A 57,671-nucleotide genomic window follows, 5' to 3' on the forward strand; every position below is an offset into this window, starting at 1 on the left:
AAATCCCCGAATGATCGGGGATTTTTTTATTGAGTAGCTAAACTAGAAGGTAGGTTTAACCACCACCAGAATCACCACTGCAAATAACAGCAGGGTTGGCATCTCATTAAAATAACGCCAAAACTTGTGTGACTTGTAATGGGCATTATCAATCAGCTTCTTGCGGTAATAACCACAGACCAGATGGTAAATCACCAATAAGCCGACCAGGCCGACTTTAAGGTAGAACCATAAGGCTTCATGGTAATGACGCGTTGCATCACCCCAATCCACCAGAAAGTGTGCTGTAATCAGGGTGGCCAGCATTGCTGGCCACATGATGCCACGGTACAGCTTACGCTCCATGACTTCAAAGCGTTGATGACTCACGGTATCTTCGCTCATGGCATGATAAACATATAAACGTGGCAAGTAGAACAAAGCCGCGAACCAGCAAACCACTGCAATAATATGTAATGCTTTTACCCAAAGGAAAGCATCAGAAGGAGCATCCATCAAGTCACCCTAAATTGGGCAGCTTAGCCTTCCCATTTTTTGAAGATGAGACAAGCATTTACGCCGCCGAAACCGAAACTGTTACTCATCACAGTATTCAATTTTGCGTCACGTTTTTCAAGCACGATATCAAACGGTTTCGCACCTTCATCCAGCTCAGTCACGTTGATGTTTGGCGCAATAAAATCATTTTGCATCATCAGAACTGAATAAATTGCTTCTTGAACACCAGCAGCACCTAGGCTGTGACCTGTCATAGACTTGGTCGAGCTAAGTGAAGGAACTTGGCCTTCACCAAACGCACGTTCCATTGCCTTAAGTTCTGTAATGTCGCCTGCTGGAGTAGAGGTACCATGCGTATTTACATAGTCAATCTTGTCTACACCATGCTGTTTTGCTTCTTCTAAAGCCATCAATACACAACGCGTTGCACCTTCACCACTTGGCGCAACCATATCGGCACCATCAGAGTTCGCTGCATAAGCTACGACTTCCGCAAGAATATTGGCACCACGTGCTTGAGCGTGTTCAAGGGATTCAAGCACCACGAAACCGCCACCGCCAGCAATCACGAAACCGTCACGGTCTGCTGAATATGGACGAGATGCAGTTTCAGGTGTGTCATTGTATTTCGAACACAGTGCACCCATCGCATCAAACAGCAAGCTTTGAGACCAGTGATCTTCTTCACCGCCACCGGCAAGCATCAAGTCCTGTTTACCCAATTGAATCAGGTTATAGGCATAACCAATCGCATCAGCAGAAGTTGCGCATGCGCTGGTAATTGAGTGAGCAATACCTTGAAGTTTAAGCGCTACACCAACGTTAGCTGTAATGGTATTTGACATATTGCGGGGTACGAAGAACGGGCCAATTTTACGTGCACCTTTTTCTTCGAGTAATTTCGCCATTTCTATTACAGATGCTGTTGAGTTACCGCCTGAGCCGCCTGCAATACCATAGCGTGGGTTGCCCGCCAGATCTTCCGGTTTCAGACCAGCATGCTCAACCGCTGCAATTGCCGAATTGTAGGCATACATGGCACAAACACCCATAAAGCGTTTGAGACGACGGTCGATATTGTCAAAATCCTGCTCAGCAGCCGCGCTGACATGACTTTTAAAGTTCAGTTCAGCATAGACTGGATTTAAACGTGTGCCTGAAATCCCGTTTTGTAAAGAGTGAGTTACATCTTCCAATGTATTTCCGATGCATGAGTTAATACCCATACCAGTGATGACAACACGTTTCATCTACAGATCCTTATAGTTCATCTTTATGGTCAGGGGAGATATTTAGCGTTTTCATCAAACGTTAAATATGATGCTGACCCATTGTTCACAATGAGGAACATCATAACAGAAAGATTTTTGAAATCTTATGGCAAATGTTATGCCCAGTACGTTGTACATTCGAATAGAGATTCCTACACAGAGGGATTACTAAATGAAACAGAATAAGGTTGAGATAAACGCTGCTAGCACCTAGTATTTATACAAAATACAAGCACGTGCACGCTGAGGTAAGGAATGACAAATACCAATAATAAACAATCAAATGGCTTCATCTCCAGTGCGTTTGGAGTGGCGAAAAAGTTCAGTACAACAGGTTTGGATCTATTCAACCATGTTGCACCTGATTCGGTTTCGAAGGTCACACAAGCGCTGAATGTAGATAAGGTGGTCAATGGCGCAGCTCAAGCCAAGAGTCCATTTGAGTCGAAAAAATACGACAATCCACAGGAGATGTTACGTGAACATCTGCCAAGTGTATCGCGCCAGTTGTTTGGCCGTCATTTCAATACAGTGAATAATGTTACGCATTTTATTTCGCCCAAGTTTAGCGAAAAAGTGTCAGATTATTTCTTTGATCATCTAAATCAGTTTACCAATGACATCAGTTCAGTAGATGCCGTTCTCGATGAAGCAGGAGTGCGTGATCTGGAGGAACTCACCCAGGATGTCGATCGTTCTAAGCGTATTTCTCAAGCGTTTGGTGAACAGAATAAATGGATTGCTGCAGTTCAAGGTGCATTCTCCGGGGCAACTGGGGTAATTGGTACAGCAGTGGATATTCCTGCATCTTTGGTGCTGGCGCTGCGTACTATTTATCAGGTCGGCCGTTCTTATGGCTTTGATTTAAGCAAAGAAGAAGATCAGGATATCGTGCAGCATATCTTCCGTCAGATTGATCTGAGTCTGATTGCAGAAAAGCAAACCGTATTGTTGGGCTTAAGAGCGCTAGGTGCTACTTTAAAAACCCATGACATTTCCCAGCTGCAAGCCATGTTGGGTTCAAGTAATGATACCGAGCTGCTACGCAAATTCCTGCATCAGGAAGATGGTCAATCGAAATGGGAATGGATGAACCATATACCGAAAGTTTCCCTGATTGAACAACTATCTAAATTGGTACCGTTAGCGGGTGCTGGGGTAGGCGCAGTATATAGTCGCCGTTTTGTCGATGATGTTAATCAGAAAGCACAGGATGTGTTCTCGAATGCACGTCAATATCTGCTACAGCATCGTGACAGCTCTGTTTCTGTTTTAGAGGCCTATGAAAAATCTAAAGCATTGCTGCAACAGGCCGCACCAAAACTACTAGAAAATATCAAGAAAAATGGTCATACCGGGGATGAGTTAATTTTAGATAAAGAGATTCCGATTGAAGGAAATGATCATATTACTCAGGTAAAAGTGCTGAAAAAGACAGATTCTCAAGTCACAGAGGAAGTAAAAGATGAAGAGGTCAGTGAAGGCTTGGATTCATTAGCCGATAAGTTGGTAGAACCGGTTGCGGATAAGCATGTACAGCAACCAGCACTGAGTGAGCCGGCACCTGAAGATATCGAAGATACGCTTGCACAGGCAGAAGCTGAGGGCGATGTCACAGACGAGGCCGAAGTCGCTGCCGCTGATACTGAAAATGATCAGAGCGAAGCAGGCATGGAAGCTACACAGCAAAAGCCAAAAAAAGCGACAAAATCTTCTGCTAAAAAATCAACAGAAGATGTTACAAAAGATGCAGATTAATCTGCAAGAAAAATAGTAAAGATATGAAAGTACTAAGCAATTGTAAGCAAGAGCGGATGTGGATTTGCCTGCTTCTATCATGTTGACCAATTTTGCATCTTGACTTACAATTGCATGCCCTCAAAAAGTAGTAGTTTTTGGGGCTTTTTATTAACGGGAGAATTGCCAAATGGCAACAACAAATCAGTTGATCCGTAAGGGTCGTACGACTTTGATTGAAAAATCTAAAGTTCCTGCGTTGAAGGCTTGTCCACAGCGCCGTGGTGTTTGTACACGTGTTTACACAACTACACCTAAAAAACCTAACTCAGCAATGCGTAAAGTTTGCCGTGTTCGCTTAACTTCAGGTTTTGAAGTTTCTAGCTACATCGGTGGTGAAGGCCATAACCTGCAAGAGCACAGTGTTGTTCTTATCCGTGGTGGTCGTGTTAAAGACTTACCAGGTGTACGTTACCATACCGTTCGTGGTTCTTTAGACTGTGCTGGTGTTAAAGATCGTAACCAGTCTCGTTCTAAATACGGTACTAAACGTCCTAAGAAATAATTGATCTTTCGAGATTAACTTCTTAGTTCGCTAGAACTGCAATCCTTTATCGTCTCGCTTGTCTGATTTCTGCATTTAATTTTGTGAAATTCAAGCGACGTGTAGTAAGGCCAGCGAATGCACATGACACTTTGTGCTAATGCTGGATAAACCTGAAGTGTCATATTTATAGGTAGTTTAAAATGCCAAGACGTCGCGTAGTCGCTGCTCGTGAAATCCTTCCGGATCCGAAATTCAGTAGCCAAACAATCGCTAAATTCATGAACCACGTAATGCAAGATGGTAAAAAATCTATTGCTGAAAGTATCGTTTACGGTGCTTTAGACCGCGTTCAAGAAAAATCTAAAGTAGACCCGGTTGAATTTTTCGAGACTACTCTTGAAAAAGTTCGCCCTATGGTCGAAGTAAAAGCACGCCGTGTTGGCGGTGCTACATACCAAGTACCTATGGAAGTGCGCCCATCCCGTCGTACTGCCTTGGCTATGCGTTGGTTAGTAGATGCTGCTGCTAAGCGTTCTGAAAAAACTATGGCTTTACGTCTTGCTGGTGAGTTGCTTGATGCATCTGAAGGTAAAGGCGCAGCGGTTAAAAAACGTGAAGATGTGCACCGTATGGCTGAAGCCAACAAAGCATTCTCTCACTACCGTTTCTAAGCAAATAAAACAGGCCCTTATCAGGACGGTGATGATATGGGTTTCACCCAATTGTCATCAAAGCGCTTTAAGTTGCTAGCAACTTAAAGCGTCCTGTTTTAAACAACAAAATTTAGGAATGCAAGAGATCATGGCTCGTCAAACCCCAATTTCTCGTTACCGTAATATTGGTATTTCTGCGCACATCGATGCGGGTAAGACCACAACTACTGAACGTATCTTGTTCTACACAGGTGTATCTCACAAAATTGGTGAAGTACATGATGGTGCAGCAACAATGGACTGGATGGAGCAAGAGCAAGAACGTGGTATTACCATTACTTCTGCTGCTACCACTACATTCTGGTCAGGTATGTCTAAGCAGTTCCCAGAACACCGTATCAACGTAATTGATACCCCGGGACACGTTGACTTCACAATCGAAGTTGAGCGTTCTATGCGTGTTCTTGATGGTGCATGTATGGTTTACTGTGCTGTAGGTGGTGTACAACCTCAGTCTGAAACTGTATGGCGTCAAGCTAACAAATACCAAGTGCCTCGTTTAGCATTCGTGAACAAGATGGACCGTACTGGTGCAAACTTCTTCCGTGTTGTTGAACAAATGAAAACACGTCTTGGTGCGCACCCTGTACCTGTAGTAATCCCTGTTGGCGCTGAAGAAAACTTCCAAGGCGTTATCGACTTGATCGAAATGAAAGCGATCATTTGGGACGAAGCTTCACAAGGTATGAAGTTCGAGTACGGCGAAATCCCTGCTGATCTTCAAGAAACTGCTGAAGAATGGCGTACAAACATGGTTGAAGCTGCTGCTGAAGCTTCTGAAGAGTTAATGGACGAATACCTGAACAATGGCGATTTGACTAAAGAACAAATCGTTGCTGGTCTACGTGTTCAAACATTGGCTTGTGAAATTCAACCAATGCTTTGTGGTACAGCGTTCAAAAACAAAGGTGTTCAACGTATGTTGGACGCAGTAATTGAATTCTTGCCATCACCGACTGAAGTTAAAGCGATTGAAGGTGTTCTTGACGACAAAGCTGAAACTAAAGCGATTCGTGAAGCATCTGACGAAGCTCCGTTCTCTGCACTTGCGTTCAAAATTATGAACGACAAATTCGTAGGTAACTTAACTTTCGTACGTGTTTACTCTGGTGTTCTTAAACAAGGTGATTCTGTTTATAACCCGGTTAAATCTAAACGTGAACGTATCGGCCGTATCGTGCAAATGCACGCGAACGATCGTCAAGACGTTGAAGAAATCCGTGCTGGTGACATCGCTGCGTGTGTAGGTCTTAAAGACGTAACTACTGGTGATACACTATGTGATGAGAAAAACATCATCACTCTAGAACGTATGGAATTCCCAGAGCCAGTAATTGCATTGGCTGTTGAACCAAAAACTAAAGCTGACCAAGAAAAAATGTCTATCGCTTTAGGTCGTTTGGCTAAGGAAGATCCATCATTCCGCGTTCGTACTGACGAAGAATCTGGTCAAACCATTATTGCTGGTATGGGTGAGCTTCACCTTGACATCATCGTTGACCGTATGAAACGTGAATTCAACGTTGAAGCGAACATTGGTAAACCAATGGTTGCTTACCGCGAAACAATCAAAAAGACTGTTGAGCAAGAAGGTAAGTTCGTACGTCAAACTGGTGGTAAAGGTAAATTCGGTCACGTATACGTACGTTTAGAACCGCTTGATCCTGAAGCTGGTAAAGAATACGAATTCGCTGAAGAAGTTGTAGGTGGTGTAGTACCTAAAGAATTCTTCGGTGCAGTTGACAAAGGTATCCAAGAACGTATGAAGAATGGTGTCCTTGCTGGTTATCCAGTAGTTGGCATCAAAGCGACATTGTTCGATGGTTCTTACCATGATGTCGATTCTGACGAATTATCGTTCAAGATGGCTGGTTCTTATGCCTTCCGTGACGGTTTCATGAAAGCAGATCCTGTTCTTCTTGAACCTATCATGAAAGTTGAAGTAGAAACTCCAGAAGACTACATGGGCGATATCATGGGTGACTTAAACCGTCGTCGTGGTATGGTTCAGGGTATGGACGATCTACCTGGTGGTACTAAAGCAATTAAAGCTGAAGTTCCACTTGCTGAGATGTTCGGTTATGCAACTCATATGCGTTCTATGTCTCAAGGTCGTGCGACTTACTCTATGGAATTTGCTAAATATGCTGAAACTCCACGTAACGTGGCTGAAGGCATCATCGCTAAGTTCCAGTCTGGCGGTAAAAAAGGTGACGACGAGTAATCTTTCGATTACTATAAGCCCAAACTAATTCATAGTTAAAAACCAAGCGCTCATGCAGTGATCCTGCATGAGCAGTTCAAAAAGGAAGATCTCATGGCTAAGGCTAAGTTCGAACGTAATAAGCCACACGTTAACGTGGGCACAATTGGTCACGTTGACCATGGTAAAACAACTTTAACAGCTGCGATTGCAACTGTATGTGCGAAGAAATTCGGTGGTGAAGCGAAAGACTACGCTGCAATTGACTCTGCACCAGAAGAAAAAGCACGTGGTATTACCATTAACACTTCTCACGTAGAATATGATTCTCCAACTCGTCACTACGCTCACGTAGACTGCCCGGGCCATGCCGATTATGTTAAAAACATGATTACTGGTGCTGCTCAGATGGACGGCGCGATCCTTGTATGTGCTGCGACTGATGGTCCAATGCCACAAACTCGTGAACACATCCTTCTTTCTCGTCAGGTAGGTGTACCTTACATCGTTGTATTCTTGAACAAATGCGACCTTGTAGACGACGAAGAGCTTCTTGAGCTAGTTGAAATGGAAGTTCGTGAACTTCTTTCTACTTATGACTTCCCAGGTGATGACACTCCAGTTATCCGTGGTTCAGCTCTTCTTGCGCTTAACGGCGACGCTGGTCAATATGGTGAAGCTGCAGTTGAAGCTCTTGTTGAAGCGCTTGACTCTTACATCCCAGAACCAGAACGTGCAATCGACCAAGCATTCTTGATGCCAATCGAAGACGTATTCTCAATCTCAGGTCGTGGTACAGTAGTAACTGGCCGTGTTGAGACTGGTATTGTTAAAGTTGGTGAGTCAGTTGAAATCGTTGGTATCCGTGATACACAAACAACAACTGTAACTGGCGTTGAAATGTTCCGTAAACTTCTTGACGAAGGTCGTGCGGGCGAGAACTGTGGTGTTCTTCTTCGTGGTACTAAGCGTGAAGACGTTCAACGTGGTCAAGTACTTGCTAAACCAGGTACAATCAAGCCACACACTAAATTCGACGCAGAAGTATACGTACTTTCTAAAGAAGAAGGTGGTCGTCATACTCCATTCCTTAACGGTTACCGTCCACAGTTCTACTTCCGTACAACTGACGTAACTGGTGCGATCGCGCTTAAAGAAGGCGTTGAAATGGTTATGCCTGGTGACAACGTTGAGATGTCAGTAGAGCTGATCCACCCGATCGCAATGGACGCAGGCCTTCGCTTCGCGATCCGTGAAGGTGGTCGTACAGTTGGTGCTGGTGTAGTGTCTCGTGTTACTGCATAATCACTGATTGTGTAAAAAAGCGTCCCTTTGGGACGCTTTTTTTTGTTTATCTAAAGTGAAAAATAAATTGTCTAACAAAATTAGAGCGCTGTCCTAAAGTGATATTCAGCTGACCTTAACTGCAATGATGTCAAGCAGATAACTGAGTAAGATACCAATAAGAAAATAGAAAAATAGGGCCGGGTCGAGAAGATCTGTCAGGAGGCGTTATATGAATGCTGAAGTAAAAATTACTCATCGTGCCGGTGCAAGTTTTCCTGTACGTCGCATGAACTTTGATTTTGAACAGGTTCCAGAATACTGGATGAATGGTTCAGCCGGGCTGACTCATTTTATGACAGCATTGTCTGCCTTGTTTCCCGCAGGTGAAAAATTCTTTATCGACAGTGTGCGTGCGGTACGTAATCATCCCAAGCTTAAAGACAATGAAGCACTGCAAAAAGAAATCTCTGCTTTCATTGGGCAAGAAGCGATGCATACCCAGGAACATGTCGGCTTCAATGCCTCAGCGCAAAAATACGGCCATGATGTTGATACCTTGGATTGTTATACGGATAAAGTCATTCAAATGACGCGTAAAGTCATGGCAAAATTGGCCAAGCCTGTGGGAATTACTCAGGAAATGGTAGATTTGACCGCAACGACCGCACTTGAACATTTTACTGCGACCATTGCCTCTCAGTTGTTGATCAATAGTCATATTCAGGAACTGATGAAAGATGACACCATGAAGACCATGTGGTTATGGCATGCCATTGAAGAAAATGAGCATAAAGCTGTGGCCTATGACGTGTTTGAAGGCGTGTTTGGAAAAGGCTTAAAGTCATATCTGTTACGTACCAGTTCACTGGTGATCGCTATGGTGACTTTGTTCTTTGTACAAAGCTATTTTGTCATGCGTCTGCTGAAGGAAGATCGTCAGTTAAACCTGGAATCCCTCAAGGACATTTACGAATATGGTTATAGTCCGTCCAAAGGTATAATTACTGGTATGGGGCGTGAAATGGCGATGTACTTCAAGCCGGGTTTCCATCCAAATGACCATGACACACACAGTTTGCTGGCACACTGGAAAGGCAAACTTGGTCTTTAATCTGACACTAAAATAGGGCGATTGAAATCGCTCTTTTTTTACTCGATTTTCAGCATAAAGTTTCTATAATGCGCAGGAGATTTTTATTGATAGATGAACGAACATGATTCGTTTGATGCAAATAGCAGATATAGATGCGGTCACCCAGATTGAGCAACAAGTGCAATCTCATCCTTGGACCAGAACCCAGTTCGAGGAAGCCGTTAGTGCTTATCAGAGCACTATTATTGAATATGCAGGTAAAGTGGTGGGCTTTTGTATTTTGCAACCGGTACTGGATGAAGCCAATTTATTACTCATGGCAATTGACCCAAGCCAGCAGGGTAAAGGTCTTGGTTTTCAGTTGCTAGAAGAATCTATCCAGTTACTGAAAAATAATCCGGTACAGATTTTCCTGGAAGTACGTGAATCAAATACAGCTGCAATTCGTCTTTATGAAAAGGCTGGTTTTCACCAGATTGACCTGCGCAAGAATTACTATCCAAACTCGGGCGGTGGTCGTGAACATGCCATCATTATGGTGAAGGCATGTACGGACGACTTTGCCAGTCTGTTTAAATAAATCAGATTAACACTCCTTTTAGTGACGACCATCTTACTTGATGATGGGATTATTCCATCCGGAGGGTAGGGTCGTCATCAAGGAGTTTCCCAAGTGTTCAATCTCCGCCGCATTGAGCGAGCGGTTTAACCGACGCCATTGGCCATCAATCAGCAATTCAAGCGGCAGGTATTGAGACTTGTAATTCATCTTGCTGGAATGCGGGACCCAGTAACCCAGGTAAATAAAAGGCAGCTCTAATTTCTGAGCATGTTCAATCTGTTTTAGAATTGCAAAAACACCGAGTGAACGTCGATTTTCATCCGGATCAAAGAAGGTATAAACCGCAGAAATTCCGTCATCGAGCAGATCACAGGTCGATACACTGATCAGCCGGTCATCTTTCCAGAGTTCCAGGAAAAAGCTATCGGTACAGCTTTGCAACAAAAACTTTTCAAACTGATCCCGGCTTGGTGGATACATATCACCATCGGCGTGGCGTTCATTGATATAGCGTTCATACAGCGCATAGTGGCTATCATTTGCCTGCTGCGGTGCAGTAATGCGTAGGCTTAAGTCCTGATTTCTTTTCCATGCCTTTTTTGCGAACTGTTCATGCTGAATTCACGCACGGGTACACGAGAGGAGAGGCATTGACGGCACAGGTGACATTCAGGACGATACACAAAATCGCCACTACGGCGGAAACCGGTACGGGATAATTCAGAAAGTGTCACCACATCTATGCGATGTGAGGGATCGAGAAAAACCATACGTGCAGACTTGTTGGGCAGATAGCTGCAATCGTGTGGCGGGGTAATATAATACTGTAAATCGTTCAGCAGGGATTTTGGTTGATAGGAGTTCATGACAAATTCCCTCTGTTATTTTCATTCATTTAATCGCGCGTTTAACGCTATTGTTTTACTTGAAAATACACCCTCCTGATACTTTTGCCAATTGATAGGTGGGCGTTTTATCACATCCTGTAACGAATTAAGATACGCTTGGCGAGAAATTGTACTGGCACCGAGGCTTAACAGGTGGTCATTGACCAACTGGCAGTCAATCCAGGGCAGCTGATTTTCCTGACCAATCAGCATTAAAGTATAAAATGCCATTTTCGAGACATCTGTCTGGGTGCTAAACATGGATTCACCAAAACAGCCCTGTCCAATGGTGATACCATATAATCCGCCCACCACTTGCTCTTCATCCCAGACTTCAATGCTATAGCCATAACCGGCTTCGAACATATCACAGTAACCCTGAATAATATCTTCGCTAATCCAGGTGTCATCGGCATAAGCACGAGGCAGTGAACAGGAACGGATAACACGTTCAAAAGCATGATTCACAGTAATTTTATAATCATACTTTTTCATATTTCGAATCAGGGATTTACTTGGATGATAATCCTGTGGTCGGATAATGCAACGTGGTTCCGGGCTCCACCAGCAGATTGGATCACCTTCGGAAAACCATGGAAAAAGGCCATGTGAATAGGCTTCGAGCAGGGTAGATGGAGTGAGATCGGCGCCAATACAAATCAGGCCTTCTCCTTCAAGATCCACTTCTACAGGATTGGGGAAAATGAACTGTGAAGGAGGAAGATGTTGCATGTTTGAACCTGGTTTTAGAATCATCAGTATTTATCATACATAAAAAAACCGCCCAAGATGGACGGCTTTCTCATTTTCGCTGCTTAGTCTAACTTGCCCATCGCATCGAGATATTTTTCTGCATCCAGTGCGGCCATACAGCCCGAACCTGCAGAGGTGATTGCCTGACGGTATACGCTATCCGCAATATCACCCGCAGCAAATACGCCAGGAATAGAAGTTTGCGTTGCATTGCCCGCAGTACCGCTTTGCACCTGGATATAACCATCACGAAGCTGTAATTGACCTTCAAACATGCTGCTGTTTGGCTTATGGCCAATCGCAACGAACATGCCTGAAACTTCAACTTCTTGAGTCGAATCATCTTGAGTTGATTTCAAACGTACAGAAGTTACGCCTGCTTTGGCATCACCTAAAACTTCATCCACTTGATGATTCCAAATGATGCTGATTTTGCCTTCTTTCTCTTTTTCAAACAGATGGTCCTGAAGAATTTTTTCAGAACGCAGGCTGTCACGACGGTGTACCAAAGTTACGTGAGATGCGATATTTGACAGGTAAAGCGCTTCTTCAACCGCAGTATTACCACCACCGACAACCATGACTTTCTGGTTTTTATAGAAGAAACCATCACAGGTCGCACATGCGCTCACGCCTTGGCCCATAAATGCAGCTTCAGATTCAAGACCCAGGTATTGCGCGGTCGCACCGGTACAAATGATCAAGGCGTCACAAGTGAACTCTTCCATGTCGCCTTTTAGTACAAAAGGACGTACGTTCAGATCTACTTCATTGATGTGGTCATACACGATTTCAGTGCCGAAACGTTCCGCATGCGCCTGCATACGTTCCATCAATACTGGACCAGTCAGGCCTTCAGGATCACCTGGCCAGTTGTCCACTTCAGTCGTCGTTGTCAGCTGACCACCAAGTTGCAGGCCTGCAATGAGTGTCGGTTTTAAGTTTGCACGCGCTGCATACACAGCGGCGCTATAGCCAGCAGGGCCGGAACCTAAATAATCAGTCTTGAGTGACGTGCGCTCATCGGGCTATCCTTTTTGTATTTAGAAATTTATTGAATTATACGTGAAACTGTATAACAGTGGTGTGAGATTAAAGTCGATATTATTGATCATCCAAATCGATTTGGGCTATATAGAAGTGATAAAGAACAAGACCTATGTGCAGTTGCACGATACTGCATCTTTTTTCGTGTAACAGGTGCATAATAGGCATTTTATTGCGTCGTTTTTTTGAATCATAATAGCAAAAGAACATTCATGAAGAATTGGCTACAGGACAGTATATGACAACGGTGTCGAGTGCTTATGCACAGCGCTTAGTAATGACATTATTTTTGGTCTCATTTGGGATCTATCTGTTTCTTGCAACAGTGACCTATACGCCATTTGACCCGGGGTGGATGCACATTTCCAGTGACACCCAGACGGTTTCAAATGCCAGTGGGGTTGCAGGTGCATGGATTTCAGACTTACTGTTTGGTTTTCTGGGCTGGGCGAGCTTACTCATTCCATTATATCTGTTCGTAGAAGCGGTACAGGTCTGGTGGCCACACAGCTTCCTGAACCGGCCATTCCGTTATGCAGCACAATTCTTCCTGTTACTGACCACTTCTGCCTTACTGTTCCTGTTCTGGGAAGTTCCTGCTGATACACTGGATAATTCGTCGGGCGGCATTATCGGTTATGAATTAGGTCAGAGTCTTGAACAGCTATTGACGATATACGGTGCGGCAGTGTTTCTGGTGGGTTTATGGGTCATGCTGTTTACCTTGGCCTTTGGCGTGAAATGGAACAAAACCTGGAGCAGCCTGAAAGCAACGCCTGCATATTTACAGGATCTGTTTTATCGTAATGTCCCGGAAGGGGAGGGCGAGTTTGATCGCTCTATGGCAGTTGCCAAGAAAGATATCGCTAGTAGCCCTGCTAAAAAGAGCATCTCAACGCCAGTGGTTCCTGTACCTGAGCATGAGCCTGTAGAAATAGATCCCGTAGTTCGTGACCATGTAGCCGAGCGCCTGTTTGATGACATTGCTGACCGTGAATTCAAGGCGCAACAGAAAAAACATATTGAACCTGAACTTAGTCCGGAAGATGAAGAATTTGAAAAAACGCTGGAAAAAGCGCATCGCCTGATTCAGGATCCAGATCGCGTAATTACCACGGGCGAAGTTTGGCGTGCCTTGCATTCTGATGAGGATCAGCGCCATAAACAGGATATCGATGCTTTATTAAAAGCAGCGGAAGAACAACAACATACCCCTGCAGCCCCTACAACAATTGCTCCAATTCAGGAAATCAAGGCACATCTCAAAACTGAAACACCTGGACCGTCTGTGACGACGAAAAAAGGTCTGGATTGGGATGATGATGAAATCTTTGATGAGCTATTGGCAGCTGTACCGCCGGGTAAAACTGCGACGGATGTGCATAGTCCATTTACTGCGCAAGCAGCTACTGAACAGCCAACCTTAAGAATTGTTGAAGACTTACCCAAAGGTGCGGCAGCGACTGCAGCTGTGGCAACAGGCATCAGTATTCCACCGGTTTCTACGCCTGCAATACGCAACACAGGGCTAGAAACTGATTTTGATGATTTGGATGATTTGCTGGTCGAGGCTATTGAGCCAGAAAAGCCAGCCCGTGCTTCCAGCTATGCGCAATCTTCCGCTTTTGTACAGGCACCGATTCAGCATCAAGGCATAGAAGTCTCTGCACCTGAAAGCAACTCGACTGCTCAGACAGCGCTTCAGCAAAATACAAATCAGCACAATACCATTGATGCAGTCAAAGTGGCATTATCCAAAGAAGAATTTATTGAAGCATGGCATGAAACTGCGGGTGCTCCTCAAGAAGAAGATGAATTCGATTTTGATGCTCCATTGACTGACTCGATGGGCCGTCCATTGTCACGCGCCATGATGGTGGCTGAACGCCGTAAAGATCTTTCGCCATTACCAGGGCTGGAACTACTGGATGAAGTTGATCCGAACAAGAAAGTCAATTTCACCGAAGAGCAATTATCACGTCTGTCTGAATTGCTGGAAATCAAACTGCAGGAATTTAACGTCAAGGCCAAAGTGGTTGAAGCGCAGCCTGGCCCAGTGGTCACTCGTTTTGAACTGGATCTGGCACCAGGTGTAAAAGCCTCTAAAGTGACCAATATTTCCCGCGACCTGGCGCGTTCCATGTCGATGGCTTCGGTGCGTGTGGTTGAAGTGATTCCAGGAAAGCCATATATCGGGATTGAAGTACCAAACAGTACCCGTGAAATGGTACGTCTGATCGAGCTGGTTAAAACACCGAAATTTGAAGATGCAAGTGCCATCCTGTCGATGGCGATGGGTAAAGACATTTCTGGTAATCCGGTGATTACTGAACTTGGCAAGGCACCGCATATGCTGGTTGCCGGTACAACCGGCTCTGGTAAGTCGGTCGCAGTAAACTCGATGATTTTGTCGATGCTACTCAAGTACACACCTGATCAATTACGTCTGATCCTGATTGACCCGAAACAGCTGGAACTCGCAAACTATAACGATATTCCACACCTGTTGACGCCTGTAGTCACTGACATGAAAGATGCAGTCAGTGCACTGAACTGGTGTGTCAATGAAATGGAACGTCGTTATAAGCTGATGTCCTTCCTGAAAATTCGTAAGCTAAGCGACTACAACCGTAAGGTTGAAGAAGCCATTGCCAATGGTGAAGATCTGTTTGATCCAACCTGGAAAGCCAGTGAATCGGTGGCAGGGGAACGTGCACCACGTTTGACACCATTACCATCGATTGTGATTGTCGCGGACGAGTTCGCAGATATGATCATGCAGGTCGGTAAAAAAGCGGAAGAAATGATTACCCGACTGGCACAGAAATCTCGTGCTGCGGGGATTCACCTGTTACTGGCAACTCAACGCCCATCGGTGGATGTGATTACCGGTCTGATCAAAGCCAACATCCCAACACGTGTAGCACTGCGTGTAAACTCGAAAATTGATTCGCGTACCATTCTGGATGCAGGAGGTGCAGAAGACCTGCTTGGTCATGGTGACATGCTGTTTCTGGGGCCAGGTAAGATTGAGCCTGAGCGTGTGCATGGTGCCTTTATTGCCGATGATGAAGTTAACCGTATTTGTGATGCCTGGCGTGAGCGTGGTGCCCCGAACTATGTTGATGAAATTCTAACTCCATTTGATGAAGAACCAACCAATCGTGGCTTTGAAGATGGTGGCGATGGTGCTTCTGACCGTGATCCACTGTATGACCAGTGTGTGTCTTTCGTACTGGAAACTCGTAAGGCATCTACATCATCGCTACAGCGTAAGTTTAGCCTCGGTTATAACCGTGCTGCCCGAATCATCGACCAGATGGAAGAAAATGGTGTAGTGAGCGCGATGGGCGCGAATGGTAAGCGTGAGATTCTGATCTAATTCAGCATCTCCACCGATAAAAAAGCCTGCATGAAGCAGGCTTTTTTATTGCATCAGCAAAGTCTTAAGCGAACTTGGCCAATACTTCAAGGAACTCAGCACTGTGACGCGGGAATTTCGCGATCACGTCATGAATGCGTTCACCTTCAGGGTTAGTAGCATTGATATCACGACCATCTGCAACGAATTGAGTCAACAGGCGTTCATAGTCAAAAGGACGCATGTGTTTATAAGCATGATAAAGCACATGAAAGTCTGCGTTTACGCCTGTAGGAGGTAATTGAGTGAGATAGGCAAACACACGCTCATCTGACCATTCTTCGTTAAATGTTGCCGGTTGAGACAATGCCATCACAAGCTCCTTGATATAATTTTCGACATGAAAAAGGCAAAATATGAGTACGCAAGTGACAAAGTATTTTTCATTTTCTCTGTCTACCTTGAAGCTAAACTTCGGATCTTGTGATTGGGTAAAGTAAACTTTGTATAACCAGTCCACTCGAAGCATCGCTTCTCGTCTTGCGCTTCAACAAAGCAGTAATTTACTTTCAGTCCAATCGAAGCAAAGCTTCTCGTCTTGCGACTGAACAAAGCAGTGCTTTGTTCAGTCTCATATTTTGCCTTGAATCAATTTAATTGACTAATCAAAAATCAAATTATCGTTCTTCAGGTAAATTGATATTCATTTCAAGCATTTCAATATTCGCTTCAGAACGGACCTGCATTTGAATATGCTGTTCATCTACACCGCGAACATAACGATTGACCACTTGCATGATTTCTTTCTTCATCATGTCAATCTTGTCCTGGCTTAAACGACGTCCCAGACCCTGTTCAGATGCAACAATTACCTTTAAACGGTCTTTCGCGGTTTGTGCGCTTGTTGGTTTTTCCTCACTGCTAAAAAGCTTACTCCAGAATCCAGCCATGCTTATGCTCCAAATAGTCGAGCTAACCAGCCCTTTGGTTTCACTTCAATATGACGGTAAGGACGCTCTTCACCCAGGAAGCGCGCAACCAGGTCATCATAAGCCTGACCTGCAGCAGAAGCAGTAAAGTTGATAACTGGCTTGCCTTCGTTCGATGCTTGCAGGACACTTGGACACTCAGGAATTACACCCAGAGTCGGCACACGTAAAATATCTTTAGAAATGTCATCAATGGTCAACATTTCCTGTTTATCCGCGCGTTCAGGATTGAAACGTGTGATACACAGATGTTTACGGATGCGGCCTTCATTTTGTTCTACTTTTTTAGTCTTGCTGTCGAGCATACCAATGATACGGTCAGAGTCACGTACTGAAGAAATTTCAGGGTTAGTGACAATGATGGCTTCATCAGCATGGTACATGGCCATGATGGCACCACGTTCGATCCCCGCAGGTGAGTCACAAATAATGTAATCAAATTCCTGCGACAGTTCATCCATTACACGTGCAACACCTTCATCAGTGAGGGCATCTTTATCACGTGTTTGAGACGCTGGCAAAATATATAAGTTCTCAATATCCTTATCGCGAATAAGCGCTTGTTGTAATCGCGCTTCGTTATTTAAAACATTCACAAAATCATAAACAACGCGGCGTTCACAACCCATGATCAAGTCAAGGTTACGTAAACCCACGTCAAAGTCGATAACAACAGTTTTGTGGCCACGTAGGGCTAAACCTGTTGCAAAAGATGCACTTGTTGTAGTTTTACCTACACCACCTTTGCCTGACGTTACGACAACAATTTTCGCCACCGAATCCACTCCTGTTATGGTTTAAATTCCCTATTTAACATAGGGTTTTGGTGTTTATTTATACATTAAAATTCTAGAGTTTCAAATACAAGCTCTAGTTGATCATTCAAGTAAATATGCACAGGCTTTTTCACCACATGCGGTGGAATATCGTCTGCAACACAATAGGTACCTGCAATGGAAATCAGTTCTGCTTCCAGTGCATGACAGAAAATGCGTGCTGCAGTATTGCCGCCTGCACCGGCAATCACACGACCACGGGCACTGCCATAAACATGAATATTGCCAGAGGCAATCACTTCTGAACCGCTGTTAATGCCAGCACTGATAATAATGTCGCCATGATGCTGCACAATGCACTGGCCAGTACGCAGGATTTCATCATGGTAAGAAGTCACATGAGCAATGACAGGTGCTGCCTTAACTTCTTCTGTTCCAGCATCTGACTTAACCACTTCCGGTTTGACTTCAATGACCTGTTCTTTGGTTGCCTTGATTTCCTGTAGCTGACGGTCAGGTGGCAATACTGGGAACTGGATTGCACGTGCCTGATCTGCAAGCAGGCCTTCAGTCACCGCCATCGGTTGTACATCCATGCTGATCAACAGCTGGATAAGCGCGATAAGTTCCTGCTCGACAGTGCTTTCAATCACCACCAGGGTGCCCGGTGGAAAAGCAGCTTGTAATTTTGGTGCTAATTGCTGGCGGATCGCATCATGATCATTTGTTTCAAGGGTAATGCGAATCGCATTGACCATTCTGCCCTTAATCCGTATATCAGCCATAGTTCTTCCTTAATACTTCTGACTTGTAAATTTTATGTCGAAGTAATGTTGTAAATAGTGCAAATCCTAGAACAAATTTCGTTAATTCTCTAGCGATCCAGGTTATTTTTTTATGCGATCAGATGCCATAAAAAAGCATAGCATTATTCATGCTGAATTAGAGGTATGTTGAACGCTGATTTTGCTCATTTTCTTCCAGAATCTGCTGCCACTGTTTAATTTTGACCTGTTTGCGGATCGCTTCAAGTGTTTCAAAAACAGCCGACTCCACCAATTTGTCAATGTTTGGATTTTGTTCAATCTGGATCTGACTGATCTTTTCAGAAATCATGGCAAAAGTTGGATTATCTTTACTGTAATCAGTATGCGTAAACGGATCGATCAATCCTTGGGTGATATTTTCTCCCAGACGTTGTCCGATACTCTGAATCTGCTGTTCCATGCGACTGCCTACAATCGGGATTAGGCGTAACAGCCGGGTCAGCTCTGGCGTATCTTCAATGGCTTTATTCACCACCTGGCCGACGTTTTTGGAAATCATATAACGCTGTGCCTGTAATTCCTTGCCTAGGGTTTCTTGCAGGATATCTGCCAAGGCAATGGCAAATAATTGACGGTGATGCTCGACCAGGTCATCAATTAGTTGACGGTGCGTGGTACTGGTGGTTAGCTCGCGTTTAATTCCGTCCAGTACGGTCACTACAATACGGCTGGTCAATTCTTCCATAACCAGGTTGTAATAGAAGTTGCCACGCTTATACCAGCTAGACGGAATCACCTTGAAACCATGGCTATGCAGGTTGTAGCCGATAGCTACTGCGCGGAGCAGACGCAGGAAACGCAGTTGCGGCACGATCGCGAGAATTTCATACCAGTGAATAAACGGAAAGAACCACCAGCGGGCATGATGACGCAAGACTATGGCAATTAGCCAGCGCACCAATAACTCCCCAATCAGGAAAGTCGTAAACCAGCCTTCAGTAATGATCACCCAGGGACGCAGTTCAGCCTTATAAAATTGCAGGATTTCAGGCAGACGTATGAAATCGAATAACCATTGTCCGAAGTCGCTCATTAAAATGGCATTGGCACTCAGGCAGAACAGGTTGATGACGATTAACACCATCATAAAGATGTCATAGGCCAAGGCGACCTTCCAGCCCCAGGTGCCTTCACGGAAAAACTTAAAGGCGCTGGAGCTGGTTTTCGGGGGAGTTGGTTTCATAGTCTCTCAGATCAGTGCATTAGGCTGCTTGAGCCAGATCCTGCTTCATTTTTTCAATCAACTGATCTTTCTCAGTCCAAATTTGATGAACCCATTGCTGGAAACGCTCGCGGTATTCAGCATCTTCTTCATAATTACCGCCCAGTACCCAGTCCGGAATATCAATCTTTCTTAAATCTACCGCAATACGGGGTACTTCGCCTAGCCAGAATTTACCATAACCTGGTATGCCGTCCGGATAAACGATAGTCATGTCCACAAAGGCATCAATACGGTCACCCAGAATATTCAGCGCCAGGGCCAGACCGCCGGCCTTCGGTTTGAGCAAATGTTTAAAGGGAGACTGTTGCTGGTCATGTTTCTCTTGGGTAAAACGCGTACCTTCCAGATAGTTGAGCAGGGTAAATGGCTGACTCAGCAATTGCTGGCAGGATTTACGTGCTTCATCCATATCGCGATCTTTGAGTACCGGATTTTTAGCAATCTGTTCCTTGGTGTGACGCTTCATCATCGGGAAACCAAGAATCTTAAATGCCTGTCCGACGAATGGAATAAAGATCAGTTCCCATTTGGTAAAGAACCGAGTCAATGGCATACGGGTTAAGCCGAAGTATTGATTGACTGTAGTATCGACCCAGCTCTGATGATTACAGCTCATCAGGTAGCGGCCCTGCATATTCAGATCCAGAGATTCATCAATGGTAATGGTCCATTGGGTATTTTTAAGGACATTCTCGATCAGCCAGTTGTTTACGCCAAGCCAGCTGTTGGTAATCTTGATATTGGTTTCATCAATTTTGGATGACTTTTTGACTAGTTTGGTCAGACCGAGGGCCAGTACTGGCGGTCCATGGAAAAAGGTACTTCCCGTCATTACTGAAGTCACAGTCAGGCCACGTGCAATTTTTTTTAATATAGGCTGTTTTTTACTTTCCGACGACGACATATAACCCTGTCCTAAGCTGAAAATCGACTAAATTTTTTCATATTATTAACAATATACGTTTTCAATCTGAAATAGAAAAGTACCGAATGAGAACAATGGAGAAAATGTGATGAAGTTAACCGTTTTGGTTACACATAAACATTACAAATAGTTACGAAAAGATTTATTATTAACAAATCAGATATAGTTATTGATTGAATTATTGACCATTATTCTTCAAATACAACAAAACAAGTTAAGGAGGCATGCCATGCGTGCATTAGTAATATCGACAGCAGTTGTAGGGGCAATGGTATTAACAGGTTGTCAATCGACTGGTAACAACCTTGGTGGTATGGAATATGACAAAACAGCGTTAGGCACAGTAATTGGTGCTGCTGCAGGTTATGGGGTCTCTAAAAGTAACGCAAACACAAGTGCACAAAACAACCGTGCTGCAGCGATTGGCGCAGTTGTCGGTGGTTCAACGGGTGTTTACCTTGACAACAAAGAGAAGAAACTTCGCCAACAAATGGCGGGTACTGGTGTAGAAGTTAACCGTAATCCAGATGGCTCTGTAGGTTTGGTTATGCCGGGTAACATTACCTTTGATACCAATAAATCAAACATCAAGCCGAACTTTTATTCAACTTTAAACAAAGTTGCACAAACCTTAACTGAAGATAACAAGAGCGGTATTCTTGTAACAGGTTATACAGACAGCACAGGTAATGATTCAATCAACATTCCTCTGTCTCAAGCGCGTGCGCAATCTGTAGCAAGCTACTTGGCATCTCAAGGTGTTTCTACAACACGTATTAATGCACAAGGTCAAGGTTCAGCAAACCCAATCGCGTCTAACGCGACTGCTGAAGGCCGTGAGCAAAACCGTCGTGTAGAAATCAGCATCTACGCAATTCAATAATTTTTATTGAAGACTGAAAAACCACCTTCGGGTGGTTTTTTCATGTCAAAAATTTAGTGTTGTCTAATTGCATACTCAGCAAATAGACAATGACGTTGAAAGCAGCATTTTAGATTAGTCATCTTAGGCTGAGATGACTATAATCAAGCTCGAACCGAAATAGAGGAAATACTATGTCACTGGCAAGTCAGTTAAACGACAAGCAACTTGAAGCGATGAAATACACTCAAGGACCCTTGTTAGTGCTTGCAGGGGCGGGTTCAGGTAAAACTTCGGTGATTACCCGAAAAATTGCCTATTTGGTTAAGCATTGCGGGATTCCTGCGCATCGTATTACAGCGATGACTTTTACCAATAAAGCAGCACGAGAAATGAAAGAGCGTGTGACCAAATTGTTGTCACGAGAAGAAGCTAAAGGATTATCGGTTTCGACTTTCCACACCTTTGGTCTGAACTTATTACGTTTTGAATTAAAACACACGCCGTTAAAAGCCAACTTCTCTATTTTAGATGCCGATGACTGCAAACGTATTCTGATGGACTTAATGCACCGCGATAATTTGTCGGGTGCAGAAAGCAAAGAATTGATTGCCAAAGCCATGAAGATGATTTCAGACTGGAAAAATGATCTGATTGCACCAGAGCAGGCGCATACCACCTGCGAAACGCCAGAAGACATCCAATTTGCACATTTATATCAACTTTATGAACGTAACTTGCGTGCCTATAACGCCGTTGACTTCGATGACCTGATTGTGATGCCAACGCGTTTGTTACAGGAAAACGCTGAAGTGCGTGATAAATGGCAGAACCGTGTGCGTTATTTGTTGGTGGATGAATATCAGGATACCAACACCGCCCAGTATATTCTGGTGAAGTTACTGGTCGGCGTAATGGGCCAGTTTACTGCAGTAGGTGATGATGACCAGTCAATCTATGCCTGGCGTGGGGCTAAACCGGAAAACATGGCGTTGTTACAGCAGGATTTCCCGAATCTGAAAGTTATCAAGCTGGAACAGAACTACCGTTCGACCAGCCGTATTTTGAAAGCGGCGAATACCGTTATTGGCAACAACCCGCATATCTTCGATAAAAAACTCTGGTCAGACAAAGGCCATGGTGAAGTGATCCGTGTCATCACTTGCCGTAATGATGATGATGAAGCCGAACGCGTAGTCAAAGATCTCATCACGCACAAGCTGATGAATGGTAAAAACTGGAAAGACTACGCAATTTTGTACCGCGGGAATTTCCAGGCACGTATTCTGGAAACCCAGCTGCGTCAGATGCAGATTCCTTACAAGCTCTCTGGTGGTCAGTCTTTCTTTGCGCGCGCCGAAATCAAAGATGTCATGAGTTACCTGCGTCTGATCATTAATCCAGAAGATGATAGTGCCTTCCTGCGAATTATCAATACACCGAAACGTGCCATCGGTCCGGTGACACTGGAAAAATTGGGTCTGTTTGCGCAAGAAAATAATCTGTCGCTTTTGGCCGCGGCAGCTGACCAGCGTCTGACCATGGCAATGCCAAAGAAAGCCACCACTCAGCTGGCTGAGTTTGCTGACTTCATCAATAACTTTACCCGCAATCTGCTGGATGATGATGAGCCAGTACCGATTATCCGCCAGATGATGGTAGAAGCCGGCTATATCGACTACATCAAGGAATCAGCCGCAACTCCGGCACAGGAAAAAACCAAGCTCGACAATATTGAAGTGCTGTATAGCAGTATTCAGAGCCTGATTAACCGTGCTGAAGATGTGGATGAAAAGAATATCGAAAGCGTGATCCGTAAGATGGTGCTGCTGGATATGCTGGAACAGCAGCAGGAAGCAGAAGATACCGATAAGGTGAATCTGTTGACGCTACATGCATCTAAAGGTCTGGAATTCCCTTATGTTTATCTGATTGGTCTGGAAGAAGAGATTCTGCCACACAAAAACTCGATCGCAGCAGAAACGGTCGAGGAAGAACGCCGTCTGATGTATGTGGGCATTACCCGTGCGCGTCAGGGCTTGACGATTACCTTGGCTGAGCAGCGTAAGGCTGGTGGTCAGATGAAGCAGATGACGCCAAGCCGCTTCCTGGATGAATTGCCAGAAGATGAACTGGAATGGTTAGGCCGTAAGAAAAAGCTGGCTGGCAATATTGATCCGAAACAGCAGGCACAGCATTATCTGGATAATTTACGTGCACTGATTAAGCGTTAAAATTTAAGTAATTAATCTATTGATATTTTTCTACAGGAATAAAATGATGAAAGTACAGGTGAAAGTCCTTGATGCACGCCTTGGCAATGAATGGCCAATGCCAAATTATGCAACTACAGGTTCTGCAGGACTCGACCTTCGTGCATGTGTAAACGAAACTACAGTAATTGAACCAGGTCAAACAGTACTCGTGAAAACTGGTCTGGCTATTTATATTGAAGATCCTGCATTTGCGGGCCTGATCCTGCCACGTTCTGGTCTGGGTCATAAACATGGTATCGTATTGGGTAATCTGGTAGGTCTGATCGATTCAGATTACCAAGGTGAACTCATGGTTTCGGTATGGAATCGTAGCCAGACTGCATTTAGCCTGGAACCAGGTGAGCGTCTGGCGCAGTATGTCCTCGTCCCAGTGGTGCAAGCACAATTCGATATTGTGAATGAATTCGAAGCCACTGAGCGTGGTGCAGGTGGCTTCGGTCATACTGGCAAGAACTAATTCAAAAAGCCTACATTCAATAAAATGTGGGCTTTTTTAATGGTTGATAGAATAAGATTTATCCCGTTTTTCAGCTAGCATTTATCCATTCGTTATATTTTTTAAATTGATTATTTATCTGAAATCAGCTAAAAGTACAGGGTCCTAGAACAAAAACTAAAGTTTCACATCATGGTGATGACACCTGATTTTTGAACTTATATTCTCCTATTTAGCAGTGAAATTACGATCTATGGGATTTATGCATCATCCATTCCCCATGCAAATCTTTCGTGCTTATGACATTCGCGGTAAGGTTAGTTTACTCAATGTCAGCATGGTAAATGCCATTGCACATGGCCTGGCCCAGCAGTATCAGTCTGCGGGACAGACACGTGTCGCGATTGGTTATGATGCAAGGCTATCCAGTCCGACCTATGCCCATATTATCCAGCGCACCTTAAGCCTGTATGCGATTGAAGCGCACATTATCGGCTGCTGTTCTAGTCCGATGCTGTATTACACGTCACGTGAATTTGGTGGCAACGGTATCATGATTACTGCAAGCCATAATCCACGAGAAGATAATGGCATCAAGTGGTTGATTAATAATCAGCCCCCATGTCCTGAAATGATTCAGGCGGTAGGGCTGGAAGCTCAAAAATATTATTCAGATGAGCTGCAGCAGGTAGACTGGATTGAACATGAGATTATTCCAGAATATTGTCTCAAATATCAGCAGTCCATTCTCAATGATATTCAACTGAAACGCCGTTATCGGGTCGTACTGGATGGGTTGAATGGTTCAGCGGGGCGTTGTGCGGCTCTGGTATTGAACAAGCTTGGTTGTGATCTGACGACAATAAGAACTGAAGCGAACGGTCATTTTCCCGATCATGCGCCGGATCCCTCACAGGAAGCTCATTTACAGCTGTTAAAAGCAAAAGTTTTAGAGATAAGAGCCGACCTCGGAATTGCCCTGGATGGTGATGGTGATCGACTGGTACTCATCGATGCAGATGGGCAGGTTATTACGGCTGATCAGCTGTTATGCCTATGTGCGGAAATTTGTCTGAAAGATACGGTTGATAAAGAATTTGTCTTTGATGTGAAATGTTCTACCCTGGTTCGTAATACGGTACAAGCGTTGGGCGCTACGCCAGTCATGATCCGCACAGGAAGTTCTTTCCTGCGGAAGTATCTGGCGAATTCTCAAGGACAGGCGATTTTTGGTGGTGAATATGCCGGACACTATGTCTTCAATGATGGCCGTGGCGGCGGTTATGATGATGGTGTTTATGCGGCACTCAGAGTCATGGAATACCTGGATCAAACTGGGCAGACACTGGCAGAAGCACTGGCACGTTATCCAAAACGTACGGGCACTGAAGACCTGTATATTTCGACGCATCAGATTAAGCCACTAGAATTGCTTAACTTTGTTGAAGCACAATCACGTAAATTAAACGCGCGAATTAGTAAAATTGACGGTATACGTCTTGATTTTGATGATGGTTTTGGCATCATTCGAGCATCCAATACAGGTGAATACTTCACAGTGCGTTTTGATGCGGAAAATCAGAGCCGTCTGAATGAAATTCGTCACCTGTTCGTTTCGATGTTACGTGACCGCTATCCTGCGATCGCCCAAGACATTTTAGATGCTCAATAAGGAGAGGCGAATGCCAAATCAACAGACAGGCATCGACAAAGCACAAATTCTGACTGAAGCTTTGCCGTACATTCAACGCTTTGCGGGTAAAACCCTTGTGGTGAAATATGGCGGTAACGCAATGACTGATCCTGAGCTGGAGAGTTCATTTGCTCGTGACATCGTGTTGCTGAAAACTGTAGGCCTGAATCCGATCGTGGTACATGGTGGCGGTCCTCAAGTCGATTCTATGCTGAAACAGCTGGGCCGTGAATCTGAACGTATTGATGGCATGCGTGTTACTGATCCTGCAACCATGGAAATCGTTGAAATGGTGCTTGGCGGAAGCGTAAACAAATCGATCGTTAATCTGATTAACAAACATGGTGGACGTGCCATTGGTTTGACCGGTAAAGACGGTAACCTGATTCGTGCACAAAAACTGCTGATGGAAAAAACTGCTGAAGATGGTTCAGTGCAAAAAATTGATTTAGGACTGGTAGGCGAAGTAGTTGGTGTCAAAACTGATGTACTGGAAATGTTTACCAATAGCGATTTTATTCCTGTGATTGCACCGCTGGGTGTGGATGAGGAAGGCAATACTTACAATATCAATGCCGATCTGGTTGCAGGTAAAGTGGCTGAAGCCTTAGGTGCAGAAAAACTGATTCTGCTGACCAATATTAGCGGTGTGCTAGACGAAAATAAAAATCTGCTGACTGGCCTGACCACTCAGGAAGTTGATCGCCTGATTGAAACAGGTGTGATCTATGGCGGAATGATTCCGAAAGTGGGTTGTGCACTCGATGCCGTGAAAGGTGGTGTCATCAGTGCACACATTGTGGATGGTCGTGTACCGCATGCCAGCCTGCTAGAAATTTTTACTGATCATGGTGTTGGTACATTGATTACCAACCGTGTAAAGTCAGGCCATCATTAATTTAAATGATTTAATGATTAAAAAGAGTCTCAATCGGGACTCTTTTTTATGCCTTTTATTTTTAGCTCTTGTCTTCTGAAATCATCATAATTTTTCTTGAGCAGAACCCTATTGTCTTGAAAAAACAGCTTGAACCAGATTTATCTTTTTTTTAAATAAAGCATAAAAAAGCATTATTTAGCATTTTTAGCGCATAAGATTGCATGGATCAAGATTTGAAAAGCTCCAGGGACTCATGCACAATAACTGCATAAATACTCCGATACCTGAATGAAGATTATGTGCCAGCTGCTTGGAATGAATTGTGCGACACCAACAGATATTACCTTTTCATTTCGAGGCTTTTCACAGCGCGCAGGAATTACTTCAGATCATGCCGATGGTTTTGGGATTGCTTTCTTTGAAGATAAAGCTTGTCGCCTGTTTGTCGACAACCAGTCTGCGGTTGAATCACCGATTGCCGAGCTGATCCGCAATTACCCAATCAAATCACGTAATGTGATCGCACATATCCGTAAGGCGACTCAGGGTAAAATCAATCTGGAAAATTCGCATCCTTTTAGTCGCGAGTTGTGGGGACGTCAGTGGATCTTTGCGCATAATGGTGACCTGCATAATTTTTTTCCAGAGCTCTCAGGCCGTTTTACGCCAGTCGGTAATACCGACAGTGAACGTGCTTTCTGTTATCTGCTTGATCAGTTAGTAAAGCGCTTTGGTTATCATGAGCCAAAACAGGATCAGATCTTTGATCTGCTGACCGAGATTTCGCCATCCATCGCCGAGCATGGTACTTTTAATTTTTGTTTGTCCAATGGTCAGGCGCTGTTCACCTATGCCATTACCAAGCTACATTGGCTGGTGCGTGAATATCCGTTTAAGCCTGCACAACTCATTGATATTGAGGTAGAAGTCGATTTTAGCCAAGTGACCACTCCCGAGGACCGTGTCGCTGTGATTACCACGGAACCATTGACACAGAATGAGGAATGGACGGCTTTCCAACCCGGCGAAATGATTCTGTTCCAGCATGGAGCAAAAGTACGTTCTCAACTGACCCACGTAGAACGTCTGGAACGTGAGCAACTGGACCCTTCGCTCAAACGGGTGACACGTGCAGATCAGTACTGATCTCGAAGCTAATAAAGACAGTGAAAAATACTGTCTTTTTTGTTTAATATTCATGTAAAAATCAAAGATTAATAAGAGCTTATAGCTCTTATTGGTTAATTAATATCTGATCTTTTTGCTCAGAATAAATTAATTTTAATTATATATAACAAATACTTAAATATAAAAATACAATTTCACCACTAAAGCCGACTAATTCACTTCATTTTTATTTAAATCAATACCCTATATGCTTCAAGTTATGTGATAAATCCTCAATATTTATAGGTGGTCGTAATGAAAATGAAATGGGTTCCAGAATACGATACTGGTATCGATGTGATTGACGATCAGCATAAACGAATTCTCGATTACATTAATGAAATCGACGAAATTGATGTCAATACCAATCGTGCGCGTGTTAAGCAAATTCTAGAAAATATTATCGATTACACACAATCGCATTTCACTTTTGAAGAATCACTTCAAGAAGAGGCGGATTATAAATATCGTGTACCGCATAAACGTGTGCATGATCTGTTCATTAAGAAAATTGAGTCGTATCGTGACCGTTTTGAAATGGGACATTCGATTGAAGCTGAATTGCATGAAGTATTATCTAAATGGCTGATCAACCATATTCAGCATGATGATGCGGATTATGTGGGTGCAGTGAAAGAAAACATGATCGGCCTGATCAAAGAAAAAGAAAAGAAAAAGGGCAAAAACTGGTTCGCTCGTTTCTTCTCATAAAGCAATTTTCCCCTATAACAAAAATTAAAGTCTAATGATCATTTTGCGCAGCAAATCATCTTCGGGTGGTTTGCTTTTTGTTTTTGATTTTCACCGCTATGCAAGGCAAAATAGCGCTAGATTTTTATAGGAATGCATCATGCAGGACAATGCTATGTCAAAATGGTTATCGCCTCTGATGGCTTTTTGTTTATCTTTTCTTATTATTGCGACCCTCGCACCAATAACAGGTATTCAGATTGATCGTCAGCTTGATTTCTGGATGTTGTGGTTAGCGACAATGCTGATCCTGGCGCTTCCAGTCTGTTATCTGGAAATTGCTTTAGCGAAACGTTCCAAGACCACCGCATTACATGCATTGTCGAGCCTGACCCGTGAGGCAGACAGTTCGCAGCGCTGGCGTATTGTCGGCTGGCTGGCTGTGGTGTTTATTCCATTTCTTGCGGGTGCAATGCTGAATCATGCCTCCAACGTAGTATCGATTGCCAATCTTGAAGTGCAGCAACCGGCCATCCTGGCTGGATTGGTGATTGCGGCTTTGCTGTTGTCTTTAATTCCACGTCTGATTCTGGTGGGAATTACTACTATAGGCGTGATTGCATCCTTGGTCCTTGCCAATGTCATGGGTACAGCACTGCCTGAATGGCAACTAACTCCGGTACAATTCTCTGAATGGGGTAACGCAACGGTACTAGCACTGGTGGCCAGCGGGCTAGGCATGGGCTTGTACTGGCAGTCTAGTTTGGCTGCTGTCAAACAGCAGGATGTAGCGACCAAAACAGTATTACCGATCTGGATTGCACAACTGCTTGCAGTAATTGCTTTTGGTTTCTTCGCGGTAAAAGCTGAAGTACCTGCATTTGCCTTGATCGCTGCAATTGTAGCTGCTGCCGCACTGATGTTACAGATGGCGCGTGAACAGCTGCAACAGCGTCAGATAAATGTCATCATTCAATGGGTAATTGTGGCGGTGGCAACACTGGTCTGGTTGATTCCAAATATCACACCAGTATTTAATAACCTGCTGATCCTTTGGGGGCTGGTGATCAGCCTGATCTATGCCTTGTTTGCTGGTTGGATCATGAAGATCAGTCATCTTCGTAAATCAATGAATTTCAGTTCAGAGGCGTTCTATAACATCTGGCGTATTGCGGTTCGGGTGGTATTACCAGTGTCGATTGTTGTGGCCATTATTGCAGTGTTAGGGCAGTGGTTCTGATGAATCAGTCAGCGTTGATTTGGGTGGCGTATGCTGCCCCTGAGCAACAGTTTCATATTGCAGTACCGTTTCAGCAGGGCATGACTGCACTGGATGCAATTGCTGCAAGCGGCATCCGCGATCAGGTGGAATTGCCTGAACCTTTGAATCTGGGAATATTTGGCGTGCGCTTGCAGGAGCATGCACAGCTTTTGAATGCTGGGGACCGTATAGAAATTTACCGTGCGTTGATCATTAATCCTAAAGATATCCGCCGTAAACGTGCAGCGCAAAATCCTGTAGGACGTTATAATAAAGGTAATCGATCCAAGCTGTGGCAATCTTAAGATTGATCAAATGCGTCATAAAATCGGCAAAATGCCAGTAATTTGATAAACCTATGCAGTTAATTAGAAAAACCCCTAGAAATACAGGGGTTTTTTTATGGAAAAGCGATTATAGTGGTGGTGCTGTCAGAATCGCTTCTTTTGAACCAGGTAAACCGGGTTGTGACGCTGGAATGGTTTCTAGACCTTCAATGCGTTCCACAATACCGTTTGGATTGAAGTAGATTTTTAAGTGCTGACCACGTGCAGCAGGAATGTTGGCTTTTTTAGCATAGGTTCCTGGGGTATAATTGTAGATGTAGTCCCAGCGTAATGGATTTAAAGGATCTGTCACTGTTGGGCTGCCAAGTAGGAAGCGGACTTGTTGGTGGCTCATTCCCACCTGGATTTTAGAGGCTTGTGCTTGAGTTAAAGGTGTTCCTTGAGGAATATCAACTTTGTACACACCTAAGGTCGAACAGCCGACGAGCAATGAAGTGACGAGTAACGTCAACATGATTTTTTGCATTTTGCTACACTATCCCAAATTAATTATGATGCATTTGATCCAAGGATAGATCATACTGCATCTAAACTTTGTTGCATATTCCAACTTTAATTTTGTTGAGAGACCTTTTTACATGCCTATTTCAAATCAAGATTTACGCAAAGCTGGACTGAAAGTTACCCTGCCTAGAATTAAAATATTAGAACTATTAGAAAACTCACGTCAGCACCATTTAAGCGCGGAAGATATCTACAAGACTTTACTCGATCAAGGGGAAGATGTGGGTCTTGCAACTGTATATCGTGTGTTAACACAGTTTGAAGCAGCAGGCATTATTCAGCGTCATCACTTTGAAAATAATCATTCTGTATTTGAAATTATGCAGGATGATCACCATGATCACCTGGTATGTCAAAACTGCAATAAAGTTGTTGAATTCACCAATGACGTAATTGAACATGAACAGCACGAAGTTGCGAAAAAATTCGGCTTTGAATTAACAGGCCACTCACTGAATCTGTATGGTTACTGTGATGAACCTGAATGTCAGGACGCTTATCGTAAAAAATAATGCCGGGATGTTCCTAGGTATAAAAAACAGGCTTCAAAGGAAGCCTGTTTTTTTATGAGGATGATTAATTAATCTTAAGATTGTCCATCAAAGGTAATATTGCTGCCGGCATTCATCAGATGTGCACCACCTTCTTCGGATAACTTGATTTGCAGACGCAGATCGTTTGGAGAATCGGCATGTTTCAACGCATCCTTATAGCTGATCTGTTTGGCCTTGTACAGGTCATACAGTGCCTGGTCAAAGGTCTGCATTCCAAGTTCACGTGAACGCTTCATCAAGTCTTTAATTTCATGCACATCACCTTTACGGATCAGATCTGAAACTAAAGGTGAGTTGATCAGGATCTCAATTGCGGCACGACGGCCTGTACCATCAATGGTTGGGATCAGCTGCTGTGCCACCATCGCTTTCAGGTTTAAAGACAAGTCCATAAACAGCTGGTTATGGCGGTCTGCTTCAAAGAAATGAATAATCCGGTCAATGGCCTGGTTGGCGTTATTGGCGTGCAAGGTCGCAAATACCAGGTGACCGGTTTCCGCAAAGGCAATAGCATAGTCCATGGTTTCACGGGAACGGATCTCACCGATCAGAATCACGTCTGGTGCCTGACGCAGGGTATTTTTCAATGCCACTTCAAAGGAGTCAGTATCGATCCCGACTTCACGCTGGGTGATGATACAACCCTTATGCTGGTGCACAAATTCGATCGGGTCTTCGATGGTGATGATATGACCTTTGGAATTTTCATTACGATAACCAATCAAAGAGGCAAGGGAAGTCGATTTACCGGTACCTGTTGCGCCCACGAAGATGATAATCCCGCGCTTGGTCATCGCCAGTTCTTTCAGAATTGGCGGTAACTTTAAATCATCCATAGTAGGAATGACGGTTTCAATACGACGTAGAACCATACCCGGCTGATCACGCTGCTGAAATGCACTGACACGGAAACGTGCTGATTTGCTGGGATTGGTAATCGCAAAGTTACACTCACGTGTATCGGCAAATTCTTTGCGCTGTTTTTCCGTCATAATTGAATGCAGAATCTGGCCTACTGCTGGTCCAGGTAATTTGACTGATCCAATCGGCACAATTGAGCCATTCACTTTAATTGAAGGTTCGACATCTGCAGTAATGAACAGATCCGATGCCTTTTGCGCCACCATATAGTCGAGCAAGCCGTTAAAATCCATACTTCGTCCCCGAGAAAATCAAAAACATTTTTTTATAGGAAAGATTCAGGCTGTTTAGCAGCAGTACGCGCAACTTGTGGGCTGATCACGCCTTTAGATACCAGTGTTTTCAGGCTCTGATCCAGCGTAGTCATACCATAGTTGGCACCGGTCTGAATGGCAGAGTACATTTGAGCAACTTTGTTTTCACGGATCAGGTTACGGATAGCCGGAATACCGATCATGATTTCATGTGCAGCGACACGACCACCACCATTTTTCTTGAGCAGGGTTTGTGAAACGACTGCTTGTAATGATTCAGACAGCATGGCACGAACCATGTCTTTTTCTTCGGCCGGGAATACGTCGATCACACGGTCAATAGTTTTAGCAGCAGAAGTCGTATGCAGGGTGCCAAACACCAGGTGACCGGTTTCAGCAGCAGTGAGTGCCAGACGGATGGTTTCAAGGTCACGCATCTCACCCACCAGGATAATATCCGGGTCTTCACGTAATGCAGAACGTAATGCTTCATTGAAACCATGCGTGTCACGATGCACTTCACGCTGGTTGATCAGACATTTTTTGGATTGGTGTACAAATTCAATTGGATCTTCGACGGTCAGAATATGGTCATAGCGGTTGTCATTAATATAATCCAGCATCGCCGCCAATGTGGTTGATTTACCCGAACCGGTTGGACCTGTGACCAGTACCAGACCACGTGGATATTCACAGATATCCTTAAAAATCTGTCCCATGCCCAGATCTTCAAGGGTCAGGACTTTAGAGGGAATGGTACGGAATACCGCACCGGCACCGCGGTTCTGGTTAAATGCGTTGACACGGAAACGGGCCACGCCAGGCACTTCAAAAGAGAAGTCAGTTTCCAGATTTTCTTCAAAATCACGGCGCTGTTTATCGTTCATGATGTCATAAACGAGTTTATGCACTTCTTTGTGTTCTAATGCTGGCAGGTTGATGCGACGAACTTCCCCATCGACACGAATCATTGGCGGTAAGCCCGCAGACAAGTGTAAATCCGACGCACCATTTTTAGCAGAAAATGCCAACAATTCTGTGATATCCATAAGGTCCCCGAGTTCATTAAAATGTTAATTATTTTGATAGAATAATAAGGCTTTCCCACAGCTTAACCAACACTTAGTTCATGGGCAAGGGAAAAAAAGATGAATGAAATGAGAACCCCATCAATGAATATGTTGCAACAGTCACGAAATCAGGTCTTAGCTCAGATTGAAAGCGCATGTGTCGAGGCCGCGCGTCAGCCAGATTCGGTGCAACTGCTGGCGGTATCCAAGACCCAGCCCAGCGCAATACTGGCAGAAATGTATCAGGCTGGGCAACGTGCATTTGGTGAAAACTATTTGCAGGAAGCACTGGAAAAAATCACCGCGCTAAAAGAGCTAGAGATTGAATGGCATTTTATTGGACATGTGCAGCGTAATAAAACCAAGCCGCTGGCAGAAAAGTTTGACTGGGTACATGGGGTAGATCGTCTGATCATTGCCGAACGTCTGTCTAATCAGCGCGAAGATAATCAAGTACCCCTAAATATTTGTCTTCAGGTGAATATCGACGGGCAGGATACTAAAGATGGCTGTCAGCCAGAAGAAGTACCGGATCTCGTAGCGCAGATCAGCCAGTTACCAAAACTGCGTCTGCGTGGTTTAATGGTGATTCCGGCGCCAAATAATACAGCGGCTTTTGCTGATGCCAAGGCTTTATTCGAAGCGGTTAAAATGCAACATGCCAAAGCTGAGGATTGGGATACTTTAAGCATGGGGATGTCAGGGGATATGACCGAAGCGATTGCGGCAGGTTCAACCATGGTGCGGGTCGGCACCGCCTTGTTTGGGGCACGTCCTAAAAAGAATTAACGGATCCATATTTTTAGACAGGTTTTTAGAATTGTTAAGAAAAGTGTTATTGCATTGAGCGGGATAACGCTTTTCTTTGTTGTGGTTCGAGTAATTTTGCCATTAAGCTAGCCAGTAGAACTAAAACCAGCATAGTCGCAACTAGGGCCAGAACAGCACCCCCTAGCCCATAAGCACGGCTTTGTGGAAAGCAGCCCAAAATAAACAGTAGTAAAGGAAAATGAGTCACATAGAGGGTATAAGAAAAACTCGCGGACTTTACCCAGACTGGTTGATAATAACTGAGTTTTTGTTGCAGTTGAATCAGCCAGCAGACAAAAGCCAGTCCTATCAACGTGTTAAATGGCACAAAATAGTTACCACGATAAATTTTAGCCTGATCGATCATATGAAAGTGATAGGCGTCTCTACAGGCAATGAAAAAAGCCAAGCTTAGGCATCCCAGTTTGAGTGAATTCAAATGATTTAAGACATACTGTTGAATATGACCAAATGAACTGGCAAAGGCTGTCAGCCATACAAGCAAATAAATCAGAAATTGGGGATTAAGTGCGGTAAGTGTAATTAACACTAAAGCAAAACTGAGTTTGGCAATAACAGAATGTTTTTAAAAAAGGCAAAAAGCCCGCCAGCACATAAAACCAGACCTCAAAACTTAAACTCCATAGTGGCGCATTGGCAGATAGCGTGGGCGTCACAAAGCCATTTAAAAAGAACAGTGAACCCAGAAAATTGTCCCACTCCAGACTATAGGTGGTACGAATCATCATGCCAAAACTGTTCTGAAACTGATGTGTATGAGAGCTAAAGAAGTAAGGCGCCAGAATATATAAAGTTAAGGTCAGGGTAAGAGCAAACAGGAAGGGCGGTAAAATTCTACGGCAGCGCTGCCGGATATAGTGAGACAGATTAAACTGGCTATTTTGCTGGATATTATTCTGTATAGAGGTTCCGATCAGATAGCCACTTAGAGCAAAGAACATCATCACCGCGGCCTGACCAAGCAGCCGGACCCAAGAATACAGTGTTAAATCAAAAGGGGCGATAAAAGCCTGAAAGCAGTGACTAAATAGCACCACAATTGCACTCACTCCACGCAAGCTTTCCAGTTGTAAACTGAATTCAGCTGAAAATCTGCGTGAAGTCATATTCATGAGCGCTAGCCTATAATCTGAATGGTACTGGCACCAGAGCCAACGGGTTTAACCTGAATCTGGACTGGAATCCGTTCATGCATTTCCTGGATATGCGAGATCAGCACCACTTTACGGCCCTGGCTTTGCAGATGATCGAGAGCATTCATCACCATATGTAAGGACGCTGGATCGAGTGTCCCAAAACCTTCATCAATAAATAGCGATTCCAGCTTCATCGAGCCAGACGCCATATTGGCAATGGCCAAGGCTAAAGCGAGTGATACCAAGAAAGTTTCCCCACCGGACAGCGAAAGTACAGGGCGGACCTCACTGTTCATATCCAGGTCAATAATCGCCAGACTCAGACTGTTCGGAATACGATGCAGCTGATAGCGTGGAGCCAAAGGCTGGAGCTGCTGATTGGCATATTCAACTAGAATATCCAGATGATGTTCCTGGGCAATTTTCTGGAATTTGGTGCCTTCTTTATGTCCAATCAGGTCATAAATCCGACCCCAACGATATTCCTCAGCCTTAATCTGTTCAATCTGATGCTGGTATCTGGCATACATACTCTGGTTGTTGGCATTCATACGCAGTTTGGCATCGGTTTCATTCAGTATTTCTTGTTGTGCTGTCTTTTCCTGTATCAGTGCAGCCAGTTTTTGTTCAATCTCTTCAAATTCATGTTCAGGCTGCAGTTTTAAATGTGCCTGATATTGTTCTTCGAGTAACTGCCATGCGGTTTTGGCATTTTCCAGTGCCTGTTTTTGATTGGATAAATCCTGGCGGATACGTTGATGGCTGATGAGATCAATACCCAGCCATTGTTCAATTTGCGTCGTAGTCACCTGTGGATGGTTCTGCTGCCAAGCCTGAATACTCTGCTGATATTGCTCAAGTTGCTGATCAATCTGCTTTTGTTGGGTTATAAAATCCTGCAACTTAAGATTGGCCTGATGCAGCTGTTTTTCTGCCTGACTGGTTTGTTGTCGCTGGATGTCTAGTTGCTGTTGCAAAGCTTTGGTTTGCTGATCCAAAGTCGTCTGCCACTCTGCAGCTACCCGATATACTTGTCCTGCATGTTGCCCGGTCAATTCAGCTAGTTGCTGGCGTAAGTCCTTACCTTGCTGGATAAGTTGCTCTAAAGACTGGTGGCGTTGCGCAAAATTCTGCTGTTCAACTTGCAGCTGATATTGGGTTTTATCAACTGCTTGTTGCTGTGCTTGCAGCTCAGATTCCAGTTGCTTTTGCACACTTAAATGCTGCATGCGCTGTTGTAACTGTTGTTGTAGAGTGGATAACCATTTTATCGGATCCTGAGATGCATAGTTCTCAGGCAATACATTGATTAGGGGGTGAATAAGCTGGGTCAATTGAGTGCGCTGTTGCAGAACCAATTGCAGTTGATGTAAGTGCTGCTGCTGCTGACGCCATTGCTGTAATAGCTGCTGTAACTGCTGTTCTTGTCGTTGCAGCTGTTCAATCTGCTTTACGACACTATTGCTATGGTCTTTCAAAAGGTGAGCTAAACGATTTAAGTCATTTTCACTCTCAGTAATAACCCCTAAATTCGCCAGCTGCGTTGTATATTCAATCTGTTGCTGCTGAATTTGCTGCTGGAATGCTTGCAAACGCTGCTGTTGCTGTTCAATCACAGTTTGCAGCTTTGAGATTTCAATCTGTTTCTGCTGCTGGGTCTGACTTAGCTGATCAAGCTGTTGTCTGGCTTGCTGTAATTGCTGTTCCTGTAGCTGACATAAGCTTTTGTCCAGTAGCTCATGTTGTCCTTGAGTAAAAGGATGTTCATGACCGCCGCATACCATACAGGGTTCATCAGGTTTTAATTGGGCACGCAGTTCCTGCACGCTTTGTGTATGCAATAAACGCTGCTGAGCTAAAATCCGCTCTAGCTGTTCATAAGCCTGTTGTTCAGATTGAATCTGTTGCTGCAAAGTCTGTTCAGCATTTTGCAGCAATTTCAGCTGCTGTTGCTGGGTATGTATAGAGGTTTGTAGCTGCTCTGACTCTTGAGATTGTTGCAGAGTCTGTCGTAAGCGTTGCTTTAGCCCATCAAGCTGAAGCTGTTTGGTATAATGCTGTTGGAGGGTCTGCTGAACAGATTTAAGTTGCTGGTCTAACTGGTCAATACTTTGATGTTGCTGGATCCAGTGGTTGAGCTTGGCAGATAATTCGGTAACGATTTTTTCCAGTGCAGACAAAGGCTGATTTAGGCTTTCAGGATTTTTTTGCAATAGTTGTTGATACTGCTGTAAATAGTCCTTTATACGTTGCAGGGTACTTTGCGGCTCCTGATCAAAAACACTTAAAAATTCTGATTGGGTTAACTGCTGACTAATCTGCTGCTGTTTAGCCTGAGCATGACTTAAGGCCAATTGCTGCTGTGCTAACTGCTGTTCTAGGGGGTGCAGGTGAGTAGTTTGAAACTGATTTTGCTCCGTATTCAGTTTTTTATACTGTTCAGATACCGTATGGATAGCATGATCCAGCTTTAAACCTGCTTCCAGATGTGGCTTGATCTGGTCTAAATGCTGCTGAAATTTCTGCTGCTGTTGCTCCAAGGCTACTAGTTTGGTTTCTTCTTCAGTAAAGCGTTTTTTTAGCGTTTCAAACTCAAGGGTGAATTGTACCTGTTGTTGCTGAATCTGAATTTTTTTCGGTTCTAAACGGGAATGCTGAATAAACTGATCACGGATAGACTGGAATTCATCCAGCTGTTCCAGTAATTGTTGCTGTCCTGCAGATTTATTTATGGCATCCAACTGGACATCATACACTTCTTTTTTTGCATGGACTTCGGCATACAGCTTATGTCGGTCCAGATGCCATTTTTTCTCATTTTCCAGCAGTTTTTCAGATTGCTGAAGATTCTGTAATTGTAAAGACAGCGCCGTCTGTTGCTGTTTTAAGGCGTTAATATCTTCTTCGGACAGGGTTTCAATATGTCCAATCAGCTTTTCCAGATCACTGCGCTTATTTTTTACTTCACTGAATTTTTTGTGCTGCTTTTTGACTGACCACACTGAAAATTTGTGAATTGGTCAAATATTCCAGCAGGTCTGCACGTTCATGATCTTTGGATTTTAAGAAGGCTCCCACTTCAGACTGCGCAAGTAGGACAGCACGGGTAAACTGCTCAAAGCTGAGTCCAATCAGTTTTTCAATAAGTGGCGTGACTTCGGATATTTTTTGGGTGAGCGTGGTGTCATCATCAAGGCATTTGATATAACGGTCGACTTTTAAATTGCCATCAATTTTATTGCGGGCACGGCGGATTTCCCAACGGGCAAGATAGCGCTTGCTATCCAGCGCAATAAATTCCAGTTCACTAAAGCCGGTGGTTGTGCCACGACGCAGAATATTTTTAGAATCTTTGATGGAAACATCCTGTCCACCCGTATCTTTGAGACTGCCAGTTGCACCTTTTAAACGTGGAATTTCGTTATACAGTGCCAGACACATGGCATCCAGCAGGGTAGATTTACCTGCACCAGTTTTACCGGTAATGGCAATCAGGCCGGCATGTGCCAACGGGCTATCATCAAAGCAAATATCATGGGTACCAGCCAGAGAAGCCAGATTATTTAAACTCAAACGTAAAATTTTCATGGCATTTCCTTATGGCTGCTGCACATCAATATCTTGCTGGGCTTCATGTAGCAGCTGCAGGAAATCACGCTTTACCGAGTCATCTGGATCATAACCCATCTTTTCCCAGAGGTTACCGAACAGGGATTCCGGGGTCGGAGGCGCCAGATCAATTTTAGAAATGTGCGTGCTTGAGTCCGTTACTTGCTGATAAATCCGGGAAATACGTAGCAGTCGGTAACGGTTTGGCGGCAAAGCCTGTTCAATCTGCTGTCTGAGATCTACTGGGGGAGGCGTAGTGGCGGTGTATTCAATTTCTAAGAAATGGCGTGCAAACAGCTGTTCAATTTCACCACTCGGCAAGGCCTTGACTTGGTCAATCAGATCATTGAGGTCGGCACGAATCCGGAACAGATCTACAGTGCGTGGAATGATCAGAGGCTCATATTGAAAGCGTTGTTCATCTGACTGCATCGGGTCAATTCGTACCTCTACAACCTGATGTTTATAATTTAATTCACTAAAAGACAAAGGAATCGGGGAGCCACTATAGCGGATATGTTCCTGACCGACTTTCTGCGGCTTATGTAAATGCCCCAACGCGACATAATCAATACCCTCTTCAAAAAGCGCCGTCGATAAGGCTTCTTCATGTCCCACTACAATCGGACGTTCTGAATCCGAAGTTTCTCCGCCTTGCATATGCGCATGTGACATCAGAATCAGCGCCTGATCTGGCTGTTTACGTGCCTTGGCTTCAGCGATCAGTTGTTGATGCAGATAGCTAATCGCGTTTTGACTGTTGGTGGTATGTTCATTCAGTCCGGTAATTTCGGCACTACGCAGATAAGGCAAGGCCAGGCACCAGGCTACAATTTTCTGTTCAGGGCTATAAATCGGCACTATCAGACGATCCAGATCCAGCTGGTTATTTTCCTTGCGGCTGATGACACCGACTGCACGTGCATTGAATTTGGCAAGAAAAGGCTCAACCTGCTCGATGCGATAACCCGAATCATGGTTGCCGGCAATCATCAGGGTTTGCATGTGCGGTGCCAGTGTATGGGCACTGGTTAAAAATTGATAAAGCTGTTTCTGAGCGCTGGAGGACGGATTGATGACATCAAAGATATCGCCTGCAATTAGCAGGGCATTTGGCTGTTTTTGTTTAATTTGTTCCAGCAACCAGCTCAAAAAATGGCGATGTTCAAATTCACGATCATGATTATGGAAAAATTGTCCTAAATGCCAATCTGATGTGTGTAAAAAATGAACTGCCATGTCCCCTGAGCCTATAAAAGTTTAAACACCCGAAGTGGGTAAAAGCATGGATGAAACCAGCAAAAATCTTACTTCCGAAGCAGGAATGATCGTTTTGGTCTGGATGAAAAATATCAGTATAGTGAGCTCGATCTGAGAAAACCAGTATCGGGTTGGGCAACTACTTTCTATCTGACCCTAATAAGGCAATTTAATTTCTTGTTTTTTATCTATGTTTAAACTGGAGCAATAAGGAATAAAAATTTAGAAGCCCAAAAAATAAAGACCGACGATTCGAGTGATGGTGAAATCGTCGGTCAAAGTATGCTGTTTAAGAAAATTTTGGCTGCTATTCAAAACTTTCTGCTGCACACGAGTCTTATTGCTTTAGCAAAGATCAAACAGATTTGTGGATGCCGGTACAAATTTGGTGACCTTGTATCCTATATAACGTCAGCTTTACAGGATCGGTTGACAATACAATGAAAAAAAGCTCATTTTTTTTTATACTGACTACATCCTTTTGTGTGAGTGATGGCTATGGCGCCGCTAAAACGCTATTTTCTCTGGTTTTTTTTAATATGTTTTGTGATGACCTGTATTTGCGGCGTGATTGCAGCCCTAATGCCGATGGGAATGGGGGCTGTGCTGACCATGGTGCCGTATCTGGTGGCCATGATCTGGGTATTATTTAAATTTCTTCGTCAGAACCGTCGGGCACCGACACAAGCCGAACGTAAAAAATCACTTTAGGATTCAGCCTGATTTTCTGGGGGTATAACCTGGCATTTTTATTATTGGGAATTCTGGTCGCAACCCGGTCCAATCCGAATGCCTGGCAGGATTTCATACTGTATCTTCAACAACCGCAGTTTATGAGTGTCGTGGTGATCATGTTCCTGTTGATTGCGATTCCATTGTATCTGCTGACTTACTGGTTCTATGGAAATCAGGCTCAGCGCATGGCCAACAAAATGTTTGGTAGCTCTCAGTAAATTATTTGCACATAAGTGACTAGAACTTTAGTCTAAAAAAAAAGCCTGAAACCCCTTAATATTCAGGCTTGATATCTTTTACTGTAAGTCATTACGATGAATGGTATTTTTTGATAACTGCAAAGATTGGCCAGTTCAGTACAATGTTTGGGACCTAAGAAAAACAGCGACTGAATAACAATGCATAAGCCTGTCGTACTCATTACCGGAGCTAGTGGTTTTATTGGCCAATATGCGGTCAAACACTTTCTTGGACTAGATTGTCATGTCATTGGCCTGACGCGTGAACACCATCGCCTGGAAATGCATCCAGATTTTCACTGGATCAATGATTTTGATGAACTGCGTACCCGTCAGATTGATTATGTCATTAATCTGGCGGGTGAAAATATCGGTGCAGAGCGCTGGACTGCCGAGCGTAAAAATATTCTCTTGCAGAGCCGATTAGACACGACCCGTCAACTTTATGAATTTTTAAAAAAGAATCAGATTTTTCCGAAATGTATTTTGTCTACATCTGCCGTGGGTTATTACGGTATTGATCCTCAAGAACAATGGCAACAGGTGTATACGGAAGAAGCTGCGCCCCAACAGATTTTCATGTCTCAGCTTTGTGCGCAGTGGGAGCAGCTGGCCTTATCCTATACTGATCAGAATACCAAGATTATGCGTTTTGGTGTGGTGCTGGGTAGAAGAGGTGGCATCTTGCCACAAATGCTGATGCCAATCAAAATGAATCTGGTGGGTCGAATCGGGAGTGGTCGGCAGCCATTCGCCTGGGTGCATATCCAGGATCTGCTTAACGTGATGGATTTTCTGCTGCATGAAAAAAGCAATGCTCACATCTTTAATGTGGTTGCGCCTGAGAAAACCAGCCAGCTGCGTTTTAGCCAGACAGCAGCAGAGCTACTGAAGCGTAAACCGCTATTCGCTTTGCCTGGAAGTATTATGCAGTGGATGTTGGGTGAGCAGTCACAACTGATTTTAAATGGTCAGTATGTCCAGCCTAAAGCACTGCAAGATGCTGGCTTTGAATTTGAGTTTCCAAGCATCAAGGAAGCACTCACGGATCTAGTGGGCAAGCGCAGTTAAAAGCTGTAACTGATCTGGTGCATAGGCTTGTGAATCCACTAAAGTCGACTGTCCGAACATCAGCTGTCTGAGCAAAATAGCGGAGGCAGGCGCCATACATAAGCCATTGCGGAAATGGCCGAAATTGGCCCAGCCATTTTTCAAATTTGGCAGTTGACCTATATAAGGAATGCCTTGCGGTGAGCCGGGACGTAAGCCAGCCCATTCCTGGACAATCGGGAATTCAGCCAGTTCTGGAACCATCTCAAAACTGGCATCCAGAATTTTCTGACGAATCTCGACAGCAGGCGTGGTATTAAAACCAACTTCGCGCATGCTGGAACCACAGACAATATGCCCATCCTGACGTGGAATCAGGTACATGACCTGATTCATACACATGGTCGGCAGCCAGTGTTCTGGCGTTTTAAACAACACCATCTGCCCCTGAACAGGATGCACTGGGATATCTCTTTTTAGCTGCAGCGACCATTGTGCTGACCATGCGCCGGTGCTGAAGACAAACTGATCTGCTGCAATCCAGTCGCCCTGTTCAGTTTGCACCGCATCAATTTGTGCATTACCAATTTTTATTTTCCGAACTGGCGTATGTTCTAGCCAGCTCACGTGGGGATGCTGTTTTAAATAATGAATAATGGATTGGAGTAAGCGAGGGTTACGCACATTGGCGATGTGGGGGAAGTACAAAGCATGTTTAAATTCGGATGAAACCTGCGGATTAATCTGCTCAATCTGTTCCTGCTCGATATAAAGCGCTTGCTGCATCGGCTCATGATGTCGTTCAGCATAGTGATAGCCAATGTCGAAATCTTCTTCATCAAAGATCAGCATGCCGGTTTCATGAATTTCAAAATCAATGCCAGTAACTGGTTTTAATTTGTTATTCCAGGCCTGATATAGCGGTTTGGCATATTTGGCCAAGGCATTGACTGCCTGAGGATAACGCCATGGATACATCGGGGAAAGAATACCGCCACCGGCCCAGGAGGCAGCTTTTCCTGCCTGCTGCTGATCCAGAATCGTTACTGAACAGCCCTGTTCAATCAACTCCAGTGCAGTCATGAGTCCATTAATCCCTGCACCGATGATGGCAATATGCATCAGGTTTTAACCCTTATTTTCGAATCTTGTTTAAACCAAAAACCAAAAAATGCCTTCCTTTAATCAAGAAAGGCATTCCAGACTATTTCATTTCTTTCAGTTTTACTGCAGCTTCTTCCGCGAAGTAAGTCCAGATGCCATCTGCACCAGCACGGCGGCAGCTCATCAATGATTCCAGAATCACGCTGTCAGATAGCCAGCCATTCTGGATTGCACCCGCCAGCATCGCATATTCACCGCTGACCTGATACACGAAGGTTGGAATGCCAAAGGTATCTTTGACTTCACGTACGATATCCAGATAAGGAAGGCCTGGTTTTACAATGACCATGTCGGCACCTTCCTGAATATCCAAGGCGATTTCATGCAGGGCTTCGGCACGGTTGCCGACATCCATCTGGTAATTGTACTTATTGCCGCCTTTCAGGTTGCTTGAAGAACCTACTGCATCACGGAAGGGGCCGTAGAAGCTGGAGGCATATTTGGCAGAGTAGGCCATGATAGACGTATAGATATGACCATTGGCTTCAAAAGCTTCACGAATCGCGCCAATACGGCCATCCATCATATCACTTGGTGCAAAGATATCCGCACCGGCTTCGGCATGGCTTAAGCCCTGTTTAATCAGACATTCAACCGTTTCATCATTTAAGACATAACCAGTTTCATTGATAATGCCATCCTGACCATGCGTGGTATAAGGATCCAATGCGCCGTCGGTAATCAGTACTATTTCTGGTAATTCTTTTTTCAGCAGGCGAACAGTGGTTTGAACCAGACCATCTTCACGCCATGCCGCTTCAGCAGTCAGACTTTTGTCTTCTTGTGGCGTTACCGGGAACAACGCTAGTTTGCTGACACCCAACTCAAGCAGGCGTTCAGCTTTTTTCACCAGCAGATCTGCCGAAAGACGCTGAATATTTGGCATACTTGGCACGTCTTGAGTCTGGTTTTGACCCGGTAAAACAAATACTGGATAAATGAGATGATCAGCCGTGAGGTGCGTTTCACGAACCATTGAGCGTAGGTGTTCATTTTTACGAATACGACGCATGCGAGTTGCAGGAAACGCGGGACGATTGAACGTATAGGTCATAAAAATCTCATTGATCAATATTAAACTATGGGTATTGTAGTGCCTTAATTTGCATTTAGGGCAAATGGATACATTTTTTATTTAATCAAGGTTATTCGAGCAAACTATGACGGTAGCAGAGAAAAGTTGGACAGGAAATATTGATTTAGGCTCGAATAAGGACGTTCTATTCAACCAGTTGTGTGATGCTTTTAATGCTTCACCATTCTACCAATATTGCGGTATGCAAATGCGCGTTGTGGATGGACAGATTGAAGCATATGTAGAAATGCAGAAGGATCTGATTGGCAATGTAGCATTCCAGATTTTACATGGTGGTGTGGCTGCCACCATTCTGGATAGTATTGGTGGAATTACCGCAATGGGTGAGCTGTACAAAAAAGCCAGCCCTGAAGATATGCAAGAAACCAGCAAAAAAGTTTCACGTCTGGCGACTGTGGATATGCGTGTCGACTATCTGGCACCCGGGCGTGGCAAATATTTTACTGCACGTGCAGAAACCCTGCGTCTGGGGCGTAAGGGATGTACCATGCGCATGACCCTGATTAATGATGAAGCTAAACCGATTGCGACTGCGATTGCCTCTTATGCTTACTAGAAGCTGAGATAATTAAAAAAACTGCTGAATATTCAGCGGTTTTTTATAGCTTATAAATCTGATTTGGCCCGTTTTAAGGCATTTTTCCATTTGGCCAAGTGTGCTTCACGTTCATCATTTTGCATTTTCGGTTCAAAGGCCTGATCCAGTTGCCAGGACTGGGAAATTTCATTCAGACTGGAAAAAACTCCGGACTTTAAACCGGCCATCGCTGCTGCCCCCCAAGCGGTGGATTCCAGCATTTTGGGACGTAGCACAGGGACATTCAGTAGATCAGCCTGGAACTGCATCAACATATCATTTGAACTTGCGCCACCATCGACACGGAGTTCTTTTAAAGGATGAGCAATATCAGATTGCATTGCAGTTAGAATATCGGATACTTGAAAGGCTATAGATTCTAAAGCAGCACGTGCAATATGGGACTTATTGGTACCGCGTGACATCCCACAAAGTAAAGCACGTGCTTCACTGTCCCAGTGCGGTGCACCGAGACCAGTAAAGGCAGGTACCAAAACCACGCCGTCTGTATCTGGAACTTTACAGGCCAGTTTTTCTACATCTGAACTTTTTTGGATAATCCCCAGACCATCCCGTAACCATTGCACCACCGCACCCGCCATAAAGATACTGCCTTCCAGTGCATAGGTCATCTGACCTTGTGCTTGCCAGGCAAGCGTGGAAAGTAGTTTATTCTGACTCAGTTGAATATCATGACCAGTATTAAACAGCATAAAACAACCGGTTCCATAAGTGTTTTTTGCCATGCCGGGTTCAAAACAGGATTGGCCAAACAGGGCAGATTGTTGGTCGCCCAGAATACCTGTAATAGGAATGGTAGCACCTAATAAACCAGGTGCCGTATCTGCAATATGGCAATCGGAGCTGATGATTCTTGGCAGGACTGCAGCTGGAATATTAAACAGATCCAGTAGGCCTTCATCCCAACTTTGAGTTTGCAGATTCATCAGCATGGTACGGGAAGCATTACTGGCTTCAATCACATGTTCAGCGCCTTGGGTCAGGTTCCAGATCAGCCAGCTATCGATGGTGCCAAAAGCGACATGTCCCTGTTCTGCCAAGGCACGTAAACCCTCAGTATTTTCTAATAACCAGACCAGCTTTCCGGCACTGAAATAAGGGTCAATGCGTAGACCGGTTGTTTGTTGTACCTGATCCATCAAGCCTTGCTGAATCAGCTGATTACACCAGTCTGTCGCGCGGCGGTCCTGCCAGATAATCGCCGACGCAAGGGGTTTGCCATTACGGCGATCCCACACAACAGTCGTTTCACGCTGATTGGTGAGTCCAATCGCTTTAATGTCTTTTGCTAGAACTCCCGCAGAAGCGATCGCTTGCTGAACGACACCAATTTGGGTAGTCCAAATTTCTAAGGCATCTTGCTCGACCCAACCCGAACGAGGAGTTTGAATATGTGTTTCTTTTTGAGCTGTCGCTTGAACCTGTCCATGTTCATTAAAAATAATTGCACGACTAGACGTCGTTCCCTGATCGAGGGCCAATAAATAGCTCATAATTTTTTTAAATACTGACTTGAATTTTTAAATATTAGCGCAATTATGTAATCAGGCGCATTCAAAAGTGTATTTGTGTAGAAAATGCATCGTATTTTTTACCAGTTATGCTATGATTGCTCTGTACTTTGGGGGTGTTCTTGGCTTCGACGCTGATGATGAAACTCATAGATGCATGCCGAGAGCGCATTTTCTCTCGTAAATAAAATTTGCATTTTAATAGTCGCAAACGACGAAACTTACGCTCTAGCTGCCTAAGGGCAGCTTGTCCGCATCCCTGAATACTTGTGGTTAGGGGTCCCGACTGAAGCGAACGCACACAAGTCCGTATGAAATCAAGCCTTGGGGTTTCGTACTAAATCTTAAAGGATCGCGATTTGTACCCTGTTCGTCGGGTCACAAAGAGCTAAATCAATAGACGATATCTAAGCATGTAGTATTCTCGAGCGTAATGTTGGCGGACGCGGGTTCAACTCCCGCCACCTCCACCAAAATTCTTTCCGAAGTAATCCGTTGGAATCTAAAAAAGCTTTTAAACTCAATGTTTAAAGGCTTTTTTTTATGCCTGTTTGTCCGACTCTGTCCTAAGCTGTTTGACCCAATTTTTGCTTTGTGGGGGTCAAAATTGGGACAATTTGACCCACTAAATAAGTTTAATTATGTGGGATAAAGATATGTCGCTTACTGATGTGCTGTGTAAAAAAGCATTACCGAAGGAAAAACAGTACCGCCTTTCTGATATTAATGGTCTGTCTTTACGAATAGATCCGAATGGGAAAAAATATTGGTCTATCCGGTATACGGAAAATGGACAAAGGAAGTCCAAAGCATTAGGTCTATATCCTGAGCTGAGTTTGAAGCGTGCAAGAGAGATAGCGCTTGATCTGAAGTATAAGCTCAAGAATACAGTTGAGGTCGAAGAGGAGCAGCCTTGCTTTAAGGAGGTCGCGGAGGATTGGTTTAATAATCAAAAAGAAACCTGGTCATCTAAGCATATTAGTAATGTTAGAGCTTCATTGGATGAGCTTTATATTGCTCTTGCTAATAAGCGTATTAACCAGATTCAGGCTCCTGAGATTCTACAAATCATTAAGAAGATTGAGGCAAGGGGTTCGCTTGAAATTGCAAAACGTACCTTGTCTCGCTGTGGCATGGTCATGAAGTATGCCATTGCCCATGGATACCGCTATGACAACCCGGCCGGTGATTTAGTTTATGCCCTCAAGAATAAAAGGGTTAAAAACCTAGCTTCGCTTTCGGCCTCTGAAATGCCTGAATTTTTAAGAAAGTTGAGGGCATACCCAAGTGATGCCCAAACACATCATGCCATTGTCCTGATTATGCTGACAGGCGTTCGGGTCAGTGAGTTACTGCAAGCACGTTGGGAAGAGTTTGATTTGGAGGGGCGTAAGTGGGATATTCCTGAAGAACGAATGAAGAACAGACTTCCGCATCGTGTACCGTTGACGGAAATGATGATTGCTGAGCTTCAGGCATTGAGACTTACTCATAATCAGGAACTGCTTTTTCCACATCGTTTAAATAATAAAGAACCGATGCGTAGTGAATCTATTTTGGCTGTGATCAAACGTTCGGGCTATGCTGGTCGGATGACCACACACGGTTTTAGATCGCTATTCAGTACAGTCGTAAACGAATCTAATTTGTTTAATCCAGATGCGATTGAACGTCAGCTTGCTCATGTTCCTCAGAACAGAATTCGCTCAGCTTATAACCGTGCTCAGTATTGGGATGAGCGAGTAAGGTTGATGGAATGGTACGGGGAGATAATAAAAGGATGGATGTCAAAATCAGCTGAATTTTGACTCTGCTAGACTCACTGATTGCTTAGAAAAATATTGCTCTGAATACCTTAAATTGAGATTAGCCAATCACTTAAAGACGCGCATATGCGCGTTTTTTTTGTCCGTGATTTTTTAAAGTTTAGGTCAATCTGAATGGGATTTTGATCGAGCCTGAAAATGTTGATGGTTGATATCTGAGTGAACTTTATGGTGTCTAAGTTACCTATACTTATATAGTAAATTTGGAATATTTTTATAAATTTTAAACTGTATTATTACGGTGATAATTAGTCTAATAAACTTGAATTTTAATGATGTTTTTAGAGTGATAAACTTGTATTTTAAATTCTGTTTAGTAAAATAAAATCAGATAGTTAAATTAATTTTATGTGGTTGTAATGAATAAAAATAGTGATTTTTATAAATTTATAAAAATAATTTATTCTAATGCTGGGGTTTTGGGTGCTAATAGTGATCAACTTTTACAAGTGGATGATGTTATTAATGTCTATCAACTTGTTGATGAGGTTGTTCCATTTTTATTGGAGAGCTATAAGGGGGATTTAGTTTTTCCTGATGATCGTTTCAATCAAAAAAACATTAAGCTGTTGATTGATGCTTTGAAGCGCATAAAGTTTTTTCCAAACTTTAGACTTGAGGATATAAATCAAAATCACTTTTTTGAATTGCGAAAGTTTCTTACGTTTGTACAAAAAACTCATTCCAACCCTAAAATCAAAACGAAATATCGTAATATTGTTTTAGTTGATGACGATTCAGGATGTTGGAAGCTAGATGAGGAGGATTATGCAGAGCAGTTCTTAAAGAAATATCTTGCCTATCGTTACGAAAGTCAGCAGGAAAAGCAGTCTTATGTTGAGGAACGGAGCAATGCTGCTCAGGTGTTCAGTGACTATCAGGATGAGGCACTTGATAAGTTTGAATTGGATGTGAAACAGGATATATCTTCGTTGTTGCAACAGGCAGGGATGCTATATGTTATAGCAGCTAAAATTACATTCAGGAAAGATGGAAAGCAACTGTCAAATTTTAATCGGATAATCAATAAAAAGTCTAAATTATTAAACTGCCTTAAAGCCAATAAAAATATCATTCGTATACTGTATAAGCCATTTCGAGCGACTGAAAATATTCTGGAATACTATGCGGTATTTTTTGTTCAGTCAGCAACTCATCTGAATGAAGATAAATTTATTCAACAAATCGCAAAGGATTTATCTGCATCCTTGTCTAAGACTCAAGATACATCAGTACAAATGAATGTCCAAAACCTGAACAATGTATTCAGGCAAAGTCTTTTCTCTTCTTTTCAGTTAAAGCATTTTTTACTTATTGATGAGGTGGATGAGAATTGGGCATTGATTCAAAAATGGTTTCTTGGATTTTTGTATCAGTTAGAACGACTTGGAGAACAGGATAGATCTAAACAGTCTCAAAATGATTATACACATGAGGCGATGGTATCTAAACTTCGTGAAATTAAGTTAAATTCGGGCAATGAGAGAATAGAACTTAAATTCACGTATCTACAGGCTAATGACCTGCAAGATATCCAGCATCTTTTATTTTTTTGCTCGGGAAAACGTGCAAAAACGATCTGGAATATTGCTCATTTGTCAGAGCATGCAAGGGAATATATTGAGCGGATTTCAATCATCTATCAGGAAAATTTTAAAGCTTGGGGCATGCAACAGTATGTTCCACTAGCTGTTGAAATTGAGACTTTTATCATGACATTGAAGGAATCGGCTTATGATGCATTTTATCCTGGTGCAGATACTGTTCGTGATAAGTTAACAAAACAATCTGAAAATATAGAGAGCCTCATTACCAGACAACTTTTACAATTTTTTTGCATTCTTAGGAATCGCGATAACTTGGGAAGGTTGCAAAGAAAGCTTGAAGGTAAAACTGTTTCTAGAACACTAAAGTACTTTTTTTTGATTTATAAAAAACAAACCCGTGATGAGTATCTTGCTTCCATGTTGGATACTTTTTTAGGTGTGGAAATTAAAGAAAAAAGGATTAAAGAACAGTTTGATAGTATTGTTGCTGAATATCGATTCACTCAACCTTTATTTTTTAAAGCAGAATCTCGACGAAAACAGATACAAAAAAGTAGTGAAATAATTCCACCTGAAATGGGTACACAGCAGGTTGATGAAACCACTTTAGAACGGAGTGATCTGATAGAAGAGGCTGGTTTTCAGGATGATGCACGATTAGATGTCGAATCTACTGATGTTGAACAACCAGAACAAAGCTTAATGAGCATAGATCAGCCTGTTGAAACTACTTCAAGGCCTATAAAAGCTGTAGATCAGCCTTATAAACTTTTTCATGTTCAGCGACACCTGAGTCGAGTAGCTAAAGTTGAAGCAATGTTAAAATCTGCGATGAAGACAGATGTAGTGATTGTGCGCTGTTTATTTGGTTGTAATCCTTCATTTCGATTAACTTATAAGGATTTTTCCAAAATATTTTCTGGCATGTTGCAGGACAATAAAAAAAGAAAACCAATATCTGAAATTACAGCCTATCTTGGTTACTGGGAAGGTAACGAAAGAAATTCTCAAGATCAAATCACAAGTTATGCCGCTAATGTGGTTTTTATTTTTAAGGCACAAATACTGCTAGAGCATCCTAATCTATTTTCTGAATTGGAACGACTATGGAAATTTGCATGCCGAAAAATTGAAAGTGATTGCGATTCAGGGATGAGAGTGAATGGTTATGTGAAAAAATTACAGATAGCCCATGTATTGGAAGAACTACAACACACCCAATTTGTATGTGAAACCACTCAAAAACATCTATCTAAGAAGATTGTTGAGCATCTGGCAAGTTATATCGTTTATCAAGATCTGTTAGATGATAATATTTACCAAGAGCTTCCAAAATGGTTGATTAAAAAAAATGGAAGTTCGGGTAAAACTAAAACATCAAAGCGAGTCTATAACAAGACATAACTTACGCTTCACTATTCTCTATAAAAACAGGGTAATTCGTAAGATTTTCCCTATTTGCTATAGAAGTAGAGATTTCTATTTTGATTATACAATTTCTAGCTGATTCAGTCTGAGAATGGCTGGGATATATATTTAATATTATTAAATACTTAAATAACTTAATAACCTTCATCATCCCCAAATGATGAAGGTATTTTATTGAGAGAAAAATAACCCACCTACTTCAAAGTTAAAAAATACAGATCAGTCACTCCTATGGAATTAATCACCATAGGACAACAACGATGACTGAAGCACAAACCTTACTCGCTATTGAAAACTTGATGAAGAAAGTGATGAGGAAAACTTATCACTGGCAAGATCTTGATTCCGAGATGGATCACTACGCCCAACCTACAGAATCATTTTTTAGATCAAACAGGGAATACAGCCCTTTGATTCAGGCGTACTTTGATTTGCAATCTAAGCGCAAGGACATGATAGATAATGAAATGTTTTATCATCGTTCTGTATTTCGAAAGTTCCAGTCTGACCTAAGAGCTCGCCACGAACAATTTATTGATGAATTCTGTGACAACAATCAGAGGAATCGAAAAAGTGTGTTTAAGTACTTTGATGGGTTGATTGAAAGGCATTGCAAATTATTGCTTGTACGGGTGGATTTATCTTATTGCAGTGGACATGATCCAAGTATTGAACGCTTTACTCAAGATATCAAAAGACTGATTAAGCGGGTGCAAGATAAGGATACGATTTTTAAAGATCAGGTTGGCTATGTCTATCGACTGGAGCAAGGAGGTGAAAGCAGCGGTTATCACTGTCATCTCTTGGTGATCTATAATGGATCTTTGCGATGGAGTGCTAATTATCTGGCAATGCAGATAGGTGAGCTCTGGTTGAAAAAAATTACGGGTGGTGATGGTAAATTTTTCAACTGTCATCAATCTGATTACAAGCAGTACCACCAGCAGAAAGATCAGTGGGGGCTTGAATTACTTGAAAGGTCTGATTTGGATAAAAGACGCAAGGCTCAGAAGATGCTTGCTTACTTAGCTGATCCTGAAAAGGATGATCAATATATTCGAGGGCCCTTGTTAGGTATGAGGCAGTTTAGAAAGGGGCAGTTAAAGAAAGAGCAGCGCAAGCGGAAGAACCGTCGATCCCAAAAAATTACAGATATACATCATTTACATGAACTATGAATGTTTATTCCTACATTCAAAGGCTTATCAGACGGTAAGCCTTTTTTTCATTTTAGAGGTATATCTTATGAATATTACATGTCCGTATTGCCATTCCGAAAACGTCAGCCGTGTGGTGAACCAACAGTCCTCCAGTCAGGGCAGTCTGTCTTCGATGACCTGTGCTGGTATTGGTGCCAGCATTTCTAAAAGTTTGCCAATGCCGATCTCTCCGTGGATGGGTGGAATTGCAGGGGCAGTGGTTGGTGGTTTGATTGATAGCTTCATTCAGCCATCCCGACCAGTAGCTGCATCTGTTCGTTATTTCCACTGTCACCATTGCCAACGCAATTTTGATTAACCCGGTTCAGGAGAAAAGATATGGCGCATCAAGTCGAACAAATGGCTTATGTCGGTGATACACCTTGGCATGGCTTGGGTAATCAACTGACACAGAATCAGCCGATTGAAGTTTGGGCACAGCAGGCAGGGATGGATTGGCGGATTGAATCCTCCGATGTTAGCTACATGGCCCAGAATGAACGCGGGCAGAGCATCATCATGCCTTATGAAGAACAGCGAGTGCTTTATCGTTCCGATACTCATGCTCCCTTGTCTGTGGTCAGTCAGCGTTATCAGGAAGTACAACCGATGGAGATTCTGGAGTTCTACCGGGATTTGACCGAGCAATCCGGTTTTGAACTGGAAACCGCTGGTGTACTCAAAGGGGGCAAGAAGTTCTGGGCATTGGCACGCACCGGACAATCTACGGCACTCAAGGGCAAGGATGTCAGTAATGGTTATATCTTATTGGCAACCGCCTGTGACGGTACGTTGGCCACCACAGCACAGTTCACCAATATCCGTGTGGTCTGCAATAACACGCTTGCGATTGCCTTGCGTGGACAGAGTAGCAGTGCGGGTGTGGTGAAAGTCCCACACAGTACTAAGTTCGATGCTGACAAGGTTAAGCAGCAATTGGGCATCTCAGTCCGTGCCTGGGATGAGCATATGTATGAGATGAAACAACTGACTCAACGTAAAGTCACCCAAGGAGAAGCAGCTGCCTATTTTGATGCCGTGTTTAACAACACTAGCCTAAGCATTGCAGATCAGGAGGAAAATATCATTCAATTCTATCGCAATATGGCTACTCCAAATCCAGCCAAAGAAAAGTCTGAACCGAATGGGCGTGCCATGGCTAAAGTCATGGATATGTTTAATGGACAAGGTCGTGGTGCAGAACTCAGCTCAGCCAAAGATACCGCCTACGGTTTACTGTGCAGTATTACAGAGTTTGCCGATCATGAGCGTCGTGCCATGAGTACCGATCATCGTCTCGATTCAGCTTGGTTTGGTGCAGGAGCTGCATTAAAGCAGCGTGGACTGGAACAGGCGCTTCGCTTAGTGGTTTAAGTTTCATTTAAGCTAGTGCTATTACAATAATGGTCAAGGTTCGTGTAGATGATCCTTCTCCAGTGAAAACACCCCTTTTGCCACATCTCCAGATGTGGCTTTTTTTATGCCGAAAATTTTACAGAACTCAATATTTATAAGGATCAGAGCATGAATCAGATTGCACCGATAAATACCTCTCAACTCCCTCATTTCCCAATTCCGAAAGAGATGAATGAATCAAATACCGCAGCTAAACGAACAGCGACAGCTAAGCGTTTAGCCAATACTAAAAATATGGATTACCAGGAATGGCTGGAAGTACGTAAGCAAGGTATTGGCAGTAGTGATGCCGCAACCGCCTGCGGCCTCAACCCTTACATGTCGATGTTGGAACTTTGGATGATCAAGACTGGTCGAACTCAGCAGAACGTTGATGATGACAGCTCAGGCGTTGCACCGCTGTATTGGGGCAAACAGCTAGAGCCATTGGTAGCGGAGTACTACAGTCTGCACACTAATAATAAAGTGAGACGAGTGAATGCTGTGCTTCAACATCCTGATCCAGACAAAGCCTTTATGTTGGCAAATCTGGATTATGCGGTTGTGGGGAGTGATGATGTACAGATCCTGGAGTGTAAGACTGCTGGGGAACATGGTGCCAAACTCTGGCGAGATGGTGTGCCTTTATACGTACTCTGTCAGGTGCAACACCAACTTGCGGTAACAGGCAAACAGGCAGCGCATGTCTGTGTCCTGATCTGTGGGCATGAAACCAAGATCTTTAAAGTCAGCCGTTCTGAATCAGTGATTCAACACATCATTCAGGCAGAGCGTTATTTCTGGGAATGTGTGGAAACGGATACTCCGCCATCTGTAGATGCCAGTGAATCCGCAGCCAAAGCTATTCAGCAACTCTATCCAGCGCATGTGCCGCTGAGCGTTGAAGATCTCTCGCAAAATGAAAATGCCAATTTGATGTTTGATCAGCTCATTAAAATGAAAGAAGAGATTCAGCATAAGCAGGAACGCTTTGACCAGCTGAAGCATCACATCCAAATGCTGATGAAAGATGCTGAACGAGCCACCTTTGCCAATGGCTCTGTGGTCTGGAAAAAAGCCAAAGACTCTATCAGCCTGAATACCAAGGCATTGCTTCAGCACCAGCCTGAACTCATTGAGCTTTACCCCCTTCAAAAGCCGGGCAGTCGTCGTTTCAATATCTATACCGACTAAGCCTATTTCAGCCCATTCAAATAGCGAAGCGCAAAAACCGCTCCCCGCTCTCCACTCGCTAGGAGCAGAGAGCAATACGGTCGCGGCTTTTGTTGCTAGCAACGTTATTCATTCATTTTTTAATACATTCAATTATTTCGAAACATGCTTCTTACATATCTACGTCTGGTCTGCTAGCAATGATCTATTTCTATTGATTGGATTTATTGAGAGTCTTTGAAACACGTCTCTTACATAGCAGCGGCAAATCTGTAAGAAAATAAATTTAAGGATATTTTCCATGATTAAAGGTTTAGCGATTACACCACCAGCTCTAGGGCGCATCAGTATTGGGCGAGTGATGGAAAAGAACGGCAAGCGCCTACCTGAGAAAGATGACCAATTCACCATTACTTCGCAAATCCAAAATAAAGAAGGATGGGTCAAACATCCATTAGATGAACAGCTTCGAGCTAATGCACCGAATCAGAAACTTCGTTCAATCCCTGTCCGCATGATCTTCAATGATCCTGATTTAAACCTAAGAGCAGAGTACACCTTGTTTGATCGTCAGACTGGACGACCTGTCTGTGTGGGTGATGGTCAAACTTGTCAGCGTTTAACCAATCAAGGCGTTGAACAGCATCCGTGTCCTTCACCTGATTTATGTCCTCTGGCACAAGGCGGTAACTGCAAACCTTATGGACGTTTACATGTGAACCTGGATGACTCAGATGAATTTGGCACATTCATCTTTAGAACCACGGGCTTTAACAGTATTCGAACTTTGGCTGCACGGCTGAGTTATTACCACGCAGCTTCAGGAGGTTTGCTGTCTTGTTTACCATTGCAACTCACTTTAAGAGGGAAAAGCACCACACAAAGCTATCGTCAACCGGTGTATTACGTGGATCTGACTTTACGGGAGGGCATTAGCCTGAATGAAGCGATTATTCAGGCGAAGCAAATTGATGAACAGAGCAAGCAGGCGGGGTTTTATCAGGAAGCTTTAGACTTTACCGCAAGGAAGGGTTTTGCCAATGCGCGATTTGAAACAGATATAGAGGAAGGGTTAGATGTACTGGAGGAGTACTATCCTGAACAAGAACAGAACCGGGCGGTGGAGCAACAAACTTCGCCTGAAGGGTTTGTACAGGATATTCAGCAGGGGTTGCAGCAAAGTGTAAGAGCTGTGAATTAGGTCAAGGTTGTGAAGTATTCAAATTAGTTTTTTACAGAACGTCCTGATTGTTTGAGCGGTAGACAGCCCGCTTAAACAATCTAAGGAGAATCAGTCATGAATACATTTATTGGTCAAACATTTCAAATGAATCAGCTTATCAATATCAAACAAGTTGCATTGTTTACAGGAATAGGACGTTCAACTATCTATGAAATGATGGATGAAAATTCACCTTATTACGATGCCACATTCCCAAGGAAAGTTAAAATTACTCAAAATCGTATCGGCTGGTCAGCTTATGAGATCCATCAATGGATTGAAAGTAAGTTGGCGAGCAGGGAATAGAAAGGGAGCAAAAGCTCCCTTATTTTTTTTGTTTGCTTGCATCGGATGAGTTTTTGCATAAGTGGCAGGAGCGGAATGAAGAGCAGGATTTGATTATTGTAGAGCGAGTTTCTGTGCTGGGCTTCCTAACAGATAAAGAGCGGTCACATAAGGTGGCAGAGTGGGCCTATAAACAGGCAAGAGAAAATGAATATTTAATCTGGTTGGGTGGGAATGAAAAAGCAATTTTGAGTTGCTTATAAATTATTTTATGGTAAAAATATCATTTAGAGATTGAAGAAAACTTATAAACATTTATATTCAAAATCAGATACTAGTTTTTAACAATATTTAAATAATGACTTATACTAACCACCAAATAAAATATTTTGCATGGGAAATTACAAAAAAACGACTCGGCATCAGATATTGATCGTTTGTCGCAGTCGTTGTTTGATGCTCAGGTTGATGTAAATCCTCACCAAATTGAAGCTGCACTTTTTGCTTTGAATAATCCTTTAAGTAAAGGAGTCATTCTTGCTGATGAAGTGGGATTAGGAAAAACGATTGAAGCGGCGTTAGTGCTTTGTCAGTACTGGGCAGAACGACGTCGAAACTTGTTGATTATTTGCCCAGCTTCTTTACGAAAACAATGGGCACAAGAACTACAAGATAAGTTTAACCTGCCTACGCAAGTTTTAGATTTAAAAACTTGGAATATGGCTCGCAAAGATGGCGTTTATGATCCATT

Annotated in this window: 46 protein-coding genes, 1 other RNA gene and 6 pseudogenes (1 of these 53 running past the window's edge); 33 read left to right on the forward strand and 20 right to left on the reverse strand. The window is 43.5% G+C overall.

All coding sequences use genetic code 11. From position 1 onward, the window contains the following. Nucleotides 1-42: 42 nt before the first annotated feature. Complete coding sequence (locus HADU_RS08905; protein WP_004811175.1) at nucleotides 43-495, reverse strand: CopD family protein; 453 nt, start codon at nucleotides 493-495, stop codon at nucleotides 43-45. 23 nt (nucleotides 496-518) lie between these two features. After that, a complete protein-coding gene (locus HADU_RS08910; RefSeq protein WP_004811172.1) occupies nucleotides 519-1,748 on the reverse strand; it encodes a beta-ketoacyl synthase N-terminal-like domain-containing protein in 1,230 nt (409 codons plus the stop codon). Between the two features lie 276 nt (nucleotides 1,749-2,024). Between HADU_RS08910 and HADU_RS08915 the strand changes: the two genes are divergently transcribed. From HADU_RS08915 to rimI, 7 genes are all read left to right on the forward strand, one after another. After that, complete coding sequence (locus HADU_RS08915) at nucleotides 2,025-3,527, forward strand: EcsC family protein (RefSeq protein ID WP_008305515.1); 1,503 nt, start codon at nucleotides 2,025-2,027, stop codon at nucleotides 3,525-3,527. Between the two features lie 169 nt (nucleotides 3,528-3,696). Next, entirely contained in the window at nucleotides 3,697-4,071 is a 375-nt protein-coding gene (gene rpsL / locus HADU_RS08920) for a 30S ribosomal protein S12 (protein WP_004648013.1), read from the forward strand. Nucleotides 4,072-4,253: 182 nt separating this feature from the next. Then, nucleotides 4,254-4,724, forward strand: a complete 471-nt coding sequence (gene rpsG / locus HADU_RS08925; protein WP_004279240.1) for a 30S ribosomal protein S7 — start codon at nucleotides 4,254-4,256, stop codon at nucleotides 4,722-4,724. 130 nt (nucleotides 4,725-4,854) lie between these two features. Further along, a complete protein-coding gene (gene fusA, locus HADU_RS08930; RefSeq protein ID WP_004811169.1) occupies nucleotides 4,855-6,990 on the forward strand; it encodes an elongation factor G in 2,136 nt (711 codons plus the stop codon). A gap of 93 nt (nucleotides 6,991-7,083) precedes the next feature. Further along, a complete protein-coding gene (gene tuf / locus HADU_RS08935) occupies nucleotides 7,084-8,274 on the forward strand; it encodes an elongation factor Tu (RefSeq protein ID WP_004811166.1) in 1,191 nt (396 codons plus the stop codon). Between the two features lie 211 nt (nucleotides 8,275-8,485). After that, on the forward strand, nucleotides 8,486-9,367 hold the full coding sequence (locus HADU_RS08940; protein ID WP_008305518.1) for a metal-dependent hydrolase: 882 nt from the start codon (nucleotides 8,486-8,488) through the stop codon (nucleotides 9,365-9,367). A gap of 103 nt (nucleotides 9,368-9,470) precedes the next feature. Further along, nucleotides 9,471-9,929, forward strand: a complete 459-nt coding sequence (rimI, locus tag HADU_RS08945) for a ribosomal protein S18-alanine N-acetyltransferase (RefSeq protein ID WP_005221103.1) — start codon at nucleotides 9,471-9,473, stop codon at nucleotides 9,927-9,929. Nucleotides 9,930-9,962: 33 nt separating this feature from the next. On the opposite strand, the pseudogene HADU_RS08950 reads toward rimI, so the two are convergent. From HADU_RS08950 to trxB, 3 genes and pseudogenes are all read right to left on the reverse strand, one after another. Further along, nucleotides 9,963-10,777 (reverse strand): annotated as a pseudogene (locus HADU_RS08950) (arginyltransferase). 21 nt (nucleotides 10,778-10,798) lie between these two features. Continuing rightward, nucleotides 10,799-11,530: a leucyl/phenylalanyl-tRNA--protein transferase gene (aat, locus tag HADU_RS08955; protein ID WP_008305521.1), complete on the reverse strand. Its 732-nt coding sequence runs from the start codon at nucleotides 11,528-11,530 to the stop codon at nucleotides 10,799-10,801. 83 nt (nucleotides 11,531-11,613) lie between these two features. Beyond that, nucleotides 11,614-12,575, reverse strand: a pseudogene (trxB, locus tag HADU_RS08960) (thioredoxin-disulfide reductase). Nucleotides 12,576-12,836: 261 nt separating this feature from the next. Here trxB and HADU_RS08965 point away from each other — a divergent pair. Then, nucleotides 12,837-15,980, forward strand: coding sequence for a DNA translocase FtsK (locus HADU_RS08965; RefSeq protein ID WP_008305523.1), 3,144 nt, complete (start codon nucleotides 12,837-12,839; stop codon nucleotides 15,978-15,980). A 64-nt stretch (nucleotides 15,981-16,044) separates the two neighbouring features. On the opposite strand, the gene HADU_RS08970 is transcribed toward HADU_RS08965, so the two are convergent. From HADU_RS08970 to HADU_RS08995, 6 genes are all read right to left on the reverse strand, one after another. After that, nucleotides 16,045-16,332 carry a PA4642 family protein gene (locus tag HADU_RS08970; protein WP_004811154.1) on the reverse strand — a complete coding sequence of 96 codons (288 nt, stop codon included), beginning with the start codon at nucleotides 16,330-16,332 and terminating at the stop codon, nucleotides 16,045-16,047. A 304-nt stretch (nucleotides 16,333-16,636) separates the two neighbouring features. Further along, nucleotides 16,637-16,909: a cell division topological specificity factor MinE gene (gene minE / locus HADU_RS08975; protein WP_004811152.1), complete on the reverse strand. Its 273-nt coding sequence runs from the start codon at nucleotides 16,907-16,909 to the stop codon at nucleotides 16,637-16,639. Between the two features lie 2 nt (nucleotides 16,910-16,911). Beyond that, entirely contained in the window at nucleotides 16,912-17,724 is an 813-nt protein-coding gene (gene minD / locus HADU_RS08980; protein ID WP_004811150.1) for a septum site-determining protein MinD, read from the reverse strand. A gap of 65 nt (nucleotides 17,725-17,789) precedes the next feature. Further along, entirely contained in the window at nucleotides 17,790-18,509 is a 720-nt protein-coding gene (minC, locus tag HADU_RS08985) for a septum site-determining protein MinC (RefSeq protein WP_008305525.1), read from the reverse strand. 157 nt (nucleotides 18,510-18,666) lie between these two features. After that, nucleotides 18,667-19,734, reverse strand: a complete 1,068-nt coding sequence (locus HADU_RS08990) for a hypothetical protein (RefSeq protein ID WP_004811146.1) — start codon at nucleotides 19,732-19,734, stop codon at nucleotides 18,667-18,669. Nucleotides 19,735-19,753: 19 nt separating this feature from the next. Next, nucleotides 19,754-20,680 (reverse strand): acyltransferase, encoded by a 927-nt coding sequence (locus tag HADU_RS08995; protein WP_004811145.1) that lies wholly within the window; start codon nucleotides 20,678-20,680, stop codon nucleotides 19,754-19,756. A 250-nt stretch (nucleotides 20,681-20,930) separates the two neighbouring features. Between HADU_RS08995 and HADU_RS09000 the strand changes: the two genes are divergently transcribed. The 9 genes from HADU_RS09000 to HADU_RS09040 all read left to right on the forward strand — a co-directional run bounded on the left by HADU_RS09000 (nucleotide 20,931) and on the right by HADU_RS09040 (nucleotide 30,271). Then, the gene (locus tag HADU_RS09000; RefSeq protein WP_008305529.1) at nucleotides 20,931-21,584 is read left to right on the forward strand and encodes an OmpA family protein; all 654 of its coding nucleotides are present in this window, start codon (nucleotides 20,931-20,933) and stop codon (nucleotides 21,582-21,584) included. A gap of 173 nt (nucleotides 21,585-21,757) precedes the next feature. Further along, the gene (locus HADU_RS09005) at nucleotides 21,758-23,797 is read left to right on the forward strand and encodes a UvrD-helicase domain-containing protein (protein WP_008305531.1); all 2,040 of its coding nucleotides are present in this window, start codon (nucleotides 21,758-21,760) and stop codon (nucleotides 23,795-23,797) included. Between the two features lie 46 nt (nucleotides 23,798-23,843). After that, nucleotides 23,844-24,296 (forward strand): dUTP diphosphatase, encoded by a 453-nt coding sequence (gene dut / locus HADU_RS09010; RefSeq protein ID WP_008305534.1) that lies wholly within the window; start codon nucleotides 23,844-23,846, stop codon nucleotides 24,294-24,296. A gap of 232 nt (nucleotides 24,297-24,528) precedes the next feature. Continuing rightward, the gene (locus tag HADU_RS09015) at nucleotides 24,529-25,947 is read left to right on the forward strand and encodes a phosphomannomutase/phosphoglucomutase (RefSeq protein WP_034592638.1); all 1,419 of its coding nucleotides are present in this window, start codon (nucleotides 24,529-24,531) and stop codon (nucleotides 25,945-25,947) included. Between the two features lie 10 nt (nucleotides 25,948-25,957). Further along, complete coding sequence (gene argB / locus HADU_RS09020) at nucleotides 25,958-26,866, forward strand: acetylglutamate kinase (protein ID WP_004811135.1); 909 nt, start codon at nucleotides 25,958-25,960, stop codon at nucleotides 26,864-26,866. Nucleotides 26,867-27,145: 279 nt separating this feature from the next. Then, on the forward strand, nucleotides 27,146-27,994 hold the full coding sequence (locus HADU_RS09025) for a class II glutamine amidotransferase (RefSeq protein ID WP_008305539.1): 849 nt from the start codon (nucleotides 27,146-27,148) through the stop codon (nucleotides 27,992-27,994). 276 nt (nucleotides 27,995-28,270) lie between these two features. Beyond that, a complete protein-coding gene (locus HADU_RS09030) occupies nucleotides 28,271-28,726 on the forward strand; it encodes a bacteriohemerythrin (RefSeq protein ID WP_004811131.1) in 456 nt (151 codons plus the stop codon). Between the two features lie 139 nt (nucleotides 28,727-28,865). After that, nucleotides 28,866-29,945 carry a hypothetical protein gene (locus HADU_RS09035; RefSeq protein ID WP_004811129.1) on the forward strand — a complete coding sequence of 360 codons (1,080 nt, stop codon included), beginning with the start codon at nucleotides 28,866-28,868 and terminating at the stop codon, nucleotides 29,943-29,945. Next, complete coding sequence (locus HADU_RS09040) at nucleotides 29,945-30,271, forward strand: RnfH family protein (RefSeq protein ID WP_008305542.1); 327 nt, start codon at nucleotides 29,945-29,947, stop codon at nucleotides 30,269-30,271. The genes HADU_RS09035 and HADU_RS09040 overlap by 1 nt, the downstream gene beginning before the upstream one ends. Before the next feature lie 109 nt (nucleotides 30,272-30,380). Here the strand turns inward: HADU_RS09040 and HADU_RS09045 are convergent, their stop codons facing one another. Further along, complete coding sequence (locus tag HADU_RS09045; protein WP_008305544.1) at nucleotides 30,381-30,779, reverse strand: outer membrane protein assembly factor BamE; 399 nt, start codon at nucleotides 30,777-30,779, stop codon at nucleotides 30,381-30,383. Nucleotides 30,780-30,891: 112 nt separating this feature from the next. Between HADU_RS09045 and fur the strand changes: the two genes are divergently transcribed. Then, entirely contained in the window at nucleotides 30,892-31,329 is a 438-nt protein-coding gene (gene fur, locus HADU_RS09050; protein WP_004811125.1) for a ferric iron uptake transcriptional regulator, read from the forward strand. Between the two features lie 74 nt (nucleotides 31,330-31,403). Here the strand turns inward: fur and HADU_RS09055 are convergent, their stop codons facing one another. Together HADU_RS09055 and HADU_RS09060 are read right to left on the reverse strand one after the other, a co-directional pair. Continuing rightward, the gene (locus HADU_RS09055) at nucleotides 31,404-32,525 is read right to left on the reverse strand and encodes a PilT/PilU family type 4a pilus ATPase (RefSeq protein WP_008305547.1); all 1,122 of its coding nucleotides are present in this window, start codon (nucleotides 32,523-32,525) and stop codon (nucleotides 31,404-31,406) included. Between the two features lie 32 nt (nucleotides 32,526-32,557). Next, on the reverse strand, nucleotides 32,558-33,595 hold the full coding sequence (locus tag HADU_RS09060) for a type IV pilus twitching motility protein PilT (protein WP_008305550.1): 1,038 nt from the start codon (nucleotides 33,593-33,595) through the stop codon (nucleotides 32,558-32,560). A 123-nt stretch (nucleotides 33,596-33,718) separates the two neighbouring features. Between HADU_RS09060 and HADU_RS09065 the strand changes: the two genes are divergently transcribed. Then, complete coding sequence (locus tag HADU_RS09065; RefSeq protein ID WP_008305552.1) at nucleotides 33,719-34,405, forward strand: YggS family pyridoxal phosphate-dependent enzyme; 687 nt, start codon at nucleotides 33,719-33,721, stop codon at nucleotides 34,403-34,405. A gap of 46 nt (nucleotides 34,406-34,451) precedes the next feature. Here HADU_RS09065 and HADU_RS09070 read toward each other — a convergent pair. The 3 genes and pseudogenes from HADU_RS09070 to HADU_RS09080 form a co-directional block, all read right to left on the reverse strand. After that, nucleotides 34,452-35,559, reverse strand: a pseudogene (locus HADU_RS09070) (acyltransferase family protein). Nucleotides 35,560-35,564: 5 nt separating this feature from the next. After that, nucleotides 35,565-39,171, reverse strand: a pseudogene (locus HADU_RS09075) (SbcC/MukB-like Walker B domain-containing protein). 9 nt (nucleotides 39,172-39,180) lie between these two features. Continuing rightward, the gene (locus HADU_RS09080) at nucleotides 39,181-40,431 is read right to left on the reverse strand and encodes an exonuclease SbcCD subunit D (RefSeq protein ID WP_008305556.1); all 1,251 of its coding nucleotides are present in this window, start codon (nucleotides 40,429-40,431) and stop codon (nucleotides 39,181-39,183) included. 519 nt (nucleotides 40,432-40,950) lie between these two features. On the opposite strand from HADU_RS09080, the pseudogene HADU_RS09085 reads away from it, so the two are divergent. Continuing rightward, a pseudogene (locus HADU_RS09085) lies at nucleotides 40,951-41,405 on the forward strand (ABZJ_00895 family protein). 180 nt (nucleotides 41,406-41,585) lie between these two features. Further along, nucleotides 41,586-42,497, forward strand: coding sequence for a TIGR01777 family oxidoreductase (locus tag HADU_RS09090; protein WP_008305557.1), 912 nt, complete (start codon nucleotides 41,586-41,588; stop codon nucleotides 42,495-42,497). Here the strand turns inward: HADU_RS09090 and thiO are convergent. Beyond that, the gene (thiO, locus tag HADU_RS09095) at nucleotides 42,477-43,598 is read right to left on the reverse strand and encodes a glycine oxidase ThiO (protein WP_005221133.1); all 1,122 of its coding nucleotides are present in this window, start codon (nucleotides 43,596-43,598) and stop codon (nucleotides 42,477-42,479) included. The two genes, HADU_RS09090 and thiO, sit on opposite strands and share 21 nt — an antisense overlap. 82 nt (nucleotides 43,599-43,680) lie before the next feature. Next, nucleotides 43,681-44,694: a porphobilinogen synthase gene (hemB, locus tag HADU_RS09100; RefSeq protein WP_008305560.1), complete on the reverse strand. Its 1,014-nt coding sequence runs from the start codon at nucleotides 44,692-44,694 to the stop codon at nucleotides 43,681-43,683. A gap of 106 nt (nucleotides 44,695-44,800) precedes the next feature. Here hemB and HADU_RS09105 point away from each other — a divergent pair, with 106 nt between their 5' ends. Beyond that, entirely contained in the window at nucleotides 44,801-45,292 is a 492-nt protein-coding gene (locus HADU_RS09105) for a thioesterase family protein (RefSeq protein WP_004893342.1), read from the forward strand. Nucleotides 45,293-45,342: 50 nt separating this feature from the next. On the opposite strand, the gene glpK is transcribed toward HADU_RS09105, so the two are convergent. After that, nucleotides 45,343-46,827 carry a glycerol kinase GlpK gene (gene glpK, locus HADU_RS09110; protein ID WP_008305563.1) on the reverse strand — a complete coding sequence of 495 codons (1,485 nt, stop codon included), beginning with the start codon at nucleotides 46,825-46,827 and terminating at the stop codon, nucleotides 45,343-45,345. A gap of 130 nt (nucleotides 46,828-46,957) precedes the next feature. On the opposite strand from glpK, the gene ssrA reads away from it, so the two are divergent. The 11 genes and pseudogenes from ssrA to HADU_RS16005 form a co-directional block, all read left to right on the forward strand. Further along, nucleotides 46,958-47,318: a transfer-messenger RNA gene (gene ssrA, locus HADU_RS15315) on the forward strand. A 183-nt stretch (nucleotides 47,319-47,501) separates the two neighbouring features. Next, a complete protein-coding gene (locus HADU_RS09120; RefSeq protein WP_034592644.1) occupies nucleotides 47,502-48,653 on the forward strand; it encodes a tyrosine-type recombinase/integrase in 1,152 nt (383 codons plus the stop codon). 377 nt (nucleotides 48,654-49,030) lie between these two features. Then, nucleotides 49,031-51,622: a hypothetical protein gene (locus HADU_RS09125; protein WP_008305566.1), complete on the forward strand. Its 2,592-nt coding sequence runs from the start codon at nucleotides 49,031-49,033 to the stop codon at nucleotides 51,620-51,622. A 284-nt stretch (nucleotides 51,623-51,906) separates the two neighbouring features. Next, nucleotides 51,907-52,824, forward strand: coding sequence for an inovirus-type Gp2 protein (locus HADU_RS09130; RefSeq protein WP_008305568.1), 918 nt, complete (start codon nucleotides 51,907-51,909; stop codon nucleotides 52,822-52,824). 67 nt (nucleotides 52,825-52,891) lie between these two features. Further along, nucleotides 52,892-53,164: a hypothetical protein gene (locus HADU_RS09135; RefSeq protein WP_008305569.1), complete on the forward strand. Its 273-nt coding sequence runs from the start codon at nucleotides 52,892-52,894 to the stop codon at nucleotides 53,162-53,164. 20 nt (nucleotides 53,165-53,184) lie between these two features. Continuing rightward, a complete protein-coding gene (locus HADU_RS09140) occupies nucleotides 53,185-54,219 on the forward strand; it encodes a DUF932 domain-containing protein (protein ID WP_008305570.1) in 1,035 nt (344 codons plus the stop codon). Between the two features lie 150 nt (nucleotides 54,220-54,369). Beyond that, complete coding sequence (locus tag HADU_RS09145; protein WP_008305571.1) at nucleotides 54,370-55,434, forward strand: YqaJ viral recombinase family protein; 1,065 nt, start codon at nucleotides 54,370-54,372, stop codon at nucleotides 55,432-55,434. 280 nt (nucleotides 55,435-55,714) lie between these two features. Next, nucleotides 55,715-56,614 (forward strand): hypothetical protein, encoded by a 900-nt coding sequence (locus tag HADU_RS09150; RefSeq protein WP_008305572.1) that lies wholly within the window; start codon nucleotides 55,715-55,717, stop codon nucleotides 56,612-56,614. A 96-nt stretch (nucleotides 56,615-56,710) separates the two neighbouring features. Next, complete coding sequence (locus HADU_RS09155) at nucleotides 56,711-56,941, forward strand: helix-turn-helix transcriptional regulator (protein ID WP_008305573.1); 231 nt, start codon at nucleotides 56,711-56,713, stop codon at nucleotides 56,939-56,941. A gap of 32 nt (nucleotides 56,942-56,973) precedes the next feature. Next, a pseudogene (locus tag HADU_RS09160) lies at nucleotides 56,974-57,183 on the forward strand (HNH endonuclease); the annotation flags it as partial. 126 nt (nucleotides 57,184-57,309) lie between these two features. After that, nucleotides 57,310-57,671: the start of a DEAD/DEAH box helicase gene (locus tag HADU_RS16005; RefSeq protein ID WP_264653523.1), read on the forward strand. The gene runs 1,096 nt beyond the window's last position; the window shows 362 of its 1,458 coding nt (coding positions 1-362); it begins with the start codon at nucleotides 57,310-57,312; its stop codon lies beyond the right edge, outside the window.

It is taken from the genome of Acinetobacter sp. HA, from assembly GCF_000264725.1.
GTDB lineage: Bacteria > Pseudomonadota > Gammaproteobacteria > Pseudomonadales > Moraxellaceae > Acinetobacter > Acinetobacter schindleri.

Excerpts from the sequence above, each read along its gene's own strand:
- HADU_RS09040 (WP_008305542.1), top strand. The coding sequence starts at position 29,945 with ATGAATCAGTCAGCGTTGATTTGGGTGGCGTATGCTGCCCCTGAGCAA.
- HADU_RS09155 (WP_008305573.1), top strand. The coding sequence starts at position 56,711 with ATGAATACATTTATTGGTCAAACATTTCAAATGAATCAGCTTATCAAT.
- rpsL (WP_004648013.1), top strand. The coding sequence starts at position 3,697 with ATGGCAACAACAAATCAGTTGATCCGTAAGGGTCGTACGACTTTGATT.
- HADU_RS08910 (WP_004811172.1), bottom strand. The coding sequence starts at position 1,748 with ATGAAACGTGTTGTCATCACTGGTATGGGTATTAACTCATGCATCGGA.
- HADU_RS09135 (WP_008305569.1), top strand. The coding sequence starts at position 52,892 with ATGAATATTACATGTCCGTATTGCCATTCCGAAAACGTCAGCCGTGTG.
- fusA (WP_004811169.1), top strand. The coding sequence starts at position 4,855 with ATGGCTCGTCAAACCCCAATTTCTCGTTACCGTAATATTGGTATTTCT.
- HADU_RS09080 (WP_008305556.1), bottom strand. The coding sequence starts at position 40,431 with ATGGCAGTTCATTTTTTACACACATCAGATTGGCATTTAGGACAATTT.
- HADU_RS09025 (WP_008305539.1), top strand. The coding sequence starts at position 27,146 with ATGTGCCAGCTGCTTGGAATGAATTGTGCGACACCAACAGATATTACC.
- HADU_RS09150 (WP_008305572.1), top strand. The coding sequence starts at position 55,715 with ATGATTAAAGGTTTAGCGATTACACCACCAGCTCTAGGGCGCATCAGT.
- minE (WP_004811152.1), bottom strand. The coding sequence starts at position 16,909 with ATGGCTGGATTCTGGAGTAAGCTTTTTAGCAGTGAGGAAAAACCAACA.
- HADU_RS08995 (WP_004811145.1), bottom strand. The coding sequence starts at position 20,680 with ATGTCGTCGTCGGAAAGTAAAAAACAGCCTATATTAAAAAAAATTGCA.
- HADU_RS09120 (WP_034592644.1), top strand. The coding sequence starts at position 47,502 with ATGTCGCTTACTGATGTGCTGTGTAAAAAAGCATTACCGAAGGAAAAA.
- HADU_RS09060 (WP_008305550.1), bottom strand. The coding sequence starts at position 33,595 with ATGGATATCACAGAATTGTTGGCATTTTCTGCTAAAAATGGTGCGTCG.
- HADU_RS09055 (WP_008305547.1), bottom strand. The coding sequence starts at position 32,525 with ATGGATTTTAACGGCTTGCTCGACTATATGGTGGCGCAAAAGGCATCG.
- HADU_RS08915 (WP_008305515.1), top strand. The coding sequence starts at position 2,025 with ATGACAAATACCAATAATAAACAATCAAATGGCTTCATCTCCAGTGCG.
- hemB (WP_008305560.1), bottom strand. The coding sequence starts at position 44,694 with ATGACCTATACGTTCAATCGTCCCGCGTTTCCTGCAACTCGCATGCGT.
- aat (WP_008305521.1), bottom strand. The coding sequence starts at position 11,530 with ATGCAACATCTTCCTCCTTCACAGTTCATTTTCCCCAATCCTGTAGAA.
- HADU_RS09125 (WP_008305566.1), top strand. The coding sequence starts at position 49,031 with ATGAATAAAAATAGTGATTTTTATAAATTTATAAAAATAATTTATTCT.
- HADU_RS09140 (WP_008305570.1), top strand. The coding sequence starts at position 53,185 with ATGGCGCATCAAGTCGAACAAATGGCTTATGTCGGTGATACACCTTGG.
- minC (WP_008305525.1), bottom strand. The coding sequence starts at position 18,509 with ATGGCTGATATACGGATTAAGGGCAGAATGGTCAATGCGATTCGCATT.
- HADU_RS08965 (WP_008305523.1), top strand. The coding sequence starts at position 12,837 with ATGACAACGGTGTCGAGTGCTTATGCACAGCGCTTAGTAATGACATTA.
- argB (WP_004811135.1), top strand. The coding sequence starts at position 25,958 with ATGCCAAATCAACAGACAGGCATCGACAAAGCACAAATTCTGACTGAA.
- HADU_RS09130 (WP_008305568.1), top strand. The coding sequence starts at position 51,907 with ATGACTGAAGCACAAACCTTACTCGCTATTGAAAACTTGATGAAGAAA.
- HADU_RS08990 (WP_004811146.1), bottom strand. The coding sequence starts at position 19,734 with ATGAAACCAACTCCCCCGAAAACCAGCTCCAGCGCCTTTAAGTTTTTC.
- HADU_RS09015 (WP_034592638.1), top strand. The coding sequence starts at position 24,529 with ATGGGATTTATGCATCATCCATTCCCCATGCAAATCTTTCGTGCTTAT.
- HADU_RS08940 (WP_008305518.1), top strand. The coding sequence starts at position 8,486 with ATGAATGCTGAAGTAAAAATTACTCATCGTGCCGGTGCAAGTTTTCCT.
- HADU_RS09030 (WP_004811131.1), top strand. The coding sequence starts at position 28,271 with ATGAAAATGAAATGGGTTCCAGAATACGATACTGGTATCGATGTGATT.
- glpK (WP_008305563.1), bottom strand. The coding sequence starts at position 46,827 with ATGAGCTATTTATTGGCCCTCGATCAGGGAACGACGTCTAGTCGTGCA.
- HADU_RS08905 (WP_004811175.1), bottom strand. The coding sequence starts at position 495 with ATGGATGCTCCTTCTGATGCTTTCCTTTGGGTAAAAGCATTACATATT.
- HADU_RS09145 (WP_008305571.1), top strand. The coding sequence starts at position 54,370 with ATGAATCAGATTGCACCGATAAATACCTCTCAACTCCCTCATTTCCCA.
- HADU_RS09035 (WP_004811129.1), top strand. The coding sequence starts at position 28,866 with ATGCAGGACAATGCTATGTCAAAATGGTTATCGCCTCTGATGGCTTTT.
- fur (WP_004811125.1), top strand. The coding sequence starts at position 30,892 with ATGCCTATTTCAAATCAAGATTTACGCAAAGCTGGACTGAAAGTTACC.
- HADU_RS09105 (WP_004893342.1), top strand. The coding sequence starts at position 44,801 with ATGACGGTAGCAGAGAAAAGTTGGACAGGAAATATTGATTTAGGCTCG.
- HADU_RS09005 (WP_008305531.1), top strand. The coding sequence starts at position 21,758 with ATGTCACTGGCAAGTCAGTTAAACGACAAGCAACTTGAAGCGATGAAA.
- HADU_RS08970 (WP_004811154.1), bottom strand. The coding sequence starts at position 16,332 with ATGGCATTGTCTCAACCGGCAACATTTAACGAAGAATGGTCAGATGAG.
- HADU_RS09090 (WP_008305557.1), top strand. The coding sequence starts at position 41,586 with ATGCATAAGCCTGTCGTACTCATTACCGGAGCTAGTGGTTTTATTGGC.
- dut (WP_008305534.1), top strand. The coding sequence starts at position 23,844 with ATGAAAGTACAGGTGAAAGTCCTTGATGCACGCCTTGGCAATGAATGG.
- HADU_RS09000 (WP_008305529.1), top strand. The coding sequence starts at position 20,931 with ATGCGTGCATTAGTAATATCGACAGCAGTTGTAGGGGCAATGGTATTA.
- HADU_RS09045 (WP_008305544.1), bottom strand. The coding sequence starts at position 30,779 with ATGCAAAAAATCATGTTGACGTTACTCGTCACTTCATTGCTCGTCGGC.
- thiO (WP_005221133.1), bottom strand. The coding sequence starts at position 43,598 with ATGCATATTGCCATCATCGGTGCAGGGATTAATGGACTCATGACTGCA.
- rpsG (WP_004279240.1), top strand. The coding sequence starts at position 4,254 with ATGCCAAGACGTCGCGTAGTCGCTGCTCGTGAAATCCTTCCGGATCCG.
- HADU_RS09065 (WP_008305552.1), top strand. The coding sequence starts at position 33,719 with ATGAATATGTTGCAACAGTCACGAAATCAGGTCTTAGCTCAGATTGAA.
- tuf (WP_004811166.1), top strand. The coding sequence starts at position 7,084 with ATGGCTAAGGCTAAGTTCGAACGTAATAAGCCACACGTTAACGTGGGC.
- rimI (WP_005221103.1), top strand. The coding sequence starts at position 9,471 with ATGATTCGTTTGATGCAAATAGCAGATATAGATGCGGTCACCCAGATT.